We start from the raw sequence: 54020 nt of genomic DNA, 5'->3' as shown, positions 1-54020 counted from the left end.
TTCGGCGCCGGCAACAACGAGAAGGGCCAGCCGAGGTTCGGCGACACGTTCAGTTCGGAGCTGCTGTTCAACCGAGCGGACGCCATCGGTTTCCTTGGCACGGTCACTCAGAGCGAGACAGGTCATGCTCAACTCTCGGCGGCCCAGACCATCTACACCACGAGCGTCGTCGATGAAGTCGCTCCCAAGCCCGGCTCGGGGCCGGCTCGGGAGTTGGACTTCACGGACGCCAAGACCGCACTGCGCATCGGTGCCGAGACGCACTCCATTTTCGACGCTTCGCGGATGGGGCAGATCGATCAGGACTACGCCCTCGACTCCGACGAGCACAAAAAGGCCGTCGGCCGGACCACCGAGTGGGTCAAGTTCGGCGTGGGAGCGGCCGCCGCGGGCGGTGTCGTCGCGCTGACCGGCGGCGCGGGCGGTGTCCTGGTCCCCCTGGCGGCGGAGACCGTCGGCGGCGCCGTGGTGACCTTCATCGGCATGGAGGCCGACGACATCGCGGAGAAGTACGACGAGGACAAGCTCCTCAAGGAGAAGTCGGACGACCTGAAGGACGAGGCGCTGAGCACGGGGAAGGAAAACGCGCTGATGCCCGGCCAGGCATACGCCCGTACTCCGGGCTGGAGCCAAGCGGACGGCAACTACCTTGAAGAAGAGCTGACCAAGTACGTCAAGGACAGTCGCGGTCATGTCCGGGACGATTCCTTGCCCGACCCGTACGACAGCAAGAAGTCGGGGAAGGTGACATGAGAAGCGCCGGGCGAAGGCTCATGCTGCCCGCAGCGGTCGTTGTTCTCGTGGCGACGGCAGCGTGCTCCAGTGGCGGGGATGCGGACATGGGGCAGGGCGAGGCTCTGGCGGAAGTCTGCGACGGCTTCGCCAGGCAGCCCGTCGTGGCGTCGGCGTTGGAGGCGACCGCAGGAAAGGGAGTCGCGTTGTCGAGCAGCGAAGCCGAGCCTGAGAGGGTCGTCAATGACCTCAAGGCCGCCGGCCGGGCGCCTCAGTCCGGGAAGTCTCGGATGAAGGGCATCCCGTTCTGCACGCTGGAATCGGCCAAGGACGGGAAAAACGTTCTGTCCATCACCTTCCGTGAGGCGCTCGCCATTCCCAGGGGCCAGGCCAACACGGACGGGATCACCAGCTACGGCACCGGTGCGCGGGCCACGTCTTCCGACTCCTACGCCTCGATCTACTTCGCGTGCCGGATGGAGCCGCCGGCCCACGAGATCGTTGTCGCCGCCGAACTCGAGCGCGCGGACGAGAACGAGGCCGACCACGAGGGTCTCCGGGACGACCAGATGACTCTCGCCAACGCCGCCGCACGCAGAGTGGCCGATGCCCTGGGCTGCCAGGATCCCCGCCTGGCGGTGGGCGCGCCGGCGAGGGGCGGGAGTTCCTGACGGGCCACTACGGGCGGACGGCGGTGCTTACGCGTCCTCGGTCGGGCGGGAGGCGCCCGCCAGTGACACGGTGAGGATCGAGGCGCGGGTGATCAGGGCCGCCAGGAGGATCGTGCCGACGCCGGCCAGCTCCAAGGTGGCGATCTTGTCGCCCAGCCAGGACAGGAGCCACCAGATCAGGGCGTCCTGGACGAAGCCCGCCGTCGCGAAGGCCAGCAGGGGGAGCGGTGGGACCGGGGCCGAGGGGCCGATGAAGATGAGTTGGGTGAGGACGGAGATCACCACGCCCGCGATCACAATCGAGAGGATTGCGTCCGCCGTGTCCGTGCCCAGGGTGATGCCCGGGAGCAGGGTGCCGGCGAGGGCGGCCCCGATCACGGCGCCCAGGCGGCGTCTCTTGCCCGTGTCAGTCATGGTCGGACTCTGGCATACGCCCTGCGGGCTTGTGAAGATCCTATGGAGGCCGTGATCGGAATCGAACCGACGTAACTCGCTTTGCAGGCGAGCCCCTGAACCACTCGGGTACACGGCCGTGTTGGTGATGGGAACGACCGTAGGCGGGGCTCTCCACGCGACTCAAGGGATTCCGCCGCCGTGCAACACGACTGACATGGGCCGTTCATGGGCGTAGGTCCAAGGGACCAGTGCGAGGTCGACTTCGGACAGGGGTCATCCGGTCGTACGCCTCTTACTCTGGGGACATGAGCGCCCTCGAACCCCGTGACGCCGACGTCGCGCCGACCACCCCCACCGCCGCCCCCGCGGGCGGCGGGTCCGTGCTCGATCGGGAGCATCGGGCGCTCAGTGTCGGCATCGTGTCCGTCGTTCTGCTCATCGCCTTCGAGGCGACCGCCGTCGGGACCGCCATGCCCGTCGCGGCGCGTGAGCTGCACGGCATCCCGTTGTACGCCTTCGCCTTCTCCGCGTACTTCACCACCAGCCTCTTCGCCATGGTCCTGTCCGGGCAGTGGTCCGACCGCAGGGGCCCCCTCGCCCCGCTCACCGTCGGCATCAGCTCCTTCGCCGCCGGGCTGCTGCTCTCCGGGACCGCCGGCACGATGTTGCTGTTCATCCTCGGGCGGGCCGTGCAGGGGCTCGGGGGCGGGCTCGTGATCGTCGCGTTGTACGTCGTCGTCAGCCGTGCGTACGCCGAGCATCTGCGGCCCGCCATCATGGCCGCCTTCGCCGCGAGCTGGGTCGTCCCCTCCGTCGTCGGGCCGCTCGCCTCCGGGACCATCACCGAGCACCTGGGGTGGCGGTGGGTCTTCGCGGGGATCCCTGTCCTGGTTGTTCTTCCGCTTGCTCTCGCCCTGCCTGCCATACGCCGTTACGCCTCCGGACCCGCCGATCCCGCCGCGCCCCTCCCTCCCTACGACCGGCGCCGGATCCGGCTCGCCCTCGGCATCTCCGCCGGCGCCGGGCTGCTCCAGTACGCCGGGCAGGAGCTGCGCTGGCTCTCGCTGCTTCCGGCGGCGGCCGGCGCCGCGCTGCTCGTACCGGCCGCGCTGGGGCTGCTGCCGCGCGGGACCTACCGCGCGGCCCGTGGGCTGCCGTCCGTGGTGCTGCTACGGGGGATCGCGGCGGGGTCGTTCATCGCCGCCGAGTCCTTCGTACCGCTCATGCTCGTCACCCAGCGCGGGCTGAGCCCCACGCTCGCCGGCCTCTCGCTCGCCGTCGGCGGCGCGACCTGGGCGCTCGGCTCGTGGATCCAGTCCCGACCGTGGACGGAGCCGTACCGGGAGCGGTTCGTGGTGCTCGGGATGCTGCTCGTCGCTGCGGCGATCGCGACCGCGCCGACCGTGCTGGTTCCCTGGGTGCCCGCCTGGATCGTCGCCGTGGCCTGGGCGTGGGGCTGCCTGGGCATGGGCCTGGTGATCTCCTCGACGAGCGTGCTGCTGCTCAAGCTCTCGGCGCCGGAGGAGGCGGGTTCGAACTCGGCGGCGCTGCAGATTTCGGACGGCCTGTCGAACGTGCTGCTGCTGGCCGTGGGCGGCGCGGCGTTCGCGGCGCTGGGCGGGGGCGCGGTGGGCCACGGAGCGCTCGGGGACGCGAGCGCCCACCCCGCCGCCTTCGCCGCTGTCTTCCTGCCTATGGCGGGGGTGGCCTTGGTGGGGGCGTGGGTCGCTACGCGGCTGCGGAGCGCGGGGGCCCGGTAGGGCCTGGAGCCCCGGAGGGGCAGGGCCCCGTATGGGCAGGGCACGTAGGAATTGAGTCGCTTCCGACACTCGGCTCCCCCTACCGTCTCCGCCATGGCCCACCAGAACCTCCCCGTCCCCGACGACTTCGTCGACCTGGCCGACGCCCGCGGTGTCGCCGTCGAGGAGCTCGTCGGTGAGGCCCTGCGGCGTTACGTGTCCGTCGAGGCCGCTCTCGTACGGCATACCGCCCTGCGCCTGGCCCTGAGCCACGCGCCGCTGCTGCGGAGGCTCGGCGAATGAGCAGCCGCTTCCTGACCGTCGCCGAGGTGGCCGAGATCGCCCGTATCGCCTTCGGCGGAGGCGGCGTGCCCGAGCTCAGGGCGCCCGGCCTGCTGGAGTCCGCCGTGCACCGGCCCCGTGCGCGGATGTTCGGGGAGGCGGCGTACGACGACGTGCACGAGCAGGCCGCCGCGCTGCTGCACGCCATCGCCACCAACCACCCCTTCGTCGACGGAAACAAGCGGGCCGCCTGGCTCTCGGCCGCCGTCTTCCTCGGTGTCAACGGGGTCGATCTCGCGGATGTCGACCACGACGCGGCATACGACCTGGTCATCGACGTGGCGGGCGGTGCACTGGCGGACGTTCCGGGGATCGCGGGCCGCCTGCGGAGGTTGTGAGGACCGTCTCACGGCGCCCCCGCACGGCCTCGTCCCGCCCATTCCGCGTCGGCCCCACCGGTAAGGTGGCCCGGTTGTCATATCTGGACGAGCGTCGAACCGGAGACCGTGACTACCACCGCCACCTCCTCCCATCACCTCTCTCCCGCCTTCCCCGGCCGGGCCCCCTGGGGTACCGCGAACAAGCTGCGTGCCTGGCAGCAGGGCGCCATGGAGAGATACATCCAGGAGCAGCCCCGCGACTTCCTCGCGGTCGCGACGCCCGGCGCCGGAAAGACCACCTTCGCGCTGACGCTCGCGTCCTGGCTGCTGCACCACCACGTCGTGCAGCAGGTCACCGTCGTCGCGCCGACCGAGCACCTGAAGAAGCAGTGGGCCGCCGCCGCCGCGCGGATAGGCATCAAGCTCGACCCCGACTACAGCGCCGGGCCGCTCAGCAAGGAGTACCACGGCGTCGCCATCACGTACGCCGGTGTCGGCGTGCGGCCGATGCTGCACCGCAACCGCTGCGAGCAGCGCAAGACCCTCGTCATCCTCGACGAGATCCACCACGCCGGTGACTCCAAGTCCTGGGGCGAGGCCTGCCTGGAGGCCTTCGACCCGGCGACCCGCCGCCTCGCCCTGACCGGTACGCCCTTCCGGTCCGACACCAACCCCATCCCCTTCGTCACGTACGAGGAGGGGAACGACGGGATCCGGCGGTCCTCGGCGGACTATACGTACGGCTACGGCAACGCCCTCGGCGACGGCGTCGTGCGGCCCGTCATCTTCCTCTCCTACAGCGGCAACATGCGCTGGCGCACCAAGGCCGGTGACGAGATCGCCGCCCGCCTCGGCGAGCCCATGACCAAGGACGCCATCTCGCAGGCCTGGCGTACCGCCCTCGACCCGCGCGGCGACTGGATGCCGAACGTCCTGCGCGCCGCCGACCAGCGTCTTACGGAAGTCAGGAAGGGCATCCCGGACGCCGGCGGGCTCGTCATCGCCTCCGACCAGGAGTCCGCCCGCGCCTACGCCAAGCTCATCCGCGAGATCACCGGCACCAAGGCCACCATCGTCCTCTCCGACGAGGCCGCCGCGTCGAAGCGGATCGACGAGTTCAGCGAGAACAACGACCGCTGGATGGTCGCCGTCCGCATGGTGTCCGAGGGCGTCGACGTCCCCCGCCTCGCCGTCGGCGTGTACGCGACGACCATCTCGACCCCCCTCTTCTTCGCCCAGGCCGTCGGACGTTTCGTACGTTCGCGCAGGCGCGGCGAGACCGCCTCGGTGTTCCTTCCCACCATCCCCAACCTCCTCGGTTTCGCCAACGAGATGGAGGTCGAGCGCGACCACGTGCTCGACAAGCCGAAGAAGAACGGCGAGGAGGACCCGTACGCGGAGTCCGAGAAGGAGATGGCGGAGGCCGAGAGGCAGCAGGACGAGGACACCGGCGAGCAGGACCAGCTGTCCTTCGAGGCGCTGGAGTCCGACGCCGTCTTCGACCGCGTGCTCTACGACGGCGCCGAGTTCGGCATGCAGGCCCACCCGGGAAGCGAGGAGGAGCAGGACTACCTCGGCATCCCCGGGCTCCTCGAACCCGACCAGGTCCAGCTCCTCCTCCAGAAGCGGCAGTCCCGGCAGATCGCCCACAGCCGCAAGAAGCCGGACGACGAGGCCGACCTGCTGGAGCTGCCGGCCGAGCGACGGCCCGTCGTTTCCCACAAGGAGCTCCTTGAGCTGAGGAAACAGCTCAACACGATGGTCGGCGCGTACGTCCACCAGAGCGGCAAGCCGCACGGCGTCATCCACACCGAGCTGCGGAGGGTCTGCGGCGGCCCGCCGAGCGCGGAGGCGACGGCCGGGCAGATCCGCGAGCGGATCAAGAAGGTGCAGGAGTGGGCCACGCGGATGCGGTGAGGCGGGTCTTGGGCCGGTGAGGGTTCCCTGCGGGTTGTCCGTACGTACGAAGATCCACTCCCGCTGGCCTGAAACGGTCGCACGACAAAGCCGATCTTGTCCGGCGAAGTCCCCCGACCGGCCGACTTACGCCGCGAACCGGCTCTATCGGGGCGCACGCGCCCGGATTCTGGACGAGGTCTTCCGCTGAGCGGAGTGGCTCGCTAATGTCCCCGCAATGCAAACGCCCCGTGGCAGCGCCGCCGCGGAGCGCAGCCGGTGCGCATGGCCTGCCGGCGGCCTCTGACGTGCGTCGCCGCGGGACCGGTGCCGCAGCTCTCGTTTGAAGGACCGCCGTCACTCACTCCGAAGGAGGGGCGTCGTGACCGCGGAGACTTCCCAGACGCTCGACCGGGGCCTCAGGGTCCTGAAGCTGCTCGCCGACACCGACCACGGTCTGACCGTGACCGAGTTGTCCAACCGGCTCGGGGTCAACAGGACCGTCGTCTACCGTCTGCTCGCCACACTCGAACAGCACGCGCTCGTACGCCGGGACCTGGGCGGTCGCGCCCGGGTGGGCCTCGGCGTGCTGCGGCTGGGCCGCCAGGTCCATCCGCTGGTACGGGAGGCGGCGCTGCCCGCGCTGCGCTCGCTCGCCGAGGACATCGGCGCCACGGCCCATCTGACCCTCGTCGACGGGGCGGAGGCGCTGGCGGTCGCCGTCGTCGAACCGACCTGGACCGACTACCACGTGGCCTACCGCGCCGGGTTCCGCCACCCGCTGGACCGGGGCGCGGCGGGCCGCGCCATCCTCGCGGCCCGGCAGGGCAACCTCATCGAGCCCGGCTTCACGCTGACCCACGGCGAACTGGAAGCCGGCGCGAGCGGCGCGGCGGCCCCGCTGGTCGGCGTCACGGGCCTGGAGGGCAGCGTGGGCGTCGTGATGCTCGCTGACGCGGTGCCGGAGCGGGTGGGCCCGAGGGTGGTGGACGCGGCCCGGGAGGTCGCGGACGCGTTGCGCTAGGGCGCGCGGCGGGTACGGGGGTTCAGGGCGCCGCCCCCGTGGTGGGCAACTAGGCGCACGGCCCCACCAGCAGCGCCCCCAGCGCCGTCCTGCGGTGTTCCACCGCCCGTCCCGCCCGGACCGTCGTGATCAACCCCGCCCCCCGTAGCGCCGACGCGTGCGCCGAAGCCGTCGCGTTGCTGATGCCCAGCCTCCGCGCCAGGGACGTCGTCGTGTGGGTGTCGGTCAGGGCGCGGAGGAGTTCCAGGCGGGTGCGGCCCAGGACCGCCGCCAGGGACGCGTCCGTGCCGGGGGCCGCGTCCGGTGTGAGCGGCAGGCCCGGGCCCGCCGCGTACGTGACGGTCACCGGGCGGCCCGGGAGGTCATGGACCAGCGGGTGGCCCGTCCAGTGGAAGGTCGGCAGCAGGACCAGGCCGCGGCCGGCGAGGGGGATGTCCCGCTCACCGGCCCGCTCACCGGCCCCCCGGTCACCGGCCCGGTCACCGGCCCCCCGGTCACCGGCCCGCTCACCGGCCGCCCGCTCACCGGCCGCCTGCTCACCGGCCCGCTCATCGGCGACACCCGAGGCCGGCCACTCCCACACGCCGTCCCGTAGCCGCGTGCCCGGGACCAGGGCCGGCAGCGCCGCGCCGACGCCGTGTTCCGCGACCGTCAGGGCCTGCCGGGTGAACTCCGCCCGGTGCAGGTCCTGTACCAGCGGCCACACCGGCGCCACGATCGTCTCGAACGCCGCCCGCTGGGCCCGCCGCAGCACCTTCCCGGCGCCGCTCCCGCCCGCGTGGAGGTCGCGGATCCAGGGCGGGGACGGCCGCCCCGCGTACACCCGCTCCAGCTCCGACCGCACCAGTTCCGGCCGGGCCGACCCCACCAGGTCCAGGCCCTCCGTCAGCGTCTCGCCCAGTACGTCGAGGAAGCGCGGGGGATCGCCCGCCGGGACCAGGTCCGCGAGCGGTGCCGCCGCCTCCGGCAGGGAACGCAGCACCCGCCGCCGCCAGCGGCCGAAGAGCAGGTCGTCGCCGCCCCGGAACATCATCATGAACGCCGCGTTCAGCTCCTGCACCGGCGCGGGCCGGGCCGCGAACCGCACCCGGGCGAAGTCCTCCGCCGCGAAACGGATCCGGATCACCACGCAAGCCTTTCGGTCATGGCCTCAACCTTCGCCCGAGGCCCCGGTCCGGCGCCAGCCTGCTCCGTATGAACACCCTTGACCGACGGACCGTCACCAAAGCCGGGCTCCTCGCCGCCGTCTCCCTGGCCCTCACCCCGACGGCCGCCCGGGCGGCCGTCACCCCGCCCGACGCCGACCTCGTCCTCCGGCTGCCCGCGCCCACCGGCCCGTACGGGATCGGCGCCACCGTCCTCCACCTCGTCGACCCCTCCCGTAACGACCCCTGGGAGCCCGCGATCGGCGTACGGGAGGTCATGGTCACCGTCCTCCACCCCGCCCGTACCGTCCGCGGATATCCGCGCGCGCCGCAGCTGACCCCGGGCGCCGCGAAGCTCTTCACCGACCTCGCGCCCTGGACCCGCGGCCTGCCAGCCGCCGGCGTCGACTGGGCGGCCACGCTCAGTCACACCCACCCGGGCGCCCCGGTCGCGCCCGGCCCCTGGCCCGTGCTCCTCCACAGCCCCGGCGGCGGCGACGCCCGCACCATGGGCACCTCCCTCGCAGAGGAGCTCGCCAGCCACGGCTGGGTCGTCGTCACCGTCGACCACCCGGGGGACGCGAGCGAGGTGGAGTTCCCCACCGAGCGGCCGGGCCGCGACAAGGTGCGCCCCACCGTCTTCCTCCGCCCGCCCGACGCCGAGCAGTTCGGCACCATGATCGACACCCGGCTCGCGGACATCCGCTTCGTCCTCGACCGCCTCGAAGCCCTGCCGGGGCCCCTCGGCCGCGCCCTGGACCTCTCGCGGGTCGGGATCTACGGGCACTCGGCCGGCGGCACCACCGCGGCGCAGACCCTGTACGACGACCCGCGCTTCGCCGCCGCCGTGAACCTGGAGGGCTACCTGGACCGGATGGACGGCGAGCTGTTCCCGGTGGCCCGGGACGGTGTCGACCGGCCGCTCCTCCTGCTCGGCACCGACGGCTTCCGCGACGCACGGCTCGACCGCTCCTGGGGTGCGCTGCTCGCCCACCCCGGGGATCGCACCCGCCGCCGGCAGCTCGACGACGCCGATCACTGGGTCTTCACCGACTACGCGGCCCTCGTGCCGCAGCTCCACGCCGCCGGCCTGATGACCGCCGCCGACCGGATCGGCATGGTCGGCGCGATCGAACCGAAGGTGTCCGTGCGTGCGGTCCGCCACCGGCTCCGGTCGTTCTTCGGCCGCCGACTGCCGGTGGTGGCCGCCAAGTAGATTGGAGGGCGTGCTCACCAGTCTCACGCGCAACCGTGCGCTCGCGCTCTGCGCCCTGCCCGTCGCCGCGCTCTTCGCCGTCGTCGGGCTCGCGCCGCTGCCGTTCGCCATCGCCTCGCCCGGTACGACCGCCGATGTGCTCGGCGCCGTCGACGGACGCCAGGTGATCACGATCAGTGGCGCGCCCGTCGACAAGACGTCGGGCAAGCTCCTGATGACCACGATCGTGGCCACCGGGCCGAGCGTGGACAACGACTTCGGTGACATCGCCGACGCCTGGTTCCGTACCGACCAGGCCGTCCTGCCGCGCGACTCCGTCTACCCGCCGGGCAAGTCGGACGCCGAGGTGGAGAAGCACAACCTCGGTGAGATGAAGAAGTCCCAGGACGCCGCCACCCTGGCCGCCCTCGGCTATCTGAAGCTCGACCCGGACGACGTCGAGGTCACCCTCCACCTCGCCGACATCGGCGGGCCCAGCGCCGGGTTCATGTTCTCCCTCGGGATCGTCGACAAGCTCGACGGCGGCGGCGCGGCCGGGGACCTCACGGGTGGGCGGACCATCGCCGGTACCGGCACGATCAACCCGAACGGCACGGTCGGCGCCGTCGGCGGGGTCTCCCTGAAGACCCAGGCCGCCGCGCGCGACGGGGCGAGCGTCTTCCTCGTACCGAAGGCGGAGTGCTCCGACGCGCAGGCGGAGCTGCCGGAAGGGCTGCGGCTGATCCCCGTCACCAACCTCAGCGACGCGGTGTCGTCCCTCCGGGCCCTGGAGCAGGGTCAGGAAGCGAAGGTTCCGAGCTGCTGAGCCGCTCGCGATTCTGCTTCCGCTCGCCCGCGCCCTTCGCCGGTGCGGCTGATGCGGCCGGTGCCTCCATCGTGCGCCAGGAGGGGAAGACCACCGGGGCGAGCGTGGCCAGGAAGTAGACCCCGCCGAACGCGAGCAGCGCCGTCGTGAGGCCGGTGCGCTCGACCAGCTGCCCGGCGGCCAGGCCGCCCAGCGGGGTGGCCAGGAGCACCCCGGCCGTGGTCACCCCGGAGACCCGGCTGCGCAGCTCGTCCGGGACGACCTCGTACATCACCGTGGCCAGGATCGGGTTGAGCACACCCGCCCCGAACCCGCCCGCCGCCGCCGTGACGAGCAGGGGCATCGTGGTGTCGGAGAGGGCCGCCACGGCGAACGGCGGTGCGCCGCACAGCAGGAAGCCGCCGGTGAGGACCGCCCGGCGCGGGAAGCGGTGCCCGACCACCCCGTACGCCAGCGCGCCGAGCAGCGCGCAGCCGCCGAAGACGGAGACCACCAGGCCGAGGGCGGCCGGGCCGCCGAGGTTCTCCCGGGCGTGGACGGGCAGCAGGACCGAACTCCAGCCCTGGCTCAGGCCGTTGGTGACCATCACCATGAGGACGATGCCGAGTATCAGCCGGGAGCGGAGCACGAACGTATATCCCTCGCGCAGCTCGGCGCGGTAGGCGGTGAGCGAGAACGGAGGCGGGTCCGGGCGGGGCGCGGCGGCCGGGAGGCCCCGGAGGCCGACGAGGATCAGCAGGGCGGAGAGCCCGAAGGTGACGGCGTCGAGGTACAGGACGGTGTCCGCGCCGAGGAACGTGACGAGGACGCCGGCGAGGGCGGCGCCCGTCATCCTGGCCCCCCGGGACACCGCGTCGTAGAGGCTCGCGGCACGGGCGAGCGGGGTCCCGGCGTGGGCGGCGAGGTCGGGGATCAGGACGGAGCGGGCGGTCTCGCCGGGCGCGTGGAAGAGGCCGGTCACGGCCATCAGCGCGCACAGCATCCAGAATTCAAGCAGGCCGGCCCGGTGCAGGAGCGGGATCGCGGCCAGCGCGAGGGCGCAGACGAGGTCGGAGGCGACGCTGATCCGCCGGCGCCCGATCCGGTCGATGACCGGGCCGCCGACGATCGCGGAGACGACGACGGGCACGGCCGCGCAGAACGCGACCAGGCCCGCCTTGCCGGGGCTGCCCGTGGTGTCGAGCGCGAACCACGGGACGCCGATGAGAGTGAGCGAATTGCCGGTGACGGAGATGGCGTTGGCGGCCAGGACGGTGGCCAGTGGAGCACGTCCCCCCGGGGTGCTCATACGGCGAGCGTGACCGGCCGGGGGGTGGCGGGAACGGCGAGGCGGAGTCCCAACGTCACCAGGGTCCAGCCGAGTTGGGTACGTATCGGGGTGCGGGGGAGCGCTTCGGCCGCGGCTCGGTGGAGCTCGGCGGCCCGGAGGTGGTGCAGCTGAAGGTGGATATCGGCGTGCATGGCGGTATGACCCTTTCCGTCGATCCGTCGATCCGTCGATCCGTCGATCCGTCGATCCTTCGCTTCCGTCAGCTCTCGCGCTGCGGGAACGCGTGCAGGTGCATCCGTACGCGGGCGGCGCCCGGCGCGTCGGGGTCCGCGCTGTCGTGGTAGCTGTTGATCAGCTCGTGGATCTCCGCGTTGAGCTCGCGCAGCCGCTCGGGCGGGAGCGTCAGCGTGAAGTCGCTCATGTCCGTGGAGCCGGCCCAGACCTCCTCCCAGTCGTGGCGTGTGCCGATCCAGGTGTTCAGTTCCTGGGCATGGATGGTCGCGATCTCGTGCAGATAGACCTCCAACGCGCCCCGGACCTCGGGGTCCGCGTTCCGGTCGAGCGACTCGTCGACGACCGTGCCCCAGTGGGCCGCCTTCCACCAGCGCTCCCGGCCCTTGCCCTGGGTCGGGTCGTCCTCGACGAAGCCGTGCGCTGCGAGCTGGCGCAGGTGGTAGCTGGTCGCGCCGCTGGACTCGCCGAGCCGCTCGGCCAGTTGGGAGGCGGTGGCCGGTCCGTGGTGACGCAGGGCGCGCAGCAGCTGGATCCGGAGCGGGTGGGCGAGCCCGCGCAGGGAGCGCGGGTCGAGCGTGCGGCTCAGGTGCTTCTCGGGCTCGGACATGATGCAAGCCTAGAGTTGCAAAGAACTCCTTGCAAGGGTTTGTTTGCAACTACTTCTTTGCAGGAATTCCTCTGCAAGCACTCCTCTGCAAGGGTTTCTCTGCAACTCAGTCGACGTCCGTGGCCGCCTGCTCCACCAGCGGGATGATCCGCAGCGGCACCGGGTTCTCCATCACGATCGCCGTCGACGCCCGGACGATCCCCTCGAAGCCGACGACCCGGTCGATGACCCGCTGGAGGTCGGCGTTGGAGCGGGCGACAAGGCGGCAGAGCATGTCGCCGTGGCCGGTGGTCGTGTGCAGTTCGAGCACCTCGGGCACGGTCGCCAGGTGCTCCCGTACATCCGCCCCCTGCCCCTGCTTGATCTCCAGGGTCGCGAACGCCGTCACCGGATACCCCAGCGCCGCCGGGTCCACCTGCGGGCCGAAACCGCGGATCACGCCGCTCGCCTGGAGGCGGTCCAGGCGCGCCTGGACGGTGCCGCGCGCCACCCCGAGCCGGCGCGAGGCCTCCAGGACCCCGATCCGCGGCTCGCGGGCGAGGAGCACGATCAGCCGGCCGTCCAGATGATCGATCGCCATAGCCGTCTCCCCATGGTCATCCTGTACAAGTCTTCTGCTCATACTGGCCCGCCGCTGTGCAGATTGCCCAGTGGTCCGGTGAACTATTGCGCAGCTTGCCGATCGGCGGGACTCTGCCGTCATGACTGAGACCATCGATCACACCCCCTCCACCGCGCGGCAGGCCGACCCCTTCCCCGTGAAGGGAATGGACGCGGTCGTCTTCGCCGTCGGCAACGCCAAGCAGGCCGCGCACTACTACTCCACGGCCTTCGGCATGAAGCTCGTCGCCTACTCCGGACCGGAGAACGGCAGCCGCGAGACCGCGAGTTACGTCCTGACGAACGGCGCCGCCCGTTTCGTGTTCACCTCCGTCATCAAGGCCTCCACCGACTGGGGCCGCTTCCTCGCCGAGCACGTCGCCGAGCACGGCGACGGCGTCGTCGACCTGGCGATCGAGGTGCCCGACGCGCGCGCCGCGTACGCCTACGCCGTCGAGCACGGCGCCACCGGCATCACCGAGCCGCACGAGGTGAAGGACGAGAACGGCACCGTCGTCCTCGCCGCCATCGCCACGTACGGCAAGACCCGTCACACCCTGGTCGAGCGTTCCGGCTACGACGGCCCCTACCTGCCGGGCTTCGTCGCCGCCGACCCGGTCGTCGAGCCGCCGGCCAAGCGCACGTTCCAGGCCATCGACCACTGCGTCGGCAACGTCGAGCTCGGCAAGATGAACGACTGGGTCGGCTTCTACAACAAGGTCATGGGCTTCACGAACATGAAGGAGTTCGTGGGCGACGACATCGCGACCGAGTACTCGGCGCTGATGTCGAAGGTCGTCGCGGACGGCACGCTGAAGGTGAAGTTCCCGATCAACGAGCCGGCGATCGCGAAGAAGAAGTCGCAGATCGACGAGTACCTGGAGTTCTACGGCGGGGCGGGCGTCCAGCACATCGCCCTTGCCACGAACGACATCGTCGCGACCGTGCGGTCGATGCGGGCGGCGGGCGTCGCCTTCCTCGACACCCCCGACTCGTACTACGACACCCTCGGCGAGTGGGCGGGCGAGACGCGCGTGCCGGTGGAGACCCTGCGCGAGCTGAAGATCCTCGTCGACCGGGACGAGGACGGGTACCTGCTGCAGATCTTCACCAAGCCGGTGCAGGACCGGCCGACGGTCTTCTTCGAGATGATCGAGCGGCATGGGTCGATGGGCTTCGGCAAGGGCAACTTCAAGGCGCTCTTCGAAGCGATCGAGCGGGAGCAGGAGAAGCGCGGCAACCTGTAGTTTCCGCCGACGCCGCGTGCCCGGGGCGCCCGCCCCGGGCCCGGCTACCTCGGCTGTCGCGCCTCCGCCGCCGGCTTCGCCGCCCCGGGCGACTCCGACCGCACCGGCGGCTCCGACCGCACCGGCGGCTCCGACCGCACCGGCGGCCCCGACCGCACCGGGGCTGCCGGCGCTGCCGACGGCGCCGGCTCCGGCCTCAGTTCCTTCGGGAGCTCGTCCGGTGGATCGCCCAACGCGGCGACCGACTCACGCGCCTTCGGGGCCAGCAGAGGCGAGAAGGCCGGGTTGATACGGAGCGCCTCGGCCAGGTGGCGGCGGGCCGGGCCGTACGCCTGCACGGCTCGCTCGATCTCCCCCCGGTGGTACGAGAAGAGCGCGCTCCGCAGCCCCTCGTCCGTCGCCCTCTTCGCGTACTCCAGCGCCTCCTTCGGCTCCCCGGACCGGAACAGCGCCCACCCCAGCGCGTCCGCCACCTGCACCGACCGGTGTCCGCGCGCCCACTCCGCCTTCAGCCGCCGCACCGCCGCCGCCGGGTCGCCGTGGTCCGCCTCGAAGAGGCCGAGGACGACCTCCGCGCCCACCCACGGCCGCGTCCGCAGCTGCTCGTACTGGGTCCGGGCGTCCCCGTCCAGGCCCAGCGACTCGTACAGCTCGCCCGCCTCCAGGACCAGCTCCGGGCGCGGCAGCCGGGCGAGCGCCGCCCGGTAGTCGACCATCGCCGCCTCCGTACGGCCCAGCGCCGCCAGCGCCCTCGCCCGCCCGGCCAGCGACGGGCCGTGCTCCGGTACGAGACGCAGCGCCGACCTGTACTGCTCCACCGCCTCCGCCGGCTCGCCCCGCTCCCACGCCAGGTCCCCGAGCCGTGCGAAGGCCGCCGCCTTCTCCGCGCCCGTCTCGGCCTGCGCCACCGCGTCGCTCGCCGCCGCCGACGCGTCCTCGCGCCAGCCCCGGTCGCGGTACATCTGCGCCGCCCGCGCGCTCACCGCCCCGCCCGAGTGCAGCTCCTCCAGGTCCGCCAGCGCCTTCTGGGCGGCCTTGTAGTCGCCGAGCCCGTTGTACGCGTCGATCAGCGGCGGGTACGCCGACCAGCGCTTCGGTTCCTCCTTGCGGACCGCCTCGCCCCACCTCCGCGCGGTCCGCCAGTCGCCCCGCGCGTTCGCCAGGGCGGCAAGACCCAGCTGCGCGTCGAGGTTGCCGCGCGCGGCGGGCCGTACCGCCAGTGAGCGCTTCAGGGCGCGCTCGGCCCGTGGGTAGTACGTGACGTCGGCGAGCCGCGTGCCCCGCTCCACGTACGCCGTCCCCAGCACGGCCCATGACGCCTCGTCCGCCGGATGGGTCTTCAGCCACTTCTCGCGGTCGCCGATCAGCGCGGCCAGGTCCGGCAGCGAGGCCTGCGCCCCCGCGTTCGCCGCGAGCACCGCGCGGTCCGCGGGGCCGGGCGGGGGCGGCGGCCCCTGGTCGAACAGTCCGGGGGCGAAATCGGGGGCGTAGAGCAGTGCCGTCGCCGCGAGCACCGCGCCGACCCCGGCGGCCAGGACCGACCTCGACACGTTCTCCGTCTTCATGCCGCTCACTCTGCGCCCGCGCCCGCCTGTACGAAGAGCACACGAAGGGGAACGCCGGGCGGGTTCACACCGATGGCCCCGGGTGCCACGCTGGACGCATGGACGATCTTCTGACGCGGCTCCACGCGGACCTGCGCGCGGGCCTGCCCGCCGAGGCGCTGATCACCGACCCGGACGTCACCGCCTCCTACGCGAACGACATGGCGAGCTTCTGCGCGGCCGGTACCCCCGCGGCCGTCGTGCTCCCGCGCACCGTCGAACAGGTCCAGCACGTCATGCGCACCGCGACCGCGCTGCGCGTCCCGGTCGTCCCGCAGGGCGCGCGCACCGGCCTGTCCGGCGGCGCGAACGCCTCCGAGGGCTGCATCGTGCTGTCCCTGGTCAAGATGGACCGGATCCTGGAGATCAACCCGGTCGACCGGATCGCCGTGGTCGAACCGGGCGTCGTCAACGCCGTCCTGTCACGCGCCGTCGACGAACACGGCCTCTATTACCCGCCGGACCCCTCCAGCTGGGAGACGTGCACCATCGGCGGCAACATCGGCACCGCGTCCGGCGGGCTGTGCTGTGTGAAGTACGGGGTGACGGCGGAGTACGTCCTCGGCCTGGACGTGGTCCTCGCCGACGGGCGGCTGCTCACCACCGGCCGGCGCACCGCCAAGGGCGTCGCCGGATATGACCTGACCCGGCTCTTCGTCGGCTCGGAGGGCAGCCTCGGCATCATCGTCGGCGCAACCCTCGCGCTCCGTCCGCGACCGCCCCGCCAGCTCGCGCTGGCCGCCGAGTTCCCCTCTTCGGCGGCCGCCTGCGAGGCCGTCTGCGCGATCATGGAGCGCGGCCATACGCCATCGCTGCTCGAACTGATGGACGGCACCACCATCCGCGCCGTCAACAAGCTTGCGAACATGGGGTTGCCCAACACCACCGAGGCGCTGCTCCTGTGCGCCTTCGACACCCCGGACCCGGCCGCCGATCTGGCCGCCGTCGGGGAGCTGTGCGTGGCGGCCGGGGCCACCCAGGTCGTACCGGCCGAGGACACCGCCGAGTCCGAACTCCTCCTCCAGGCGCGTCGGCTGTCGCTCACCGCGCTTGAGACGATCAAGTCCGCGACGATGATCGACGACGTCTGCGTACCCCGCACGAAGCTGGCCGCGATGCTCGACGGCACGGCGGCCATCGCCGAGAAGTACGGCCTGACCATCGGCGTCTGCGCGCACGCGGGCGACGGCAACACCCATCCCGTCGTCTGCTTCGACCAGGCGGACGAGGACGAGTCGCGGCGGGCGCGGGAGTCCTTCGACGAGATCATGGCGCTCGGCCTGGAGCTGGGCGGCACGATCACCGGCGAGCACGGGGTGGGCGTGTTGAAGAAGGACTGGCTGGCGCGGGAGTTGGGGCCGGTGGGGGTGGAGTTGCAGCGGGGCATCAAGCGGACGTTCGACCCGATGGGGATCCTGAATCCCGGAAAGCTCTTCTGAGAGTTCTTCCGAGAGCTCTTCCAACGTTCTTCCGAACCGCCCGTCACAGCTCCCCCTCCTGCGACTCGTCCGACGGCCACGGGTCGCGCAGCCACAGCTCGTCGGCGACGGAGGTGGTGGCGAGCAGCTCGGCGAGCCCGTCGTCGATGCCGAGCTGCTCGGACTCGGTGCCCGGCGGGACCGCGCGCAGGGTCCGCTCCAGCCAGGCGGACACCTGAGCGGAGGGCGCCTCCAGGAGCGCGTCGCCGTCGGGGGAGGAGAGCGCCATCAGGACGACGTTGCGGCCGTCGACCTTCGTGGGCCAGATGCGGACATCGCCGTGGCCGCAGGGCCTGAAGATGCCCTCGACGAGCAGTTCGCGGGCGAACGTCCAGTTGACCGGGTACTCCGAACCGATGTGGAACGTGATGTGGACGGCGTACGGGTCGGTGGTGCGGTAGGCGAGGCGGGCCGGGACGGGGATGGAGCGCTCGGGGGACAGCACCAGCTTCAGCTCCAGCTCGCGCTCGACCACGGTGTTCTCGGTGTTCTGCATGGCGGTACGTCCTTTCGGGTGTGGGGCCCCGGCTGGGCCCGCACAGGGAGAGAGCGCGGTGGTCGCCGGTCATTACGCGACTTCGGAGAAGTTTTTCGGGAGATTTTTTCGGGGTGATCCGGAGGGGGACATCGGGAGGAACTCCGGCCTGAGCGTGACGGTGGGTTGCGGGTTCTGTAGGTATGTCGCTCGAAGGCGGGTTTCTCTCGGCCTCTTTCTTCTTGTGGCGGCGTTCTTCGTTACTGTCCTCCTTGGGCCCGCGGGCCCTCTGTCGTTGAAACGTCGTCACGGAACGGAGTCGGGGCAGTGGCTACTCCTCCTGGAGCCGGCGGGGAGGTACCGCAGGCCGGGTACTACCCGGACCCCTCCATTCCCGGATACATCCGGTACTGGAACGGGGGCGCCTGGGTACCCGGAACGAGCCGGCCCGTTCCCAAGGACGGCGAGCTTCCGCCGGCCGCGCCGGCCGGCGCGATGCCCGCGGGACCGGCGCCGGCGCCGAACCCCTCGCCCGCGCCCGTGGTCCCCGCGGTGGAGGAGACCGGCCCGGTCTTCTTCGACGAGGAGCCGTCCGAGCCCGAGCCGTCCTCGGCGTGGCAGGCGGACGTCTCCCGCCAGACCGGCTTCGGCGGCGACCGTGACCAGAAGGTCTCCTGGGGCGGCGCGCCCGAGCCGGCCGCGGGCCCGGTTCCCGGAGCGCGCGACCCCCGAGTCTCCGCCGACCCCGGCCCGCAGGCCCGCCTGGGCGGCCTCCCGGTGACCCCCGCCGATCCGACGGGCGGAGCCCTCCCCGGCGTACGCCGCCCGCAGCCCCCGGCCGCCGAGGGCACGATGACCATCCGCGCGCAGGGCACCGGGAGCGCGGAGCCCTCGGTCGCGCCGGCCCAGGGCCCGCAGGGCGCGGCAGGCGCGCAGGGCGTTTCGGCCGCGCATGGCCCGCAGGCGCTCACCGCCCCGCACGGCGGCCAGGGCACGCCCGGCTCGCAGGCCGCGCCGGCGGCGCAGGGCCCGCAGGCCCTGCCAGCGCCGCACGGCGCTCAGGCTGCCCAGGGTCCGCAGGCCCTCGCCGCCGCGCCCGGTGCGCAGAGCGCACCTGGATCCCACGGCGCACAGGCGCCGGTCGCCCCGCAGGCAGCCGGTCTGCCGCTCTCGCACGTGCCCGGGCAGACACCCGCCCCGACCCCGGTCGCCCCGACCCCCGTCGCCCCCACCCCGGTCGCGCCCACCCCCCTCACCGCCGGCCCCGGTGGCGGTGCCGCGTCGTGGCCGCAGCAGGTGCAGCAGCTGGCGCAGTCCTCGGCCGGAGTCGGCGCTGCCGGCGACGGTGAGCAGCCGGTCGTGCCGTGGAAGCCGCCCGTCGAGGACGTGTTCCTGCAGGCCGCCCGGGCGCAGGCCGCCGCGCGGCCCGCCGGGCTCGGGAAGCGGCTGGTCGCCCGGCTCGTCGACACCTTCGTGCTCGGCGCGCTCGTCGGAGGGGCGGCGTTCCCCTTCGTCACCGCCGCGCTCGACCACATCGATGCCAAGATCACGGCGGCCAAGCAGTCCGGTGTCACCGTCCAGGTCTGGCTCCTGGACGGCACCACCTCCCTCAACTTCGGGATCGCCCTCGCCGCCTTCCTCGTCCTCGGTGTGCTGTACGAGGCGGTGCCCACCGCCAAGTGGGGCCGTACGCTCGGCAAGAAGCTCTGCGGTCTCCAGGTGCGGGACATCGAGGCGCACGAGCCGCCGACCTTCCGCGCGGCCCTGCGCCGCTGGCTCGTCTACAGCGTCCTCGGGCTCCTGGTCCTCGGCGTCCTCAACGTCCTGTGGTGTCTCTTCGACCGGCCCTGGCGGCAGTGCTGGCACGACAAGGCGGCGCACACCTTCGTGGCGGGCTGAGCCGACCGGCGGGGATCCCCGCCGACCGGCGACGGTCCCGTACGGGTTCCGTACGACGTCCCCTACGAGATCCCGTACGCGGTCCCGTACGACGTCCCGTACGGCGGTCGCTCGAACGGGCGGCGATTGATTGCGGGCGCCCTCCGCCCGGGATGCACTGCCCCCATGAGCAACGACCAGCCGACGCCCGGCCAGCCGCCCGAGGACGATCCGTTCCTCAAGAAGCCGCAGGAGCCCACGCCGCCGTCGGCGGGCTCTCCGTACGGGAGCGAGCCGCCTCCCCCCGAAGGGCCGCCACCGGGCGGCCCGCCCCCCGGTGGACCTCCGCCTGGTGGACCTCCGCCTGGTGGACCTCCGCCTGGTGGACCCCCGCCTGGTGGACCCCCGCCGGGCGGCACGCCTCCGCCGCCGCCCCCGCCGCCCGGATCGCCGTACGACAACGTCCCGCCGCCCCCTCCGCCGTACGGCTCCCAGCCCTACGGCGGCGGAGGCGGCTACGGCGGGGCGGACCCGCTCGCCGGGATGCCCCCGCTCGCCGACACCGGGAAGCGCATCCTCGCCAGGATCATCGACTGGCTGCTCATCGCCATCCCGCTCGCCGTCATCGGCATCCCGTTCGACGTCTACGACCGGGCGACCGACGGCGACGACTTCGGCGACACGATCAGCGCGACCAGCACCGGCAGCGGTCTGGTCTTCCAGCTCATCACCATCGTCGCGTACGTCGCCTACGACACGGTGATGGTGGCGAAGAACGGCCAGACGCTCGGTAAGAAGTGGCTGAAGCTGCGGGTCGGGATGCTCAACGACGGCTCCACGCCGCCGATGAACGCCGCACTGATCCGCGCCGTCGTGCTCTGGCTGCCCGCGCTGATCTGCTGCGCCTGCCTGTGGCCACTGCTCCTGCTCATCCTGATCCTGGTCGACAAGCCCTACAAGCAGGGCCTGCACGACAAGGCGGCCAAGACGGTGGTGGTGTCCGTGCCGCCGACCCGGTAGGGCAGGCGCGGCAGGCGCTACGAGTTCGAACCGATCCGGGTCTCGGCCCCCGCACCCACGCGGACGGCCGGTACCCGGATCTCGTCCGTCCGGGGGGCCTCCTGCGGCACCGGTGGCACCGGCGTCACGGGGTCGGGCGTCGTGCGGCGGGTGGCCGGCATGGTCGTCGTGACGAGTACGCCGAGCAGCAGCCCGGCGGCGCTGATCACGACGACGCCCAGCGCGTTCGTCGTACGGGACAGCAGCAGCAGGGCGACGGTCGAGAAGACGACGGTGGCCGAACCATAGGCGAGTTGTGCGGCGTTCGGACGCGGCATGACGGGTACCGTCCCTCGATGCATCGGCTGGTCGCACTCGCGAGCGACTCTACGACGGTGGATGCCCGAGCGAAACGGGTAGTAAGCGTGACCTAACCCACGGTGCGGATGCACGGGGGGCGCATGGAGTCACCATTTCCCTCAACGACCCCCGCTGGTGCGCCTGGTAACCGTCCGGATAACGGAAACCGACTTCTGCATAGTGCAGTTGGTCCGCTCAAGTCAAGGACTGTCTTTTCTTGCGTAACTCCGGTCGAATGTCGTCACTTGTGACGCGCGAACCCGCCTGCGGACACCACCCCACCCTCGGTCCGCGGTCGCGGGCGCCGGGGAGGACAACATCAAGTGACCAGCAGACGACGGGCGATCAGAACGTCCGCAGTCGTCGTGGCTTTCGTGGCCGCCGCCGCGACCGCTTCGACCTTCGCCACCGCTTCGGCCGAGGACAAGAGCCCGGGCGCACCGGCCGGCATCGAGCGCCAGGACCCGGCTCCGGGCGCGGGTGTCGACAAGACCGCGGTGGACCACGACCTCGAAGGTCCGTACAGCAAGCAGCAGGAGCAGCAGCGCAAGGCCGCCCTTGAGCAGGTGCTCAGCGGCGAGACCAAGGTCGAGCGCCGCGGGGGCTCCCAGGTCGTCAAGCTCGACAGCAAGAAGTACGTCGAGCTGGGCCGCGAGAAGACCGACAAGATTTTCACGATCCTGGTCGAGTTCGGCGACAAGGTCGACAGCACGACCCTGGTCGACCGCGCCGACGACGACACCACCGAGCCCAAGCCGAAGTTCGGCGGCACGCCCGGCCCGCTGCGCAACCGGATAGCCGAGCCGGACCGTGCGAAGGACAACTCCACGGCCTGGCAGAAGGACTACGACCAGCAGCACTTCCAGGACCTGTACTTCGGCACCGGCAAGGACGCCAAGGGCCAGCCGAAGCAGTCCCTGAAGACGTACATGGAGAAGACCTCCTCGGGCCGCTACTCGGTCGAGGGCGGCGTCTCCGACTGGGTCAAGGTCGAGTACAACGAGGCCCGTTACGGCTCGAACTACTGCGGCAACAGCAACTGCGCCAACGTCTGGGACGCCGTCCGCGACGGTGTCACGGCGTGGGTCGCCGACCAGAAGGCCAAGGGCCGCACCGACGCCCAGATCAAGGCCGACATGGCCGAGTACGACAAGTGGGACCGCTACGACTTCGACGCCGACGGCAACTTCAACGAGCCCGACGGCTACATCGACCACTTCCAGATCGTCCACGCCGGCGAGGACGAGTCGGCGGGCGGCGGCGCCCAGGCCAGTGACGCCCTGTGGGCCCACCGCTGGTACGCGTACGGCACGGACGCGGGCAAGACCGGCCCGGCGAGCAACAAGTCCGGCGGCACGCAGATCGGTGACACCGGCATCTGGGTCGGCGACTACACGATGCAGCCCGAGAACGGCGGCCTCGGTGTCTTCGCCCACGAGTACGGTCACGACCTCGGTCTGCCGGACCTGTACGACACCTCCGGCAAGGCCGGCGCCGAGAACTCCACCGGCTTCTGGTCCCTGATGTCCTCCGGTTCCTGGCTCGGCCGGGGCAAGGAGTCCATCGGCGACCTGCCCGGCGACATGAACTCCTGGGACAAGCTGCAGCTCGGCTGGCTCAACTACACCAAGGTGAGCGACGAGCAGCGCGGTACGAAGTCCACCCACAAGCTGGGCGTGGCCGAGTACAACACCGAGAACCCGCAGGCGCTCGTCGTCGAGCTGCCGAAGAAGAAGGTCACCACCGAGGTCGTCGCGCCCGCCGAGGGCGCCACGCAGTGGTGGAGCGACATGGGTGACGACCTCAAGAACACCCTGACCCGCTCCGTCGACCTGACCGGCAAGTCGAAGGCCGCCCTTGAGCTCAAGGGCTGGTACGACATCGAGCTGGACTACGACTACCTCTACACCGAGGTGTCCACGGACGGCGGCGCCAACTGGACCGCCCTGGACGGCACGGCGGACGGCAAGGCGCTGCCCCGCGACGCGAGCGGCGCCCCGGCGCTGACCGACGTCTCGGGCGCGTACAAGAGCCTGGTCTACGGTCTCGACGCGTACGCGGGCAAGAAGTTCGACCTCCGCTTCCGCTACCAGACGGACGGCGGCGCGGGCGGCAAGGGCTTCGCGGCCGACGCCATCTCGATCACCGCCGACGGCGCGTCCGTCTTCTCGGACAACGTCGAGGGCGGCTACAACGGCTGGACCGCGAAGGGCTTCTCGCAGATCGGCAAGGGCTTCACGAAGGAGTACGAGCAGTACTACCTCGCGGAGAACCGCCAGTACGTGTCGTACGACGCGACCCTCAAGGTCGGCCCGTACAACTTCGGCTTCGCCGGTGAGAAGGCCAGCTGGGTCGAGCACTACCCGTACCAGAACGGTCTGCTCGTCTGGCTGTGGGACACCTCGCAGAAGGACAACAACACGGCCGTCCACCCGGGCCAGGGCCTCGTCCTCCCGGTCGACGCGCACCCGACGCCGCTGAAGTGGTCGAACGGCACCCTGATGCGCAACCGCGTCCAGTCGTACGACGCGCCCTTCGGTACCTACCGCACGGACGGCTTCACGCTGCACAACGCGGACGTCCCGACGCGGATCAAGCCGCTGGCGGGCAACCCGGTCTTCGACGACCGGAAGGGTACGTACTGGTACCCGGAGACCGAGCGGGCCGGTGTCAAGGTAACTGACACCAACACCAAGATCGCGGTCGTCAAGGAGCCGTCGAACGGCCGGACGATCACCGTGCAGGTGGGTCCGTCCACGAAGTAGTCGGTAAAACAGCAGGTCAAAGCATGATCGGCCGTCGCCCTCTAGCGGGCGACGGCCGATCGTGTTTAGGTGCGTCTGACCGAACTCTTATTGACAGCGAACGCACAGGGGGAGTGGTTTCGGCATGCCCGGTGGAGGTTTCTGCAAGTTGCCAGGCGGCAGTGTCGTCGTCGCGATAGGGCTGCCGAGCCCGGCCGGCGACGGGGTCACGGTCCGCTTCCTGGTCCACGCGGCGAACCGCGCCCGCGCCCTGACCCGGCTGCGGAACCTGGGGCTGCGGGCGGTCTACCTCCGGGGCAACGCGGAACCTCCGACACCCGACGAGATCACCGCCGTCCTGCACCACCCGGACGGTCTCCTGTGGCGCTCCGCGCCCGGCGCGGCCCAGGAGCTGTGGCACTCGATACGGACCCTGCCGACGGCCTCGTAGCGCGACCGAATGGTGCGCCGGGGTCAGACCACGGGCTTGCCCGTGAGCTCCACCCCGGCGCCCCGCAGCTCCTCGAGCGCCCGCTCGGTCGTCTCCTTCGCCACGCCCGCCGTGAGGTCGAGCAGGACCTGCGTACGGAAGCCCTCCCGGGCCGCGTCGAGCGCCGTCGCCCGTACGCAGTGGTCCGTCGCGATCCCCACCACGTCGACCTCGGCCACGTCGTGCGCCCGGAGCCACTCGGCGAGCGTCACCCCGTTCTCGTCGCGCCCCTCGAAGCCGCTGTACGCCGCCTCGTACGCCCCCTTGTCGAAGACCGCGTCGATCGCGCCGGAGGCGACCGCCGGGGCGAAGTTCGGGTGGAAGCCGACGCCTTCGGTGCCGGCGACGCAGTGCACCGGCCAGGAGGTCACGTAGTCGGGGTCGGCGGAGAAGTGGTCGCCCGGGGCGACATGGTGGTCCCGGGTGGCCACGACGTGCCGGTACGCCGCGCCCGCCGCCTCCCCGACCAGGTCGGTGATGGCGGCGGCGACATCCGCTCCCCCCGCCACCGCGAGGCTGCCGCCCTCGCAGAAGTCGTTCTGAACGTCCACGACGATCAATGCGCGGTGCATGGCGGGTGTCCTTCGATGGGCGGGGCGGGGGGAATGGAAGGTGGCCGGCGGCGGGAACGGAGGGTTTCGTACGGGGGAATGGCTTCGAGCCTAGAGACTTCCCCCGCCCTTCGGGAGGGGGCCTCGCAGGGTGTTACAAGTCAGCCCCTATACGTACTCCGTCGGCAGCACCGGCTCGCCCCGCGACAGCTGGATCGCCGACATCGGCAGCCCCGCCCGCGCCGCGATGTGCCGCGCCCGGGCCGCTTCCAGCGGCTCGCGGGCCACCACGTCGCCGCCCTTCACCAGCTCCACGAGCAGCTGCCGGTCCGCCAGCTCGGCCGGGACCTGGCCCGTACCGACGACCTCGGCCTCCGCGACGCCGTCCGCGTCCGTCCGGCGCGCCGCCCACTTGCGGCCGCCGATCGAGGTCTTGCCGCCGAGCGACTTCTTGGCCACCGCCGTCAGCGGCGCCTTGGGGTCGGCCGACGTGGCCCGGGCGACCAGCTTGTAGACCATCGAGCAGGTCGGGTGCCCGCTGCCGGTGACCAGCTGCGTACCCACCCCGTACGCGTCGACCGGAGCCGCCGCGAGCGAGGCGATGGCGTACTCGTCCAGGTCCGAGGTGCACACGATCTTGGTGTCCTTCGCGCCCAGCTCGTCCAGCTGCGCCCGCACCCGGTGCGCCACCAGCAGCAGGTCCCCGGAGTCGATCCGTACGGCCCCGAGCTCCGTGCCCGCCACCTCGACGGCGGTACGGACGGCCTCGGCGATGTCGTAGGTGTCGACGAGCAGGGTCGTACCGCGGCCGAGGGTTTCCACCTGGGCCTGGAAGGCGTCCCGCTCGCTGTCGTGCAGCAGGGTGAAGGCGTGCGCGGAGGTCCCGACGGTCGGGATGCCGTACCGGAAGCCGGCCGCGAGGTCCGAGGTGGCCTCGAAGCCGCCGACGTACGCGGCGCGCGCGGAGGCGACGGCGGCCAGCTCGTGGGTGCGCCGGGCGCCCATCTCGATGAGCCGCCGCCCGCCGGCCGCGGCCGACATCCGGGAGGCGGCCGCCGCGATGGCCGAGTCGTGGTTGAGGATCGAAAGGATCACGGTCTCCAGGAGCACGCACTCCGCGAAGGAGCCCTCGACCCGCAGGATGGGGGAGCCGGGGAAGTACACCTCGCCCTCGGGGTAGCCCCAGATGTCACCCGAGAAGCGGTAGGAGGCCAGCCACTCCAGCGTCGGCTCGTCCACGATGTCCTGCTCGCGCAGGAAGCCGAGGACGCCCGCGTCGAAGCGGAAGTTCTCGACGGCGTCGAGGACCCGTCCGATGCCCGCCACCACGCCGTAGCGCCGGCCCTCGGGCAGACGACGGGTGAAGACCTCGAAGACGGAGCGCCGTTCGGCGGTGCCGCCCCGGAGGGCCGCCTGAAGCATGGTCAGCTCGTACTGGTCGGTGAAGAGCGCGGTCGACGGCACGTCCACCGGGAGCCCAAGGTCCGCAGCGTTCATGTCAGCGATGCTAGCAAAGAAATCGTCAGAGTGACGATTTCTAGCTCCGTTCGAGCGGCGCACGGGCCGACCCGGCTCTGCGACGACCTTCCCGAGGTGGCAGCATGGGTTCAGTGAGCGTCGCGCCAATTGAGATTGAACGTACGGAATCGGCCGAGGAGACCTTCGCCGTCGTCGAACCGGATGTGCCGTGGGTGACCCTCGTGCACAACGATCCGGTCAACCTGATGAGCTATGTGACCTACGTCTTCCAGGCGTACTTCGGTTACTCCAAGGACAAGGCGCACAAGCTGATGCTCGACGTGCACAACAAGGGCCGCGCGGTCGTCTCCAGCGGTACGCGCGAGGAGATGGAGCGGGACGTGCAGGCGATGCACGGCTACGGACTGTGGGCGACCCTCACCCAGGACCGCGGCTGATGGCCGGACACTTCGAGGCCCTGCCCGGCGGTGGCGCCGCCGTCGCGCTCGACGAGGTCGAGGTCTCCATCCTGCGCTCCCTCGCCGTCCAGCTCATGGAGCTGATCGGCCCCGGCGACGAGCCGGTGGAGGGCGAGGACCCGCTGGCCGCGCTCTTCGCCGAGGGCCCGAGCGAGGCCCCGAGCGACCCCGCGCTCAAGCGGCTCTTCCCCGACGCGTACGCGGACGAGAGCGACGAGCTGCGGTCGGCGTCGGCCGACTTCCGCCGCTACACCGAGAACGACCTGCGGACCGGCAAGAGGGAGCACGTCCTCGCCGTGATCCGCAGCCTCGACGCGCTCACCCCGGAGGGCGAGGGCGACGAGGTGGTCCTCAAGCTCACCGCCGACGAGTCCCGGGCCTGGCTCGGCGCGCTCAACGATCTGCGGCTGACGATCGGGACCCGGCTCGAAGTGACCGACGAGGACGAGGGCGGGGAGCTGTACCGGCTGCCCGACTCCGACCCCCGTAAGCCGATGGTGCTCGCGTACCTCTGGCTGGGCGCGCTCCAGGAGTCGCTCGTCGAGACGTTGCTGTCCGGCGCCTGATACCCGGCTGTCGACCGCCGCTCGCGTGCCGTTCGCTCAGCGGACACTCAAATCCGGATAACGAATACGTCACCAAAGTGTTCTTACTGGTCCTCTTGAGTGGCTTTTGTCTGCCTTTGGATGTGGCGTGCGTCACATTCGCGCTCCATGATCACTGTTTCCCCCGTGATAAATGTTCACGACCGCCGGGGACGCCACCCATGTTCCCGGGGGCGCTTTGACCGGCTGACCGCCGGTGGCACTCCATCCACATCCGGGGGGATCAGCATGGAGAAAGGCGCATCACCATGACCTCAGTGCAGGTCGACAAGCAGTACGACGGCAATGAGGCCGCGGACTCCGCCGACGGCGAGGGTTACCACCGGGCACTCGGCGCCCGCCAGATCCAGATGATCGCGATCGGCGGCGCCATCGGCACCGGACTCTTCCTCGGCGCGGGCAAGGGCATCTCCAAGGCGGGACCGAGTCTGATCCTCGCGTACGCCATCGCGGGCCTCGTCATCTTCTTCATCATGCGGGCGCTCGGCGAGCTCCTCATGTACCGGCCCGTGTCCGGCTCCTTCTCGGAGTACGCGCGGGAGTTCATCGGCCCGTTCTGGGGCTTCGTGACCGGCTGGACGTACTGGCTCTTCTGGGTCGTCACCGGCATCACCGAAGTCACCGCGGCCTCCGCGTACATGCAGTACTGGACCAAGGACGCGAACGGCTGGATCGATCAGCCGCAGTGGGTCTTCGCCCTGATCTTCACGGTCGTCCTGTTCCTCGCGAACCTGATCTCCGTCAAGCTCTTCGGCGAGCTCGAGTTCTGGTTCTCGATGGTCAAGGTCACCGCGATCGTCGGCATGATCCTGATCTGTGCCGGCGTCCTCACCATCGGCTTCTCCGACGCCGGTGACACCGCGTCGGTCAGCCTGCTCTGGTCCGAGGGCGGCTTCTTCCCCAAGGGCATCGGGTCCACCCTGATGACCCTGCAGATGGTGATGTTCGCCTTCCTCGCCGTCGAGCTGGTCGGTGTGACCGCGGGCGAGTCCAAGGACCCGAAGACCGTCCTGCCCAAGGCCATCAACACCGTGCCGTGGCGCATCGCCGTCTTCTACGTCGGCGCGCTGATCATGATCCTGTCGGTCGTCCCGTGGACCCACTTCCAGCCCGGCATCTCCCCGTTCGTCGCGGCCTTCGAGAAGATGGGCCTCGGCATCGGCGCCGCGATCGTGAACTTCGTCGTCCTGACCGCCGCGCTCTCCTCCTGCAACTCGGGCATGTACTCCACCGGCCGCATGCTGCGCGACCTCGCACTCAACGGCCAGGGCCCGAAGTTCTTCACCAAGCTCACCAAGAACGGCCTGCCGCTGGTCGGCACCTCGTTCTCGGCCGGGCTGATGCTGGTCGGCGTCTGGATCAACTACCAGTGGCCCGGCGACGCGTTCAACTACGTCGTCTCCTTCGCGACCATCTCCGGCATGTGGGCCTGGATCATGATCCTGGTCTGCCAGGTCCGCTTCCGCCTCAAGGCCGACCGCGGCGAGCTGCCCCAGTCGTCCTTCAAGGCGCCCGGCGGCATCTGGCTCAGCGTGTTCTCGCTCGCCTTCATCGGCATGGTCATCGTGATGATGGGCATCGACAAGGACGCGCGGATCTCGTTGTACTGCGCCCCGCTGTGGGGCCTGATCCTCGGTGTCTCGTACCTGATCCTCAAGGCGCGGAACCCGCAGGGCGCGGCTTTCGTCAAGCGCTCCTGACCTGCTCCGTCTCGGCATTCGGGCCGTTCCGTACCACTCCTCGGTACGGGACGGCCCGTCTGCTTATCCTGTCGCCATGCTGACCATCACCCGGGCCCTGTACGACCAGATCGTGGAGCACTCCCGCGCGGACCACCCCGACGAGGCCTGCGGCGTGGTCGCGGGTCCCGTCGGCAGCGGCCGCCCCGAGCGGTTCATCCCGATGCTGAACGCGGCGCGCTCGCCCACGTTCTACGAGTTCGACTCGGCCGACCTGCTGAAGCTCTACCGCGAACTGGACGACCGGGACGAGGAGCCCGTGATCATCTACCACTCGCACACCGCCACCGAGGCCTACCCGTCCCGCACCGACATCACGTACGCGAACGAGCCCGGCGCCCACTACGTCCTGGTCTCCACCGCCGACACCGACGGCGCGGGCCCCTTCCAGTTCCGCTCGTACACGATCGTCGAGGGCGTGGTGGCGGAGGAGGACGTGAAGGTCGTCGAGGAGTACGACGTCTGAGACACTGACGCGACCAACAGGGCGGCAGGACCCAGGAAGCCGGTGCGTAATCCGGCGCGGTCCCGCCACTGTGACCGGCCCCTTTCGCGAGGGGCCGGGAGCCAGGAACTGACCTGCCGCCTCTCACCACCGACTGGGGACGTGGAAATCCCCGGAGGAGGCTCGTCGTGCTGACCTGGCACCGCCGTATCCTGCTGCCCGCCGTCGCGCTCGTACCGCTGCTCGCCGCCTGCGCGGCACCCGCGGACCAGGCCGCCGCCCCTTCCGGCAAGGCCGCGCCGGGATTCCCGTACACCGTCGCCAACTGCGGTGTGAAGACGACCTATCAGGCGCCCCCGAAGCGGGCCGTGACGATGAACCAGCACGTCACCGAGGTGATGCTCGCCCTCGGTCTGGAGAAGTCCCTCGTCGGCACCGCCTATCTGGACGACCGGATCCTGCCCGCGTACAAGAAGGCGTACGACGCGGTGCCGGTGCTCGCGAAGGAGTACCCCTCCAAGGAGGCCCTGCTCGCCGCCAACCCCGACTTCGTGTACGGCGGTTACGCCAGCGCCTTCGACGCCAAGGCCGGGCGCGGCCGGGACGACCTGAAGGCGACGGGCATCGACAGCCGCCTGAACATGGAGTACTGCCCCTCCGGCGCCTCTTCCCTGGCCGACCTCTACCGGGAGGTCGACGAGGTCGCCAGGACCGGCGTCCCCGAGCGCGTGGCGTAATCGCGTGGTCGCGAGGCGTCACGGTGCGGTGCTAGACTTCGAAGGTCCGCTGGCAACAACCAAGTTGGCGGCACTGGCGGGTCGCTGACCTGCCCGGCGGTCGGGAGGATCGTCGCACCGGACGGACGTAAGCGCCGTCAAACCCTTCGGAGTGATCCAGAGGGGAGTCTCCGGCCCCGGGTGGGAGAGAGCTCCAAGACTACGGCTCCACGACGACCGTAGGCATGAGGAACCGCGAAGCGGCGGTTCTTGACGACCGGGCCCTCTATGGCGCTCCCGACCGTCAAGAACCGCCGCTTCGCCGTCATGCCCCTCTCCGACGCGGTCCTCGGCGTCCGCGTCCCGGCCGCCGCCGACAAGCTCGCCCCCCAGCTCCACCCGGCCCGATGACGGCCGCGATCCCGCCTGCGGCGGGCAAGGCGGGGCCGGGGACGGGGCCGGGGACGGCGCCGCGCCCGGGCGCGGGCGGCGCCCGGCCCGCCGCGCCGGCGGGCGGGGCGGATCCTGCGGATCCGGCGCCGGGCGGCACACCGTTCGCCCGGGTGGCCGGGCTCTGCGGCTCGGCGCCGGACGACCCCGCCCGCCGGCGCCCGCCCCCCTACGGGCTCGTCGTCGCGGGGCTTGTCGTCGCCCTCGCGGGGGCCGTCGTCGCGGGCGTCGCGCTCGGCTCCGTGCGGATACCGGTGGGCCAGGTCGTCGAGACCCTCACCGGCCGCGCCGCCCCCTCCCCGTACCGCACGATCGTGCTCGACGTCCGGCTGCCGCGCGTGCTGCTCGGCGCGGTCGTCGGCGCCGGGCTCGCCGTCGTCGGCGCCGTCCTGCAGGCCCTGGTCCGCAACCGGCTCGCCGACCCCTTCCTCCTCGGGATCTCCTCAGGGGCGTCCGCCGGGGCCGTTCTCGTCCTGGTCCTCGGCGTCGGCGGCGGGGTCACCACCACCGTCGCCATGCCCGCCGGGGCCTTCGCGGGCGCGCTGTTCGCCCTCTTCCTCGTCTACGCCCTGGCCCGGCGCGGCTCCACCATGACCGGCGCCCGGCTGGTCCTCGCGGGCGTCGCCGTCTCGTACGTCCTGTCCGCGCTGAGCACGCTGCTCCTCGTCCTCTCCGCCCGCCCCGAGCACTTCCAGGAGGCGATGTTCTGGTCCCTCGGCGGCCTGGGCAGCGCCCGCTGGGGCTCCCTCGCCCTGCCCGCCGTCGTCGTCGCGCTCGGCACCGCGGTCCTGGTCGCCCTCGCCCGCCCGCTCGACCTGCTCCTCGTCGGCGAGGAGGGCGCGACCGTCCTCGGCCTGGACACCGCCCGCTTCCGCGCGGCCGTCTTCGTCCTGGCCTCGCTCCTCACCGCCGTGATGGTCTCGGTCAGCGGCGCCGTCGGCTTCGTCGGCCTGATGGTCCCGCACGCCGCCCGGATGGCCGTCGGCGCCCCGCACCGCCGCCTCCTGCCGGTCGCCGCGCTCGGCGGCGCGGTCGCCCTGATCCTGGCCGACCTCGCGGCCCGTACCGTCGCCGCGCCCCAGGACATCCCCGTCGGCGTCCTCACCGCCCTCATCGGCGGCCCGTTCTTCCTCTGGCTCATGCGCCGCCGCCCGGAAGGGAGCCCGGTATGACCGAGCTACGCACGCGGGATCTCTCGTACGGGACACGCCTGCACGGCGTCGACCTCACCGCCCGCCCCGGCGAGACCGTCGGACTCGTCGGCCCCAACGGCAGCGGCAAGACCACCCTCCTGCGCTGCGTCTACGGCACCCTCGCCCCCACCGCCGGCCGGATCCTCCTCGACGGCGACGACCTGGCCGCTCTCGGCCCCAAGGCGCGCGCCCGCCGGATCGCGACCGTCCCGCAGGACGGCTCCACCGAGTTCGAGCTGACCGTCCACGAACTGGTCGCCCTCGGCCGCTCCCCGCACAAGCGCTTCTGGGAGGGCGACACGGCCGCCGACCGGACCCGCGCCGAGGCCGCTCTCGCCCGGGTCGGCATCGCCGAGCTCGCCGACCGGCCGTACCCCACCCTCAGCGGCGGCGAACGCCAGCGCGCCCTGGTCGCCCGGGCCCTCGTCCAGGACCCGGCGCTGCTCGTCCTGGACGAGCCCACCAACCACCTCGACATCCGCTATCAGCTCGAAGTCCTCAGCCTCGTACGCCACTTGGGCACCACCAACCTCCTCGCCCTGCACGACCTCAACCTCGCCGCCGCCTACTGCGACCGCCTCTACGTCCTGGAGCGCGGCCGGGTGATCGCCGAAGGAGCACCCGCCGAGGTCCTCACGCCGGCTCTCCTCAGGGCGGTGTACGGGGTGGAAGCCGAGGTCATCCCGCATCCGAGGACCGGCACGCCGACCGTCTTCTACCTGCCCGGTCCGCCAGTCGAGCACGAACCGTCCGTCATGTGAGATCACATTCCGAAACCCGGACCGGGAATCGATACGATGACCGCATGGTTCCCCACGACGTGAGCGAAGTGACGACGTCGGGCAGCGTGCTGCTCGTGGCGCGGCTGCACGTCGACCTGTGCCGACTCGCCAGCGCGATGTGAGCGGGTGCGCCCCCGAGCGCACCGAGGAGCACCACCCCGCGCGGGGGCGAACAGCCGCGCGCCTTTCACGCCACTCCCGACTCCCGAAAACAGGAGCCCACGCCATGGCCATCGAGGTCCGCATCCCGACCATCCTCCGCACCTACACCGACGGCGAGAAGGCCGTCGCGGGCAGCGGTGCGACGCTCGCCGAGCTCTTCGCCGACCTGGAGACGCGCCACGCCGGGATCGAGGCCCGCATCGTGGACAACGGCCAGCTGCGCCGCTTCGTCAACGTCTACCTCAACGACGAGGACGTCCGCTTCCTCGACGGCATCGACACCAAGCTGACCGACGGCGACAACGTCACGATCCTGCCGGCCGTGGCCGGCGGCATGGTCTGATCCACATGCGTTACGACTCCCCGCTCGCGGCGGTCGGCAACACGCCCCTGGTCCGCCTGCCCCGGCTCTCCCCGTCGGACGACGTCCGCATCTGGGCCAAGCTGGAGGACCGCAACCCGACCGGCTCGGTCAAGGACCGCCCCGCGCTCCACATGGTCGAGCAGGCGGAGAAGGACGGCCGGCTCACCCCCGGGTGCACCATCCTGGAGCCGACCAGCGGCAACACCGGGATCTCGCTGGCGATGGCGGCGAAGCTCAAGGGCTACCGCATCGTCTGCGTCATGCCGGAGAACACCAGCGAGGAGCGGCGCCAGCTGCTCGCCATGTGGGGCGCCGAGATCATCTCGTCCCCGGCGGCCGGCGGGTCGAACACGGCGGTACGGGTCGCCAAGGAGCTGGCGGCGGAGAACCCCTCGTGGGTGATGCTCTACCAGTACGGCAACCCGGACAACGCGGGCGCCCACTACGCCACCACGGGCCCGGAGATCCTGGCGGACCTCCCCTCCATCACCCACTTCGTGGCGGGCCTGGGCACCACCGGCACCCTGATGGGCGTCGGCCGCTACCTGCGCGAGCACAAGCCGGACGTCAAGATCGTCGCCGCCGAACCCCGGTACGACGACCTGGTGTACGGGCTGCGGAACCTGGACGAGGGCTTCGTCCCCGAGCTGTACGACGCCTCCGTCCTCACCTCCCGCTTCTCGGTCGGCTCGGCCGACGCGGTCACCCGCACCCGGGACCTCCTCCAGCAGGAGGGCATCTTCGCCGGCGTCTCCACGGGCGCGGCCCTCCACGCGGCGATCGGCGTCGGCCAGAAGGCCCTGAAGGCGGGCGAGACCGCGGACATCGCCTTCGTGGTCGCGGACGGCGGCTGGAAGTACCTGTCGACGGGCCTGTACACGGCAAAGACGACGGAAGAGGCAATCGAAACGGTCCAGGGCCAGCTCTGGGCGTAGGGCACAACGGACGGCGCCCTAGCGGGCGCCTCCGCCCGGACGGCCCCGCGGCCCGGGTGCGGCGCCCTTTCAAGGCCCCGCATCCCGGTTCCCGTAACGCACCCGCTCAAGCCAAATGGCGGACCTGGTCCCAAACGACCGGGTCCGCCGTCCCCACCCTCCGCCGGAACTCCCACACCGGGACCTCCCGCAACTCATCGGTCTCCAGAAAACTGGGCCGCCCGTGCGCGTCCCCCACGGACCCCGGCGGCAGCGCGATGACCCCCGGCCGCTCGTCGTGGTACTTGCTGGTGATCTTGGCGACCAGCGCGGAGTCCCCGCGCAGCGCGAGCACCAGGCAGGGCCGGTCCTTGGACCCGGGCCCGTCCTCGTAGGGCACGTCGGCCCACCAGATCTCGCCCGCAAGGGGGAGCCGCGCGGGCGCCTTCCCCGGCGGCCGTGTCCGGACGGGGGGCCGCGCGGGCGGGCGCGTCCGCCCCCCAGGCCGCTGCCCCGGCCGACCCCCAGGCCGCCGGCCCGACCGCTTCAAGCCGTCCGCCAGCGCCACCACCAGCGCGATCACCACGACCGCGACGAGCGCCGGCCACCAGGACGTGTCCATACCCCAAGACGTTACCGGCCGCCCGGACCCCGCGCCCTCCCGCCCCAGGTCCATCCGAACCGGTGACAGAGCCCGTGAGTTCGCCCACAACGAGCCGCCGCGGAGGAGCGACGGACGGGGTCGCGCCTTACGCTCGACGCATCGCAAGACCTCCCCCGCCGCTCTCCGCCCTCGGAGGTTCACGCTTCATGAAGCTCACCGTCGTCGGCTGCTCCGGGTCGTTCCCGTCCGCGGACTCGGCCTGTTCGAGCTACCTCGTAGAGGCCGACGGCTTCCGGCTGCTCCTCGACATGGGCAACGGCGCCCTCGGCGAGCTGCAGCGCCACATCGGTCTGTACGACCTCGACGCCATCTTCCTCAGCCACCTCCACGCCGACCACTGCATCGACATGTGCGGCTACTTCGTCGCGCGCTACTACCGCCACGAGGGCGGCCGCTGCGCCCAGATCCCGGTCTTCGCCCCGGAGGGCGCCGAGCAGCGCCTGACCACGGCGTACGCGGACACCCCCTCGGACAAGTCGATGAGCGAGGTCTTCGACTTCCGGACGCTGAAGTCGGGCTCCTTCGAGATCGGCCCGTTCTCGGTCCGTACGGAGAAGGTGTGCCACCCGGTGGAGGCGTACGGCATCAGGATCGAGCACGGCGGCCGTTCGCTGACGTACTCCGGTGACACGGGAGCCTGCGAGTCCCTGCACGAACTCGCGGAGGGTGCGGACCTGTTCCTGTGCGAGGCGTCGTTCACGCACGGCAAGGAGGACGTCCCGGACCTCCACCTCAACGGCCGCGAGGCGGGCGCGGAGGCGGCCCGCTCCTCGGTGGGCCGGCTGGTCCTGACCCACATCCCGCCGTGGACGGACGGCCGGCAGAACCTGACGGACGCCCGCGCGCTGTACGACGGCCCGTCGGAGCTGGCGTACACCGGCGCGGTGTACGAGGTCTGAGACGTAGGACCACGGCGAAGGCCCCCGGAACCTGGACGGTTCCGGGGGCCTTCGTACGTCACGAGATACGAGATACGAGCTAGGAGGTCACGTCAGGCTCACGCCTTGGTGAGGTCCTCGAGCTCCTCGTCGGACTCGCGGCCCGGGGTGGGGAGGTTGAACTTGGTGATCGCGAAGCGGAAGACCACGTAGTAGATCGCGGCGAAGACCAGACCGATCGGGATGATCAGCCAGGGCTTCGTGGCCAGGTTCCAGTTCAGCAGGTAGTCGATCCCGCCTGCCGAGAAGGTGAAGCCGGCGTGCACACCGAGCGCCCAGGTCACGGCCATCGAGATGGCGGTGAGGACCGCGTGGATCACGTACAGCACCGGAGCGATGAACATGAAGGTGAACTCGATCGGCTCCGTGATGCCGGTGACGAACGAGGTCAGCGCGAGCGAGACCATCATGCCCATGACTGCCTTGCGGCGCTCCGGGCGAGCGGCGTGGGCGATGGCGATCGCGGCGGCCGGGAGGCCGAACATCATGATCGGGAAGAAGCCGGACATGAAGATTCCGGCGCTCGGGTCACCGGCGAAGAAGCGGTTCAGGTCGCCGTGGACGACCTCGCCGGCCGCGTTGGTGAAGTCGCCGATCTGGAACCAGGAGACGGTGTTCACGAACTGGTGCATGCCGACCGGGATCAGCGCGCGGTTGATCAGGCCGAAGAGGCCGGCACCGCCGGCGCCGAGGCCGGTCATCCACTCGCCGAAGCTGGAGATGCCGTTGCCGATGGGCTCCCAGACCAGGCCGAAGACGACACCGACGAGGGTGCCGACGAAGGCCATGATGATCGGGACGAGGCGGCGGCCGTTGAAGAAGCCGAGCCAGTCGACCAGCTTGGTGCGGTGGAACTTCTGCCACAGGACGGCGGAGATCAGACCCATCAGGATGCCGCCGAGGACGCCCGGGTTGTTGTACGTCGCGGCGACGTCGACACCCTTGTTGGCGGTGGTGTTGACGACGGCCTCGGTGACCGGGAAGGCCTTGAGGACGTTGTTGTAGACCAGGAAGCCGACGAGGGCGGCCAGGGCGGTGGAGCCGTCGGCCTTCTTGGCGAAGCCGATGGCCACGCCTATGCAGAACAGCAGGGGCAGGTTGGCGAAGACTGCGTCACCGGCCGTGGCGAACACGGAGGCGACCTTGTCCCACCCGAGACCGTCCTTGCCGAAGACATCAGGCTGGCCGAGACGGAGCAAGATACCCGCGGCCGGCAGAACGGCGATCGGCAGCTGCAGGCTGCGACCGACCTTCTGCAGGCCCTGGAACAGGCCGGATCCGCGCTTCTTCGCGGGAGCGGCGGCCTGGGCGGTGGCCGTACTCATCAACTTCCTCCAGTAAGGCAAGGCGCCGCCAGAGGTCAGTGAAAAGGGGGTGACGGCGGCGTCTCGTGGAACGCGGTGGACTGGACCGCGTGGTCTACACCAATGAGTGGTGTAGACCAGTTTTAGCACGTGACACTTAGATAAGGAACCTGCGAATTCTGTGTGGTTGGGCCGTCGCGCGGCGTGAACGACGAAAGGCCCCCGGACCATCAGGTCCGAGGGCCTTGCGCGTCGTCAGGACTCGGGGCGAAAGCCCTGAAGCTGCTGCTGGAGCGGCTACGCCTTGGTCACGTCCTGCTCCATCTGCTCCGCCACTTCCTCCGGCTCGCGGCCCGGTGTCGGGAGGTTGAACTTGATGATCGCGAACCGGAAGATCACGTAGTACACGACCGCGAAGCCGAGCCCGATCGGAATGATCAGCCAGGGTTTCGTCGCCAGGTTCCAGTTGATCACGTAGTCGATCAGGCCGGCCGAGAAGCTGAAGCCGTCCTTCACGCCCAGCGCCCACGTCACGGCCATCGAGACACCCGTCAGGACGGCGTGGATCGCGTACAGGACCGGGGCGATGAAGAGGAACGAGTACTCGATCGGCTCGGTGATGCCGGTGACGAACGAGGTCAGGGCGACCGACAGCATCAGGCCGCCGACCTCCTTGCGGCGGCTCGCCCGCGCGCAGTGGGTGATCGCCAGGGCCGCCGCCGGGAGGGCGAACATCATGATCGGGAAGAAGCCGGTCAGGAACTGGCCGGCCTCCGGATCGCCCCCGAGGAACATCGGGATGTCGCCGTGGACCACCTGGCCGTCCGGCCGCTCGTAGGTGCCGAACTGGAACCAGATCGGCACGTTCAGGAACTGGTGCAGGCCGATCACCAGCAGCGCACGGTTGGCGACACCGAAGATGCCCGAACCCCAGGCGCCCAGCCCCACCAGCCAGTCGCTGAAGTTCTCGAGGCCGTCGCCGATCGGCGGCCAGACCCACAGGCACAGGGACGCGAAGGCGATCGAGACGAAGGTCATGATGATCGGCACGAGCCGGCGGCCGTTGAAGAAGCCCAGCCAGTCCACCAGCCTCACCCGGTGGTAGCGCTGCCAGAACCAGGCCGCGAGCAGACCGATGATGATGCCGCCGAAGACGCCCGGGTTCTGGTACGTGTAATCGCTGAAGGCCTGCTCGGGCGCCAGACAGCCGCCGTTGATGTCCGCCGTGCCCGGCGGGCAGTCCTCGGGGAACTGGCGCAGCACGTTGTAGTAGACGAGGAAGCCGACGACCGCCGCGAGCGCCGTCGACCCGTCCGCCTTCTTGGCGAGGCCGATCGCCACACCGACGCAGAACAGCAGGGGCAGCCCCAGATTGCCGTCGAGCAGCGCACCACCGGCGCCCGCCATCACCTTGGCGACGTTGTCCCAGCCCAGACCGTCGGCGCCGAAGACGTCCGGCTGCCCGAGCCGGTTGAGGATGCCGGCCGCCGGCAGTACGGCGATGGGGAGCTGGAGGCTGCGCCCCATCTTCTGCAGCCCTTGGAAGAGGCCGCCCCAGATCGATTTCTTCGGCGCGGCGGCCGGGCTGTCCGTACTCATCGGCGTCCTCCCATACCCGGAACGGACCGGGCCCGAATCGCGTTGCAGACTGGTGTAGACCAGTTGCGATAGGCTCCCGGAGCCCGCCGAGGGCAGGCCGCCGGTGATCGTCATCATTCGGCAGAACGAGGGCATTCGCTCGCGAAGTTGGGCCAACCGTGGGTTACCGTGACAACGCGGACCGTCGGTGCGCCGAGACTCACGTTCTTGGAACAGGAACGGACAGGGAGAAAGACATGGCCAGCAAGGCTGAGAAGATCGTCGCCGGGCTCGGCGGCATCGACAACATCGAAGAGGTCGAGGGCTGCATCACCCGCCTCCGCACCGAGGTCATCGACCCGAGCCTCGTCGACGACGCCGCGCTCAAGGCCGCCGGCGCGCACGGCGTCGTGAAGATGGGCACCGCGATCCAGGTCGTCATCGGCACCGACGCCGACCCGATCGCCGCCGACATCGAAGACATGATGTGAGCAGCTGACTCCCTCCGACGGGGGCCCGGTCCGACAGGGGACCGGGCCCTCGTCGTATGCGGCCCTTCCGCGACGCCGGGCCCCGGTCCCGGGCGGCGCGGGGCCCGGTCCCCGGCCCGTCTCGTACGGCTCCGGGCCCCCTCCCCGTACGGCCCCGGGCCCCTCCCAGTGCGGGCCCCGCCTCCCTCCCCGTACGGCTCCGGGCCCCCTCCCCGTACGGCTACGCTCGTGACATGTCTCGTATCGACGGCCGTACCCCCGAACAGCTCCGCCCCGTCACCATCGAACGCGGATGGAGCAAGCACGCAGAGGGCTCCGTCCTCATCTCCTTCGGCGACACCAAGGTCTTCTGCACCGCCTCCGTCACCGAAGGCGTCCCGCGCTGGCGCAAGGGCAGCGGCGAGGGCTGGGTCACCGGCGAGTACTCGATGCTCCCGCGCGCCACCAACACCCGCGGCGACCGCGAGTCCGTCCGCGGCAAGATCGGCGGCCGCACGCACGAGATCTCCCGCCTCATCGGGCGCTCGCTCCGCGCCGTCATCGACTACAAGGCCCTCGGCGAGAACACCATCGTCCTCGACTGCGACGTCCTCCAGGCCGACGGCGGCACCCGCACCGCCGCCATCACCGGCGCGTACGTCGCCCTCGCCGACGCCGTCGCCTGGGGTCAGAAGAAGAAGCTGATCAAGGCCGGCCGCAAGCCGCTCACCGGCACCGTCGCCGCCGTCAGCGTCGGCATCGTCGACGGAGAGCCGCTCCTCGACCTCTGTTACGAGGAGGACGTCCGCGCCGAGACCGACATGAACGTCGTCTGCACCGGCGACGGCCGCTTCGTCGAGGTCCAGGGCACCGCCGAGGCCGAGCCCTTCGACCGCAAGGAGCTCAACGCCCTCCTCGACCTCGCGTCCGGCGGCTGCGCCGAACTCGCCGAGATCCAGCGCAAGGCCCTCGAAGGAACTCTCTAGGGAAGCCCAGTAGGGACCCGGTCGGGACCCGGCAGGGAACCCGATACGGAACTCTCCAGGCCGCCACGGCGTCATCATGGGCACGGGCGTACGGCATTCCATCCGTACGCCCGTCATCCATATCCCCAGGGGAGGACTCGTCTTGAAGCGCCGTCTCGCACTCGCCATGGCCTCGGCAGCCGTACTCACCACCACCCTCGTCGGCTGCGGAGCACTCGACAAGGCACTGGACTGTGTCGCGACCGCCGACGCGATAGCCACCAGCGTCGACAAGCTCTCGCAGGCCGCCTCCAACGCCTCGAACGACCCGACGCAGCTCAACGAGGCCCTGGACGACATCTCCACGGAGCTGGGCAACCTCAAGGACACGACGGACAACGCCGACCTGTCCAAGGCGGTGGACGACCTCACGAAGGGCGTCGAAACCGTCCGTACGGCCGTCAAGGAGGGCGACGCGACGCCGGACATCACGCCGATCACGGACGCGGCCACCGAGATCGGCAAGGTCTGCACCCCGGGATAATCGGGAGCATGACCCGTCTGATCCTCGCCACCCGCAACGCTGGAAAGATCACCGAACTCCACGCGATCCTCGCCGACGCAGGTCTCACCCACGACCTCGTCGGCGCGGACGCGTACCCGGAGATCCCCGACGTGAAGGAGACCGGCGTCACCTTCGCCGAGAACGCCCTCCTCAAGGCCCACGCCCTCGCCCAGGCGACCGGCCTGCCGGCCGTCGCCGACGACTCCGGCCTCTGCGTCGACGTCCTGAACGGCGCCCCCGGCATCTTCTCGGCCCGCTGGTCCGGCACCCACGGCGACGACCGCGCCAACCTGAACCTGCTCCTGGCCCAGCTCGCCGACATCGACGACACGCACAGGGCCGCCCACTTCGCCTGCGCGGCGGCCCTGGCCCTCCCGGACGGCACGGAACGCGTGGTCGAGGGCCGCATGCGGGGCGTGTTGCGCCACGCCCCCGTCGGCACGAACGGCTTCGGCTACGACCCGATCCTCCAGCCGGACGGCTACGAGGTGACGTGCGCGCAGCTGTCCCCGGAGGAGAAGAACGCGATCAGCCATAGGGGGAAGGCGTTCAGGGCGCTGGTACCGGTGGTGCGGGAGCTGTTGGGCTGACACGAGAGGGGCCGCCCAATGTCGGGCGGCCCCTCTGCACGTGTGCGGCCGGTGGGATTCGAACCCACACGGGATTTCTCCCACGGCGATCTAAACGCCGCTTGGCTGCCAGTTACAACACGGCCGCGTGCACGGCCATGGTAGCGGTCACCCCGCGTTCGCTTGAGGGGTACGTCGGCGTCCGCCTCGGCACCAGGTATCGGTGACTGCGTGACAGTTGGGGCACAGCAGCCGCAGGTTCTCGGCGCGGTCGTCGCTCCAGTCGCCGTCGATGTGATCGACCTCCAGCGTCATGGGCTTGCCCAGCCATGCGGGTTCGGTGCCGCACATCGTGCACCGCTCCGGAACACCGATCTCGGAGAGGGCGCGACGCAGGTGGGCGGACTTGGTTCGGTACTTGCCGTCGTGCTTCACCAGTAGATCCACGGCCTTGCGCGGTGGATTCGTTCCGGGCTTGGCGGCCTGATGAGCTTGCCCCAGGAAGTGTGCCGTCGAGAGGCGATCCTCGGCGATCCACTGCTTCAGGGACTCCTTCTGGCTTGAGCTCTCCGGTCTGCCCAGGCGGCGCAGGGTCTCCGCGAGGGAAATTGAACCAGCCACGGCACGGGCGAGTTCGGCAGCCGTCGGACGGGGGCCGCTCCTGCGGTAGCCACGTCGATGGAGATGCGAGACATCGATTCCGTAGTGCGCGAATCGGCGCCACAGATATTGGCGCAAGCGCCCGTACGGTCGCGTGCCGAAGAAGGCGATGACCTCCTCGATGTCACTGCATTTAGCGGCGGCCTCGATCAGCCGCTCCCGTGTGTAGCGGACTCCCTCGCTCATGCGCGGCGCCCCTTCGCTCGTCCCCGGTACGTGTCTGTCGTCGAGTGGCAGTTAGGGCAGAGGAGCCGTAGGTTCTCGATGCGGTTGTTGCGCCAGTTTCCGTCGATGTGATCGACCTCAAGCGGGAGCGGGTATCCGAGCCACGTCGGTTCGATCCCGCAGAGGGCGCAGTGCTCGGTGACACCCGTCGACCTGAGTGCGGCCTTCAGACGACTGCCCGGGACCCGTCGAGCTTGGCTCGGAACCTGTTCGATGAGCAGGGCCTCGGGAGTGGCCTTTCGGACGCTCCTGCCCGCCTTGGGCGGAGGCCGAAAGTGCGAGGTGTCGATGCCGTAGGCCTTGATGCGGCGGCTGATGTTCGTGTGATGGCCGCCGACGAGGTCGAGGCCCAGCCGCCGCAGAACCTCGTTCACGCTCGTCGACACCGCAACCACCGGCTCAAGGACCTCCCGCGTCCACTTCGCCCCCTCCCGCTCGAAGTGCGACGTGTCCACCCCCAGCCTCCGCATCCGGTCCCTCACATACCGCCGCGACCCACCCTTCGGATCCACCCCCAGCTTCCCCAGCGCCTCCGACAGCGTGCGTGACGTGCTCGCCGCTGCCGCGAGCCGTTCCCGCGTGTACGGACTTTCCGGCATCCCCATGACCCCTCCGCCCCGGCCACCTGTTCGTGGTCTCGTACGGAGTAACGAGCCGAATATCGGACGGTCACGTCATAGCGCGTTCGAAATGCGGAACGGCCCGCGCCGCTTCCGAAGAGCGGTGCGGGCCGTTCCGGCGCGGGATCGTCAGATGCCCAGGTCCTTGATGATCTTGGCGACGTGGCCCGTCGCCTTCACGTTGTACAGCGCGCGTTCGACCTTGCCGTCCTCGTCCACCACGATCGTCGAGCGGATCACGCCCGTCACCACCTTGCCGTACAGCTTCTTCTCGCCGAACGCGCCGTACGCCTCCAGCGTCTCCTTCGACGGGTCGCCGACCAGCGTGACCTTCAGGTGCTCCTGCTCGCGGAACTTCGCCAGCTTCTCCGGCTTGTCCGGCGACACGCCGATGACGTCGTAGCCGGCGCCCGCCAGCAGGTCCAGGTTGTCCGTGAAGTCGCAGGCCTGCTTGGTGCAGCCCGGGGTGAGCGCCGCCGGGTAGAAGTAGACGATGACCTTGCGGCCCTTGTGGTCCGCGAGCGATATCTCGTTGCCGTCCGCGTCGGGCAGGGTGAAGGCGGGGGCGGTGTCGCCGGGCTGAAGTCGCTCGCTCATGGCTCTCCTCGGGTGTCTGGGCGTACACACCCGAGCCTAATGGGGGCCTGAGACAGACCGCGGACCCAGAAACTGAGAGACTGTCCGTCAAGGACCGATTACGACTACGGAGGCAGCGCGGTGTCGGACGCCAGGACCCCTGCGCAGATCGAGGCGGACATCGTCCGCCGGCGCGACCAGCTCGCCGCAACTCTCGACGAGATCGGCATTCGGGTGCACCCGAAGACCATCGTCGGCGACGCGAAGGCGAGGGTCGCCTCCACGGTCGACCAGACCGCCGGCCGCGCGTTCGCCGCCGTCAACCGGACCGTCTCGGATGTGAAGGCCCGCTTCACGCACGAGGACGGCGCGCCGCGGCTGGAGCGGGTGGTTCCGGTGGCGCTCGTCGCCGTGGCCCTCGTCGGGCTGCTCGCCGTTTCCGCGCGCAAGCGCGGGGGATGACGCCGGGGATGACGCGGGGGATGAGCCGGGGACGCCCCGGGTTGTCCCCTCCCGAGTACGGCCTACGGCCCCGGGCAGGTAGGTTCGGACCGTGAGCGACAACACCCACGACAAGCTGCCCATCCGGATGCTGCACGACCGCGTCCTGGTCCGGACCGACTCCCCCGAGGGGGAGCGGCGCTCCGGCGGCGGCATCCTGATCCCGGCGACCGCCGCCGTCGGCCGTCGGCTGGCCTGGGCCGAGGTCGTCGCGGTCGGCCAGAACGTCCGTACGGTCGAGACCGGTGACCGGGTCCTGTACGACCCCGAGGACCGCGCCGAGGTGGAGGTGCGGGGCGTCGCGTACGTACTGATGCGGGAGCGCGACCTGCACGCGGTCGCCGCGGACCGGTTCGAGGGGTCCAAGGACACCACCGGGCTGTACCTGTAGCAAGTTCGTCCTTGAGGCCTGGTGACCGGTGTCACCAGGCCTTTTGTCTGTTCTTTGCTACTGTGGAGACACCCGACGAGACGCGCCGTACCGGGCCCCACGCACCACAGGCAAAGACGACGCACCCCTGTTGTTCTGTCTCGCGGAGGTGTTCGTCGTCATGGCCTGGGTCCTTCTCATCGTTGCCGGTCTGCTCGAGGTCGGCTGGTCGATCGGCATGAAGTACACGGACGGGTTCACCCGTCTCTGGCCGAGCGTCTTCACGGGCCTCGGGATCGTCGCCTCCATGATGCTGTTGTCGCACGCCGCCAAGACGCTGCCGATCGGTACCGCGTACGGCGTCTGGGTCGGTATCGGCGCGGCCGGTGCGGCGGTGCTCGGCATGGTGGTGCTCGGTGAGCCGGCGACCGCCGCCCGGATCTTCTTCGTCTGTCTGCTGCTGGTGGCCGTGGTCGGCCTGAAGGCGACCTCGGGTCACTGACCCGGCAGCGGAAGCGGTAGGGGCAGCGGCGACGGCGGGGGCAGTGGCTGGCCGGGGCCGGGGCCGGTCTCAGGGCCGATGTCGGGGCCGATGTCGGGGACCGGGGCGAAGCCCGTGTCGGGGCCGGGGCCCGGCCTCGGATCAGCGCCAGGAGCCTGCTCCTGTCCCGGACCCCGTCCCTGCCCCGGTCCCTGCCCCGGCCCCTCTCCCTGTCCCGGGCGTCGCGGGCGTTCCGGGCCCGCCTGTGCCGTCTCCTCCTCCGGTCCCCGCTCGTGGGCCTGGCCCTCGTCCCCCTCGGCCGGCATGCCCGGCTGTGCGGGATCGAGCGGTGCCAGCCACTCCTCCGCGCCTTCGCCCAGCTGGAGTTCGAACTCCCGCGGCTCCGTTCCCGCCAGCGCCTCCCGGGTGAACTGGGCCCAGACCTCCGCGGGCGCCCCGCCCCCGTTGATCCGGGGCAGCCCCAGCGCCCCGTAGAGCGGTTTCTGCTCGCCCGACTCCGGGTCCTGGCCCATCATCGTGACCACCGTCGCGAGGTCCGGGGTGTAGCCCGCGAACCAGGCGGCCTTGTCGTCCTCGGCCGTGCCCGTCTTGCCCGCCGCGGGTCGCCCGGCCGCCAGCGCCGCCGTTCCCGTACCGCTCTCCACGACGCTCCGCAGGACCGCCGTCGTCGTGTCGGCGGCCTCCCTGCTCACCGCCTGCCGGCCGCCGGCATCCGGCAGGTTGAGGGCCTCGCCGTCCTTGGTGACCTCCTCGACGAGGGTGTACGTGCCGTGGCGGCCGTGGTTGGCGAGGGTGGCGTACGCCTCGGCCAGGTCGAGGGCGCTCGCGGTGGCCGGGCCGAGCGCGATGGAGGGGGAGGGCTTCAGGTCGGGGGTGCGGGCGGGCAGGCCGAGGGCGACGGCGGTCTCCTTGACCTTCGCGGGCCCGACGTCCACGGCCATCTGCGCGTACACGGCGTTGACCGAGCTGTCGGTGGCGGTCCGGACGGTGATGTCGCCGTACGAGGCGTCGTCCTCGTTGGCGGGGGCGTAGAGCGCTCCGGTCCAGCCCTGCACGGGGCGCTTGTCGGTGCCGTCGTAGTACGTGTTCGGGGTGATCGGCTCGCCGTACTGGGTGAGCGAGGCGTTCTGGAGGGCGGCGGCGAGGACGAAGGGCTTGAAGGTGGAGCCGACCTGGTAGTCGCGGCGGGTGGCGTTGTTGACGTACTGCTTGGTGTAGTCGATGCCGCCGTACAGGGCGACGACGCGGCTGCTCGCCGGGTCGATGGCCGCGCCGCCGACCCGTACGAACCGGTCGACGGGGTTCTGCGCCGGGTCGAGCCGGGACATGACCTGCTCGTCGACGGCGGTGACGAAGGCGTCCTGCTTCTCCTTCTCCAGGGTGGTGGTGATGCGGTAGCCGCCGGCGGCGAGGGTCTTCTCGTCGAGGACGCCGTTGGTGGTGAGGTACTCCTCGACGGCCTGGACGAGGTAGCCGCGCTGTCCGGCGAGCCCGGTGGCGGGGCGGGCGGTCTGCGGGGTCGGGAAGGCGGCGGCGGCCCGTTCGGCGCGGGAGAGCCACCTCTCCTTGACCATGCCGTCCAGGACGTAGTGCCAGCGGGCGAGCGCCTTGGCCCGGTTCTCTGGGTAGGTGGCGACGTCGTAGGCGCTGGGGGCCTTGAGGAGCGAGGCGAGGTACGCGCCTTCGGCGGTGTCGAGGTCGGCGGCGTCCTTGCCGTAGTAGGCACGGGCGGCGGCCTGGATGCCGTAGGCGTTGCGGCCGAAGTAACTGGTGTTCAGGTACCCCTCGAAAATCTGGTCCTTGCTCTTCTCGCGGTTGAGTTTGATCGCGATGAAGAACTCCTTCACCTTGCGGGTGACGGTCTGTTCCTGGCCCAGGTAGTAGTTCTTGACGTACTGCTGGGTGATGGTGGAGCCGGACTGGCGGCCCTTGCCGGTGAGGGTGTTCCAGGCGGCGCGGACCATGGCCCGGGGGTCGACGGCGGGCGCCGTGGAGAAGTCGCGGTCCTCGGCCGCGAGTACGGCGTGCCGGACGGCGAGCGGGACCCGGGCGAGGCGGATGTTCTCGCGGTTGACCTCGCCGTCGCGGGCGATGGGGGTGCCGTCCCGGTAGAGATAGGCATTGGACTGGGCGGTCGCGGCGGCGTTGGCGGGCGGGATGTCGACGAGCAGGTAGCCGGCGAGGAAGCCGCCGGCGAGCGTCAGGGCGGCGAGCAGGAGCGTGCCGAAGAGCGCGCGCAGGATGCGCCGGGGGCGGGAGCGGCGCCGACGGCGGGGTGGCGGGGGGACGGTGGGGTCCCTGGGCGCCCAGCCGGGCCGGTGGGGACGATCTGGCTGGGCATCGCTCATGTCTGGGGCTCCCGTACCGGATGAAGGAGGCATGGCCTCCCCATAGTGCACGTAACAGGACAAAAGCTATGTAATGCGACTCGAAAAGCACTCGCGGTGGCGGAGTGCGGGCCGCTAGGGTCGTGCGCTTTGGTGCCAACGGGGCATCAGGTCGTGGAGGAAGGGACCTGGGATGCTGCGGCTGTACGGGACGGTGGCCGCGGGTGGGTTCCGGCGCCATGCCACGTACCGGATGGCGACGGCGGCGGGGGTGTTCACCAACACCGTCTTCGGCTTCATCCTGTCGTACACCTATATCGCCCTGTGGGACGAACGGCCCCAGCTGGGTGGCTACGACATGGCGGACGCGCTCGCCTATGTGTGGATCGGCCAGGGGCTGCTCACGGTGTGCGGGCTGATGGGCGGCGGGTTCGAGGACGAGCTGATCGAGCGGATCCGTACGGGTGACATCGCGGTGGACCTGTACCGCCCCGCGGACCTCCAGGGCTGGTGGTTCTCGGCCAACGCGGGCCGGTCGGCGTACCAGTTGCTCGCGCGCGGGGTGGTGCCGATGGCGGTCGGGTCGGTCGTCTTCGACTTCCGGCTGCCGGAGCGGCCGGCGACCTGGCTCGCGTTCGTGTTGGCGATCGCGCTCGGCTCGACGGTCAGTTTCGCGGTCTGGTACCTGGTCGCGATGTCCGCGTTCTGGCTGATGGACGGTCAGGGGGTGGTGCAGGTGGCGTGGCTGGGCGGACTGTTCTTCTCGGGGATGCTGCTGCCGCTGAACGTCTTCCCGGGCGTGCTGGGGGAGGTGGCGCGGGTGCTGCCGTGGGCGTCGATGCTGCAGATCCCGGCGGATGTGTACCTGGAGAAGTACGAGGGGTGGGGGCTGGCCGGGGCGTACGCCTTCCAGCTGGCCTGGGCGGCGGTGCTGCTGGCGGCGGGGCGGCTGGCGCAGGCGCTGGCGACGCGGAAGGTGGTGGTGCAGGGTGGCTGACGGTGACTCCGACTCGACTGTGCCGGTCGAGTCGTGGCGTACGGACGGGAGGCCGAGCGATGCCTGGCGTCCGGACGGGAGGCCGAGCGATGCCTGGCGTACGGACGGGAGGCCGAGCGATGCCTGGCGTACGGACGGGAGGCTCGGGGATGCCTGGCGTACGTACCGGATGGTGGCGGGGATGTGGATCCGCTCGACGATGACGTACCGCACGTCCTTCGCGCTGACCCTCTTCTCCTCCTTCACGGTCACGCTCTTCGACTTCGTCGTGATCCTGCTGATGTTCGGTCAGGTGGAGGGACTCGGCGGCTTCTCCTTCGCGGAGGTCGCCTTCCTGTACGGGACGACCAGCACGTCCTTCGGTATCGCGGACCTGACGATGGGATCGGTGCAGCGGATGGGGCGGAGGGTGCGGGACGGCTCACTGGACGTGTTCCTGATGCGCCCGGCGCCGGTGCTCGCGCAGGTGGCGGCGGACAAGTTCGCGCTGCGACGGCTGGGGCGGGTGATGCAGGGCGGGTTCGTCCTGGTCTGGGCGCTGCTGATCGTGGACGTGGAGTGGACGGCGGCGAAGGTGGTTCTGCTGCCGGTGATGCTGGTCAGCGGCGCGGTGATCTTCGCGGCGGTGATGGTGGTGGGGGCGTCGGCGCTGTTCTGGGCGCAGGACGCGGCGGAGGTGACGAACTCGTTCACGTACGGCGGGAACACGCTGCTCCAGTACCCGCCGACGATCTTCGCGCAGGACCTGGTGCGGGGTGTCGTGTACGTCGTACCGCTGGCGTTCGTGAACTGGCTGCCTGCGCTGTACGTCCTGGGCCGGGAGGCGCCGGCGGGGGTGCCGGGGTGGACGGCGTTCGGGTCGCCGCTGGTGGCGGTGGTGTGTTGCGGGCTTGCGGGGCTGGCGTGGCGGGCGGGACTGCGGGCGTACCGAAGTACGGGAAGTTGAGGCGGCTGAATGAGGTTCATCGAGCTGGACGGGGTGGAGAAGGTCTTCGCGGTGCGCCGGAAGACGGGACTGCTGCGCCGGGAGAGGCGGGAGGTGCGGGCGGTCGACGGGATCAGCTTCGGGGTGGAGCGGGGCGAGATGGTCGGCTACATCGGCCCGAACGGCGCGGGGAAGTCGACCACGATCAAGATGCTGACGGGCATCCTGACGCCGAGCGGGGGCCGGCTGCGGGTCGCGGGGATCGATCCGGCGCGGGAGCGGAGGCGGCTCGCGCAGCGGATCGGGGTGGTGTTCGGGCAGCGGACGACGCTCTGGTGGGACCTGCCGCTGAAGGACTCGTACCGCTTGATGCACCGGATGTACCGGATCCCGGATGACAGGTACGCGGAGAACCTGGCGCGCTGCGTGGAACTGCTTGAACTGGGCGAACTCCTGGACGTACCGGTGCGGCAGCTGTCGCTGGGCCAGCGGATGCGCGGCGACATCGCGGCGGCGCTGCTGCACGATCCGGACGTGCTGTACCTGGACGAGCCGACGATCGGCCTCGACGTGGTGTCGAAGGCGCGGGTACGGGAGTTCCTGCGCGAGCTGAACGCGGACCGGGGCACGACGGTGCTGCTGACGACCCACGACCTGACGGACATCGAGCAGCTGTGCAGCCGGGTGATGGTGATCGACCACGGCAGGCTGATGTACGACGGGGAGCTGGCGGGCCTGCACGAGGCGGGCTCTGACGGGGGGAGCGAGCGGACGCTGATGGTGGACCTGGAACGGGCGCTTCCGCCGATCGACCTGCCAGGGGCACGTTTTATCCGGTCGGAGGGCCCGAGGCAGTGGCTGGCGTTCCCGTCCTCCGCGTCGGCGGCGCCGTTGGTGGCGGCGGTGGCGGAGCGGTATCCGCTGGTGGATCTGTCGGTGCGGGAGCCGGACATCGAGGCGGTGATCGCGAAGATGTACGGGGAGAGGGTCGGAGAAAGGGGCGGAGAAAGGGGCGGGCGTCGGGAACTTGAGGTGCGTCCGGAAAGTCAGTGATGTAGGGAGGTGGGGTGATGAGCGAGACGAAGAGCGAGTCGCGGCGGCCGCCGCTGGTGGCGTTCTCGTACACGGCGGCGGACGCGGAGCGTCACCGCGGGGTGCGCAGGATGAAGACGCTGGCCACGGGCTTGCTGGTCGTCGTCGCTGTGATCTACGCGCTGGCGACCTGGGCGGAGACCGCGGGCTGGGGTGCGTGGACGGGCTATGTGGCGGCCGCGGCGGAGGCCGGGATGGTGGGCGCGCTGGCGGACTGGTTCGCGGTGACGGCGCTGTTCCGGCGCCCGCTGGGCCTGCCGATCCCGCACACGGCGATCATCCCGACGAAGAAGGACCAGCTGGGGGCGACGCTGGGCTCGTTCGTGGGCGAGAACTTCCTGTCGGCTGATGTCGTACGGGGAAGGCTGCACGCGCTGGGCATCGCGGGCCGGCTGGGGGCGTGGCTGGCGGACCCGGACCACGCGGACAGAGTGACGCGCGAGCTGTCGACGGCTCTCCGGGGCGCCCTGACGGTCCTGAGGGACTCGGACGTGCAGGCGGTGGTGGGCGAGGCGATCACGCGGCGGGCCGAGGCGGCGGAGGTCGCGCCGGGCATCGGCAAGACGCTGGAGAAGATCGTCACGGACGGGGCGCACCACAGGGCGGTGGACCTGGTGTGCGCGCGGGCGCACGACTGGCTGGTCTTCCACGGGGAATCGGTGATGGACGCGGTCCAGGGCGGGGCGCCGGGCTGGACGCCGCGTTTCGTGGACCGGAGGGTGGGCGAGCGGGTCTACAAGGAGCTGCTGCGCTTCGTGACGGAGATGCGGGACATGCCCGCGCACCCGGCGCGGGGCGCGATCGACCGCTTCCTGACGGACTTCGCGGCGGACCTCCAGGGGGACACGGAGACCCGGGCCAAGGTGGAGCGCCTGAAGGCGGACCTGCTGGCGCGCCCGGAGGTCCAGGACATCATCGCGTCGGCGTGGTCGTCGGTGCGCGGCATGATCATCGCGGCGGCGGAGGACGACCGCAGCCAGCTCCGCCTGCGCGCGAGGGCGTCTCTGATCTCGCTCGGCGGCCGCCTGGTGACGGACGCCCGCCTGCAGACGAAGGTCGAGGGCTGGGCGGAGGACGCGGCGGCGTACGTGGTGACGACGTACCGGGACGAGATCACGTCCCTGATCAGCGACACGGTGGCGGGCTGGGACGCGGACCAGACGTCGAAGAAGATCGAGGCGAACATCGGCCGCGACCTCCAGTTCATCCGCATCAACGGCACGGTGGTGGGCGCGTTGGCGGGCTTGCTGATTTATGTGGTGAGCCACGGCTTGGGCGCCTGAGGCGGGGATGGGGTGTGCCCGGGCGCTGAGGCGGGAGGGGACGCGCTCGGGCGCTGAGGCCGGGAGGGGGCGCGCTGGGCGGGTAGGGGTAGGGGCCTCGCCCGCCCAGCGCTCATGGGGAGGGCAACGAGTAATACGGAGCGGAGGGCGGGGGCGTTCAGCCCTTGTTCCGGGTGACGGCCCAGGAGGCCCCGGCCATGGCCCCGGCCACGGAGAACACAGCCGGCCAGGACCCGACCTTCTTGGCGAGCGGATGCGATCCGGCGAACGCGGCGACGTACGCAGCACCGAGCCCGGCGGCAGCCTTGCCACCCGCCACCTGCTGCCACTCCCGCACGGCGAGCCCACCGGCAGCAGCCAGGACGACCCCACCGAGGGGCCGCTTCTTGGTCCACCGAGCAACGGCGTAACCACCGACGAGCCCGGCAGCGGCTATGGCGGGGGAGGGGATGCGGGGCATGGGGGCGCCTTTCCGAAGTACGGGTCTTGAGCCGAGCGTAACGCGGGCACTCGGGCCGCCCGTCCCTCGCGGGCTCTGGTGCGGCCACACTCGGAGAAGGGCGGCCACCACCAGAAGCACACGCCTCCGGCTCGCCCCAGGCTCCGCTCCTCACGCAGGGGCCACCTGATGCTCCGCGTCGGTGAAGAGGAGGGTGGGCTCGGCCAGGATGTCGCGCCCGGCTTCGCTCTTGTAGATCTCGTCGACGCTGCCGAACCGGGCTTCGGAGTAATCGAGTCCAAGCGAGGCGGCGGCCTTGCGGACCGATGCCTCATCGGGACCTTCGATCTCCAGGAACGTAGGGAGGTCGGGCCAGGTGTCGAAGTCGAAGGCGACCTCGTCCAGGCGCCACTCTTCGCGGTAGTTCTCCTGGTAGCGGACCTCGGTGAGGCCGAGGCGGCGGAGGATGTCGGCCATCGCGTGCAGGTCGGTGACCTCGGTCTCGATCTCGGTGGTGCCGTCGATCGTCGTGGCGTCGGTGACCTGCTTCAGCGTGAGAGTCGAGCGGGTGCCCTCGTCACGCAGTCGGAGCCACGCGCCACCGTCGAGGGCGTCGTTCTCGAAAATCTTGCGGGTGAGAAGGGTGCGCGGGAACGCCTGGACGGCGCCGAGGGTGGTGAGCTTCGCCTGAAGGCCGGCGACGTCGACGGCCAGGAACTTCGCCTCGTACTCGTGCTTCATGAGTCCTTCTTCCGTATCAGTGGGGGAGGGTGGGCGTTCGGGCCGCGAGGAGCAGGCCCATGCGGTGGGTGTGGTCCTGGGGCCGGCCGATGTGCGCCCGCTCGGTGAACTCGTTCGTGCGCAGCGTGAGCAGCACGTCCCAGTCGCCGATGAAGTGCTGCCGCAAGCGTTCGGGGGAGGTGTAGTGCTCGACCAGGTGGTGGCGCTTCTCGACGGGCATCATGAACTCCGCGCCGAACAGCCCGCCCGGACAGACCAGACGCTGCATGCGATCGACGAACTCGGCGAGCGGGCGATGGTGGTTGGCACTGTAGTGCCACGAGCAGCTGGTCCAGATCGCGTCGCACGGGATGCTCAGGGGCTCGCCCTGAAGGAAGTCCTCTTCTACGACCCGCACTTGGCCGTAGAACTCTTCGAGCTTGAGTCGGTCGATCAGGCCCATCGCGTGGGCGCGATTGTCACCCGGGAGGTGGACCTGGCCACCGTGCAGGGCGAGTGCGTCGCGTTCGATGGCGATGACGCGGTATCCGGCGGCGGCGAGCGGCAGGACGAACTTGCCGTCGCTCGCTCCGACGACCGCGACAGTGGCGTCAGGTGCAACCCGCTCCCTCAGCGTGGCGAGGAACTGGGGGAAGAAGGTGAGGGTGTGCTCCCACAGGCTCTGTGTCTGCACGGGAGTGTGCTCCTTGCGTGTCGGTGGCGATGATCGCCTGGAGGACCTCGTCGGGGCTGAGGTCCGTGGTGTCCACGCGGTGCATCGGGAACGTGGCGTAGGCGTCGATCACCCGGTCCGTGACGGTCTCGACGAGGACGTCCCAGTGGGAGACCGACTTGTCCCTTGCGGAGAGGCGGCGCTGGCGCTCGTCCTCGGCGCAGACGAGGTGGTAGGTGACGGGCCGGGGCAGGGTGGGCGGCAGCGTGATGCCGAGGCCGGCCCCGAGGGCGCGGTGGTTGGCCAGGCAGCGGGCGAAATAGCTCTCCACGACGACGGGGACGCCGGCCGTAAGGTGGCGCCGTATCTCGTCGGCCGCAGTGAACAGCGCGGAGAGGTAGAGGCACATCCGCGCCTCGACGTTCCTCCGCCTGTCCACCTCATGTCTCAGGGGCTGGAAGACGGGTGGCACGGTGGGGACGAGGACGGCCTGACGGGCCTCGGCCAGCCTCGGCGCGATGGTCGACTTGCCGGTTCCCCGTAAGCCTTCGAGGCTCTCGAACAGCGGATGGTCAGGCACGGACGTACACCACGTCCGGCACCGCGAGCGTGAGCTCGTCCGTGGCGGAAGGCCGGTGGACGATGTGGTTGGCGGACTTCTCGTACCAGAACGCGTGCGAGTCCTTGCCGACTGCCTTGCAGGACATGGTGAGCGCGCCGCGCGGGTCGGCCTCGATCCGTTCGATCTCACCCGGGCTGTCGGCCGGAGCGCAGATATCCGGGGCGCCGTGCTCGGACAGGTCCTCGTCGACGATCACTTCGATGGACAGTTCGGCCGTCTGGAGTTCCTCGCGGAGCCTGCCGTAGGCGGTCGGGTTGGTGACCAGCAGCTCGGGGTGGTCTGCGGCGTTGCCGACCGCCCGCAGG

General features: G+C 70.7%; 61 protein-coding genes, 2 tRNA genes and 2 riboswitches (2 of these 65 cut by a window edge). Of the genes, 38 read left to right on the top strand and 25 right to left on the bottom strand.

Annotation, left to right across the window (positions count from 1 at the left end; translation table 11 throughout):
* Both Q5762_RS13390 and Q5762_RS13385 read left to right on the top strand, forming a co-directional pair.
* On the top strand, positions 1–753 hold the 3' end of the coding sequence (locus Q5762_RS13390) for a DUF6571 family protein (RefSeq protein WP_315892264.1). The gene continues 1590 nt to the left of window position 1, outside the view; only the last 753 of its 2343 coding nucleotides appear in the window; its start codon lies beyond the left edge, outside the window; the stop codon is at positions 751–753.
* Between the two features lie 86 nt (positions 754–839).
* Positions 840–1403, top strand: a complete 564-nt coding sequence (locus Q5762_RS13385; RefSeq protein ID WP_315892263.1) for a hypothetical protein — start codon at positions 840–842, stop codon at positions 1401–1403.
* A 27-nt stretch (positions 1404–1430) separates the two neighbouring features.
* Here the strand turns inward: Q5762_RS13385 and Q5762_RS13380 are convergent, their stop codons facing one another.
* The gene (locus Q5762_RS13380) at positions 1431–1817 is read right to left on the bottom strand and encodes a hypothetical protein (RefSeq protein WP_315892262.1); all 387 of its coding nucleotides are present in this window, start codon (positions 1815–1817) and stop codon (positions 1431–1433) included.
* A 43-nt stretch (positions 1818–1860) separates the two neighbouring features.
* A tRNA-Cys gene (locus Q5762_RS13375) sits at positions 1861–1935 on the bottom strand.
* A 169-nt stretch (positions 1936–2104) separates the two neighbouring features.
* Between Q5762_RS13375 and Q5762_RS13370 the strand changes: the two genes are divergently transcribed.
* The 5 genes from Q5762_RS13370 to Q5762_RS13350 all read left to right on the top strand — a co-directional run bounded on the left by Q5762_RS13370 (position 2105) and on the right by Q5762_RS13350 (position 7120).
* Positions 2105–3559 (top strand): MFS transporter, encoded by a 1455-nt coding sequence (locus Q5762_RS13370; protein WP_315892261.1) that lies wholly within the window; start codon positions 2105–2107, stop codon positions 3557–3559.
* 93 nt (positions 3560–3652) lie between these two features.
* Positions 3653–3841: a hypothetical protein gene (locus Q5762_RS13365; RefSeq protein WP_315892260.1), complete on the top strand. Its 189-nt coding sequence runs from the start codon at positions 3653–3655 to the stop codon at positions 3839–3841.
* Positions 3838–4218: a type II toxin-antitoxin system death-on-curing family toxin gene (locus Q5762_RS13360; protein WP_315892259.1), complete on the top strand. Its 381-nt coding sequence runs from the start codon at positions 3838–3840 to the stop codon at positions 4216–4218. Before Q5762_RS13365 ends, Q5762_RS13360 begins: the two co-directional genes overlap by 4 nt.
* A gap of 108 nt (positions 4219–4326) precedes the next feature.
* Complete coding sequence (locus Q5762_RS13355) at positions 4327–6117, top strand: DEAD/DEAH box helicase (RefSeq protein WP_315892258.1); 1791 nt, start codon at positions 4327–4329, stop codon at positions 6115–6117.
* A gap of 361 nt (positions 6118–6478) precedes the next feature.
* The gene (locus Q5762_RS13350; protein WP_315892257.1) at positions 6479–7120 is read left to right on the top strand and encodes a helix-turn-helix domain-containing protein; all 642 of its coding nucleotides are present in this window, start codon (positions 6479–6481) and stop codon (positions 7118–7120) included.
* A gap of 49 nt (positions 7121–7169) precedes the next feature.
* On the opposite strand, the gene Q5762_RS13345 is transcribed toward Q5762_RS13350, so the two are convergent.
* Entirely contained in the window at positions 7170–8246 is a 1077-nt protein-coding gene (locus Q5762_RS13345; protein WP_315892256.1) for a winged helix-turn-helix domain-containing protein, read from the bottom strand.
* Between the two features lie 68 nt (positions 8247–8314).
* On the opposite strand from Q5762_RS13345, the gene Q5762_RS13340 reads away from it, so the two are divergent.
* Both Q5762_RS13340 and Q5762_RS13335 read left to right on the top strand, forming a co-directional pair.
* The gene (locus tag Q5762_RS13340) at positions 8315–9481 is read left to right on the top strand and encodes an alpha/beta hydrolase (RefSeq protein WP_315892255.1); all 1167 of its coding nucleotides are present in this window, start codon (positions 8315–8317) and stop codon (positions 9479–9481) included.
* A gap of 10 nt (positions 9482–9491) precedes the next feature.
* Positions 9492–10286, top strand: coding sequence for a S16 family serine protease (locus Q5762_RS13335; protein ID WP_315892254.1), 795 nt, complete (start codon positions 9492–9494; stop codon positions 10284–10286).
* Here the strand turns inward: Q5762_RS13335 and Q5762_RS13330 are convergent.
* From Q5762_RS13330 to Q5762_RS13315, 4 genes are all read right to left on the bottom strand, one after another.
* Positions 10219–11574 (bottom strand): MFS transporter, encoded by a 1356-nt coding sequence (locus Q5762_RS13330; protein ID WP_315892253.1) that lies wholly within the window; start codon positions 11572–11574, stop codon positions 10219–10221. The two genes, Q5762_RS13335 and Q5762_RS13330, sit on opposite strands and share 68 nt — an antisense overlap.
* Positions 11571–11747 (bottom strand): hypothetical protein, encoded by a 177-nt coding sequence (locus tag Q5762_RS13325; protein WP_315892252.1) that lies wholly within the window; start codon positions 11745–11747, stop codon positions 11571–11573. The genes Q5762_RS13330 and Q5762_RS13325 overlap by 4 nt, the downstream gene beginning before the upstream one ends.
* A 68-nt stretch (positions 11748–11815) precedes the next feature.
* Positions 11816–12397, bottom strand: coding sequence for a winged helix-turn-helix domain-containing protein (locus Q5762_RS13320; protein WP_315892251.1), 582 nt, complete (start codon positions 12395–12397; stop codon positions 11816–11818).
* A gap of 106 nt (positions 12398–12503) precedes the next feature.
* Complete coding sequence (locus Q5762_RS13315) at positions 12504–12977, bottom strand: Lrp/AsnC family transcriptional regulator (RefSeq protein ID WP_315892250.1); 474 nt, start codon at positions 12975–12977, stop codon at positions 12504–12506.
* Between the two features lie 121 nt (positions 12978–13098).
* On the opposite strand from Q5762_RS13315, the gene hppD reads away from it, so the two are divergent.
* Positions 13099–14244, top strand: coding sequence for a 4-hydroxyphenylpyruvate dioxygenase (gene hppD / locus Q5762_RS13310; protein WP_315892249.1), 1146 nt, complete (start codon positions 13099–13101; stop codon positions 14242–14244).
* 44 nt (positions 14245–14288) lie between these two features.
* On the opposite strand, the gene Q5762_RS13305 is transcribed toward hppD, so the two are convergent.
* Positions 14289–15809 carry a BTAD domain-containing putative transcriptional regulator gene (locus tag Q5762_RS13305; RefSeq protein ID WP_315892248.1) on the bottom strand — a complete coding sequence of 507 codons (1521 nt, stop codon included), beginning with the start codon at positions 15807–15809 and terminating at the stop codon, positions 14289–14291.
* A 98-nt stretch (positions 15810–15907) separates the two neighbouring features.
* On the opposite strand from Q5762_RS13305, the gene Q5762_RS13300 reads away from it, so the two are divergent.
* The gene (locus Q5762_RS13300; RefSeq protein WP_315892247.1) at positions 15908–17287 is read left to right on the top strand and encodes an FAD-linked oxidase C-terminal domain-containing protein; all 1380 of its coding nucleotides are present in this window, start codon (positions 15908–15910) and stop codon (positions 17285–17287) included.
* Between the two features lie 43 nt (positions 17288–17330).
* Here the strand turns inward: Q5762_RS13300 and Q5762_RS13295 are convergent, their stop codons facing one another.
* Positions 17331–17822, bottom strand: a complete 492-nt coding sequence (locus Q5762_RS13295) for an SsgA family sporulation/cell division regulator (protein WP_315892246.1) — start codon at positions 17820–17822, stop codon at positions 17331–17333.
* 306 nt (positions 17823–18128) lie between these two features.
* On the opposite strand from Q5762_RS13295, the gene Q5762_RS13290 reads away from it, so the two are divergent.
* On the top strand, positions 18129–19700 hold the full coding sequence (locus Q5762_RS13290) for an RDD family protein (RefSeq protein ID WP_315892245.1): 1572 nt from the start codon (positions 18129–18131) through the stop codon (positions 19698–19700).
* Between the two features lie 165 nt (positions 19701–19865).
* The gene (locus Q5762_RS13285) at positions 19866–20699 is read left to right on the top strand and encodes an RDD family protein (RefSeq protein WP_315892244.1); all 834 of its coding nucleotides are present in this window, start codon (positions 19866–19868) and stop codon (positions 20697–20699) included.
* Positions 20700–20716: 17 nt separating this feature from the next.
* On the opposite strand, the gene Q5762_RS13280 is transcribed toward Q5762_RS13285, so the two are convergent.
* Positions 20717–21016 carry a hypothetical protein gene (locus Q5762_RS13280; RefSeq protein WP_315892243.1) on the bottom strand — a complete coding sequence of 100 codons (300 nt, stop codon included), beginning with the start codon at positions 21014–21016 and terminating at the stop codon, positions 20717–20719.
* Between the two features lie 345 nt (positions 21017–21361).
* Between Q5762_RS13280 and Q5762_RS13275 the strand changes: the two genes are divergently transcribed.
* Both Q5762_RS13275 and Q5762_RS13270 read left to right on the top strand, forming a co-directional pair.
* Positions 21362–23803 carry an immune inhibitor A domain-containing protein gene (locus Q5762_RS13275; RefSeq protein ID WP_315892242.1) on the top strand — a complete coding sequence of 814 codons (2442 nt, stop codon included), beginning with the start codon at positions 21362–21364 and terminating at the stop codon, positions 23801–23803.
* A gap of 124 nt (positions 23804–23927) precedes the next feature.
* Entirely contained in the window at positions 23928–24233 is a 306-nt protein-coding gene (locus tag Q5762_RS13270) for a hypothetical protein (RefSeq protein ID WP_315892241.1), read from the top strand.
* A gap of 23 nt (positions 24234–24256) precedes the next feature.
* On the opposite strand, the gene Q5762_RS13265 is transcribed toward Q5762_RS13270, so the two are convergent.
* A complete protein-coding gene (locus Q5762_RS13265; RefSeq protein WP_315892240.1) occupies positions 24257–24844 on the bottom strand; it encodes an isochorismatase family protein in 588 nt (195 codons plus the stop codon).
* Positions 24845–24991: 147 nt separating this feature from the next.
* Positions 24992–26320, bottom strand: a complete 1329-nt coding sequence (locus tag Q5762_RS13260) for a nicotinate phosphoribosyltransferase (protein ID WP_315892239.1) — start codon at positions 26318–26320, stop codon at positions 24992–24994.
* A gap of 104 nt (positions 26321–26424) precedes the next feature.
* Here Q5762_RS13260 and clpS point away from each other — a divergent pair, with 104 nt between their 5' ends.
* The 11 genes from clpS to Q5762_RS13210 all read left to right on the top strand — a co-directional run bounded on the left by clpS (position 26425) and on the right by Q5762_RS13210 (position 34151).
* Complete coding sequence (gene clpS, locus Q5762_RS13255; protein WP_315892238.1) at positions 26425–26739, top strand: ATP-dependent Clp protease adapter ClpS; 315 nt, start codon at positions 26425–26427, stop codon at positions 26737–26739.
* A complete protein-coding gene (locus tag Q5762_RS13250) occupies positions 26739–27326 on the top strand; it encodes a DUF2017 domain-containing protein (protein ID WP_315892237.1) in 588 nt (195 codons plus the stop codon). The genes clpS and Q5762_RS13250 overlap by 1 nt, the downstream gene beginning before the upstream one ends.
* A 287-nt stretch (positions 27327–27613) precedes the next feature.
* On the top strand, positions 27614–29065 hold the full coding sequence (locus tag Q5762_RS13245) for an amino acid permease (protein WP_315892236.1): 1452 nt from the start codon (positions 27614–27616) through the stop codon (positions 29063–29065).
* A gap of 76 nt (positions 29066–29141) precedes the next feature.
* The gene (locus Q5762_RS13240) at positions 29142–29570 is read left to right on the top strand and encodes a M67 family metallopeptidase (protein WP_315892235.1); all 429 of its coding nucleotides are present in this window, start codon (positions 29142–29144) and stop codon (positions 29568–29570) included.
* 32 nt (positions 29571–29602) lie between these two features.
* Positions 29603–29681: riboswitch (cobalamin riboswitch) on the top strand.
* A gap of 56 nt (positions 29682–29737) precedes the next feature.
* A complete protein-coding gene (locus Q5762_RS39970) occupies positions 29738–30286 on the top strand; it encodes a hypothetical protein (protein ID WP_399495056.1) in 549 nt (182 codons plus the stop codon).
* Positions 30287–30553: 267 nt separating this feature from the next.
* Entirely contained in the window at positions 30554–30676 is a 123-nt protein-coding gene (locus Q5762_RS39965) for a hypothetical protein (RefSeq protein WP_399495054.1), read from the top strand.
* Positions 30673–31887, top strand: a complete 1215-nt coding sequence (locus tag Q5762_RS13230) for an iron ABC transporter permease (protein WP_315892234.1) — start codon at positions 30673–30675, stop codon at positions 31885–31887. Before Q5762_RS39965 ends, Q5762_RS13230 begins: the two co-directional genes overlap by 4 nt.
* Positions 31884–32669, top strand: coding sequence for an ABC transporter ATP-binding protein (locus Q5762_RS13225; RefSeq protein ID WP_315892233.1), 786 nt, complete (start codon positions 31884–31886; stop codon positions 32667–32669). Before Q5762_RS13230 ends, Q5762_RS13225 begins: the two co-directional genes overlap by 4 nt.
* A 44-nt stretch (positions 32670–32713) precedes the next feature.
* Positions 32714–32812, top strand: a complete 99-nt coding sequence (locus tag Q5762_RS13220; RefSeq protein WP_315892232.1) for a putative leader peptide — start codon at positions 32714–32716, stop codon at positions 32810–32812.
* A gap of 104 nt (positions 32813–32916) precedes the next feature.
* Entirely contained in the window at positions 32917–33195 is a 279-nt protein-coding gene (locus Q5762_RS13215; RefSeq protein WP_315892231.1) for a MoaD/ThiS family protein, read from the top strand.
* A gap of 5 nt (positions 33196–33200) precedes the next feature.
* Positions 33201–34151, top strand: a complete 951-nt coding sequence (locus Q5762_RS13210) for a cysteine synthase (RefSeq protein WP_315892230.1) — start codon at positions 33201–33203, stop codon at positions 34149–34151.
* 106 nt (positions 34152–34257) lie between these two features.
* Here the strand turns inward: Q5762_RS13210 and Q5762_RS13205 are convergent, their stop codons facing one another.
* On the bottom strand, positions 34258–34752 hold the full coding sequence (locus Q5762_RS13205; protein WP_315892229.1) for a type II toxin-antitoxin system PemK/MazF family toxin: 495 nt from the start codon (positions 34750–34752) through the stop codon (positions 34258–34260).
* Positions 34753–34940: 188 nt separating this feature from the next.
* On the opposite strand from Q5762_RS13205, the gene Q5762_RS13200 reads away from it, so the two are divergent.
* Positions 34941–35693 (top strand): MBL fold metallo-hydrolase, encoded by a 753-nt coding sequence (locus tag Q5762_RS13200; RefSeq protein WP_315892228.1) that lies wholly within the window; start codon positions 34941–34943, stop codon positions 35691–35693.
* Positions 35694–35791: 98 nt separating this feature from the next.
* Here Q5762_RS13200 and Q5762_RS13195 read toward each other — a convergent pair whose 3' ends face one another.
* Together Q5762_RS13195 and Q5762_RS13190 are read right to left on the bottom strand one after the other, a co-directional pair.
* The gene (locus Q5762_RS13195) at positions 35792–37057 is read right to left on the bottom strand and encodes a PTS transporter subunit EIIC (protein WP_315892227.1); all 1266 of its coding nucleotides are present in this window, start codon (positions 37055–37057) and stop codon (positions 35792–35794) included.
* 276 nt (positions 37058–37333) lie between these two features.
* Positions 37334–38635 (bottom strand): PTS transporter subunit EIIC, encoded by a 1302-nt coding sequence (locus Q5762_RS13190; RefSeq protein ID WP_315892226.1) that lies wholly within the window; start codon positions 38633–38635, stop codon positions 37334–37336.
* Between the two features lie 236 nt (positions 38636–38871).
* Between Q5762_RS13190 and Q5762_RS13185 the strand changes: the two genes are divergently transcribed.
* The 4 genes from Q5762_RS13185 to rdgB all read left to right on the top strand — a co-directional run bounded on the left by Q5762_RS13185 (position 38872) and on the right by rdgB (position 41204).
* Positions 38872–39105 carry a PTS glucose/sucrose transporter subunit IIB gene (locus tag Q5762_RS13185; protein ID WP_315892225.1) on the top strand — a complete coding sequence of 78 codons (234 nt, stop codon included), beginning with the start codon at positions 38872–38874 and terminating at the stop codon, positions 39103–39105.
* Between the two features lie 233 nt (positions 39106–39338).
* Positions 39339–40070 carry a ribonuclease PH gene (gene rph, locus Q5762_RS13180; protein WP_315892224.1) on the top strand — a complete coding sequence of 244 codons (732 nt, stop codon included), beginning with the start codon at positions 39339–39341 and terminating at the stop codon, positions 40068–40070.
* Between the two features lie 166 nt (positions 40071–40236).
* Complete coding sequence (locus Q5762_RS13175) at positions 40237–40593, top strand: hypothetical protein (RefSeq protein WP_315892331.1); 357 nt, start codon at positions 40237–40239, stop codon at positions 40591–40593.
* Positions 40594–40601: 8 nt separating this feature from the next.
* Positions 40602–41204 carry an RdgB/HAM1 family non-canonical purine NTP pyrophosphatase gene (rdgB, locus tag Q5762_RS13170; protein WP_315892223.1) on the top strand — a complete coding sequence of 201 codons (603 nt, stop codon included), beginning with the start codon at positions 40602–40604 and terminating at the stop codon, positions 41202–41204.
* A 43-nt stretch (positions 41205–41247) separates the two neighbouring features.
* Here the strand turns inward: rdgB and Q5762_RS13165 are convergent.
* From Q5762_RS13165 to bcp, 4 genes are all read right to left on the bottom strand, one after another.
* Positions 41248–41331, bottom strand: a tRNA-Leu gene (locus Q5762_RS13165).
* Between the two features lie 20 nt (positions 41332–41351).
* On the bottom strand, positions 41352–42029 hold the full coding sequence (locus Q5762_RS13160; protein ID WP_315892222.1) for an HNH endonuclease signature motif containing protein: 678 nt from the start codon (positions 42027–42029) through the stop codon (positions 41352–41354).
* Positions 42026–42667 carry an HNH endonuclease signature motif containing protein gene (locus tag Q5762_RS13155; RefSeq protein WP_315892330.1) on the bottom strand — a complete coding sequence of 214 codons (642 nt, stop codon included), beginning with the start codon at positions 42665–42667 and terminating at the stop codon, positions 42026–42028. The genes Q5762_RS13160 and Q5762_RS13155 overlap by 4 nt, the downstream gene beginning before the upstream one ends.
* A 150-nt stretch (positions 42668–42817) precedes the next feature.
* A complete protein-coding gene (gene bcp / locus Q5762_RS13150) occupies positions 42818–43285 on the bottom strand; it encodes a thioredoxin-dependent thiol peroxidase (protein ID WP_315892221.1) in 468 nt (155 codons plus the stop codon).
* A 120-nt stretch (positions 43286–43405) separates the two neighbouring features.
* On the opposite strand from bcp, the gene Q5762_RS13145 reads away from it, so the two are divergent.
* The 3 genes from Q5762_RS13145 (at position 43406) to Q5762_RS13135 (ending at position 44637) form a co-directional block, all read left to right on the top strand.
* A complete protein-coding gene (locus tag Q5762_RS13145; protein ID WP_315892220.1) occupies positions 43406–43726 on the top strand; it encodes a DUF3618 domain-containing protein in 321 nt (106 codons plus the stop codon).
* A 91-nt stretch (positions 43727–43817) separates the two neighbouring features.
* Entirely contained in the window at positions 43818–44156 is a 339-nt protein-coding gene (locus tag Q5762_RS13140) for a co-chaperone GroES (RefSeq protein WP_260229654.1), read from the top strand.
* Positions 44157–44202: 46 nt separating this feature from the next.
* Positions 44203–44282, top strand: a riboswitch (guanidine-III (ykkC-III) riboswitch).
* A 34-nt stretch (positions 44283–44316) separates the two neighbouring features.
* Positions 44317–44637 (top strand): multidrug efflux SMR transporter, encoded by a 321-nt coding sequence (locus tag Q5762_RS13135; RefSeq protein WP_315892219.1) that lies wholly within the window; start codon positions 44317–44319, stop codon positions 44635–44637.
* Here Q5762_RS13135 and Q5762_RS13130 read toward each other — a convergent pair.
* Entirely contained in the window at positions 44631–46985 is a 2355-nt protein-coding gene (locus Q5762_RS13130) for a transglycosylase domain-containing protein (RefSeq protein WP_315892218.1), read from the bottom strand. The genes Q5762_RS13135 and Q5762_RS13130 overlap by 7 nt on opposite strands.
* A 175-nt stretch (positions 46986–47160) precedes the next feature.
* On the opposite strand from Q5762_RS13130, the gene Q5762_RS13125 reads away from it, so the two are divergent.
* The 4 genes from Q5762_RS13125 (at position 47161) to Q5762_RS13110 (ending at position 51261) form a co-directional block, all read left to right on the top strand.
* Positions 47161–47961, top strand: a complete 801-nt coding sequence (locus tag Q5762_RS13125; protein WP_315892329.1) for an ABC-2 family transporter protein — start codon at positions 47161–47163, stop codon at positions 47959–47961.
* Between the two features lie 169 nt (positions 47962–48130).
* Positions 48131–48907, top strand: a complete 777-nt coding sequence (locus Q5762_RS13120) for an ABC transporter permease (RefSeq protein WP_315892328.1) — start codon at positions 48131–48133, stop codon at positions 48905–48907.
* Between the two features lie 9 nt (positions 48908–48916).
* Positions 48917–49939, top strand: coding sequence for an ATP-binding cassette domain-containing protein (locus tag Q5762_RS13115; RefSeq protein WP_315892217.1), 1023 nt, complete (start codon positions 48917–48919; stop codon positions 49937–49939).
* Positions 49940–49956: 17 nt separating this feature from the next.
* Positions 49957–51261, top strand: coding sequence for a DUF445 domain-containing protein (locus Q5762_RS13110; protein WP_315892216.1), 1305 nt, complete (start codon positions 49957–49959; stop codon positions 51259–51261).
* Between the two features lie 157 nt (positions 51262–51418).
* On the opposite strand, the gene Q5762_RS13105 is transcribed toward Q5762_RS13110, so the two are convergent.
* From Q5762_RS13105 to Q5762_RS13085, 5 genes are all read right to left on the bottom strand, one after another.
* Complete coding sequence (locus Q5762_RS13105) at positions 51419–51721, bottom strand: hypothetical protein (RefSeq protein WP_315892215.1); 303 nt, start codon at positions 51719–51721, stop codon at positions 51419–51421.
* A gap of 150 nt (positions 51722–51871) precedes the next feature.
* Positions 51872–52441 carry a class IV adenylate cyclase gene (locus Q5762_RS13100; protein ID WP_315892214.1) on the bottom strand — a complete coding sequence of 190 codons (570 nt, stop codon included), beginning with the start codon at positions 52439–52441 and terminating at the stop codon, positions 51872–51874.
* 16 nt (positions 52442–52457) lie between these two features.
* The gene (locus Q5762_RS13095; RefSeq protein WP_315892213.1) at positions 52458–53114 is read right to left on the bottom strand and encodes an SAM-dependent methyltransferase; all 657 of its coding nucleotides are present in this window, start codon (positions 53112–53114) and stop codon (positions 52458–52460) included.
* Complete coding sequence (locus Q5762_RS13090; RefSeq protein ID WP_315892212.1) at positions 53032–53673, bottom strand: hypothetical protein; 642 nt, start codon at positions 53671–53673, stop codon at positions 53032–53034. Before Q5762_RS13090 ends, Q5762_RS13095 begins: the two co-directional genes overlap by 83 nt.
* Positions 53666–54020, bottom strand: partial view of a radical SAM protein gene (locus Q5762_RS13085; protein ID WP_315892211.1) — the final stretch only. It continues 548 nt past the right edge of the window; 355 of the gene's 903 nt are visible here — the last part of the coding sequence; the start codon falls outside the window, past its right edge; its stop codon occupies positions 53666–53668. The genes Q5762_RS13090 and Q5762_RS13085 overlap by 8 nt, the downstream gene beginning before the upstream one ends.

Origin of the sequence: Streptomyces sp. P9(2023) (genome assembly GCF_032436795.1) — a bacterium.
Taxonomy (GTDB): Bacteria; Actinomycetota; Actinomycetes; order Streptomycetales; family Streptomycetaceae; genus Streptomyces.
This window is presented reverse-complemented; position numbering and strand designations above follow the sequence as displayed.

Coding starts and splice junctions, on each gene's coding strand:
- rph (WP_315892224.1), top strand. CDS start 39,339: ATGTCTCGTATCGACGGCCGTACCCCCGAACAGCTCCGCCCCGTCACC.
- Q5762_RS13370 (WP_315892261.1), top strand. CDS start 2,105: ATGAGCGCCCTCGAACCCCGTGACGCCGACGTCGCGCCGACCACCCCC.
- Q5762_RS13315 (WP_315892250.1), bottom strand. CDS start 12,977: ATGGCGATCGATCATCTGGACGGCCGGCTGATCGTGCTCCTCGCCCGC.
- Q5762_RS13110 (WP_315892216.1), top strand. CDS start 49,957: ATGAGCGAGACGAAGAGCGAGTCGCGGCGGCCGCCGCTGGTGGCGTTC.
- Q5762_RS13365 (WP_315892260.1), top strand. CDS start 3,653: ATGGCCCACCAGAACCTCCCCGTCCCCGACGACTTCGTCGACCTGGCC.
- Q5762_RS13190 (WP_315892226.1), bottom strand. CDS start 38,635: ATGAGTACGGACAGCCCGGCCGCCGCGCCGAAGAAATCGATCTGGGGC.
- Q5762_RS13300 (WP_315892247.1), top strand. CDS start 15,908: ATGGACGATCTTCTGACGCGGCTCCACGCGGACCTGCGCGCGGGCCTG.
- Q5762_RS13385 (WP_315892263.1), top strand. CDS start 840: ATGGGGCAGGGCGAGGCTCTGGCGGAAGTCTGCGACGGCTTCGCCAGG.
- Q5762_RS13160 (WP_315892222.1), bottom strand. CDS start 42,029: ATGAGCGAGGGAGTCCGCTACACACGGGAGCGGCTGATCGAGGCCGCC.
- Q5762_RS13265 (WP_315892240.1), bottom strand. CDS start 24,844: ATGCACCGCGCATTGATCGTCGTGGACGTTCAGAACGACTTCTGCGAG.
- Q5762_RS13330 (WP_315892253.1), bottom strand. CDS start 11,574: ATGAGCACCCCGGGGGGACGTGCTCCACTGGCCACCGTCCTGGCCGCC.
- Q5762_RS13225 (WP_315892233.1), top strand. CDS start 31,884: ATGACCGAGCTACGCACGCGGGATCTCTCGTACGGGACACGCCTGCAC.
- Q5762_RS13100 (WP_315892214.1), bottom strand. CDS start 52,441: ATGAAGCACGAGTACGAGGCGAAGTTCCTGGCCGTCGACGTCGCCGGC.
- Q5762_RS13155 (WP_315892330.1), bottom strand. CDS start 42,667: ATGCCGGAAAGTCCGTACACGCGGGAACGGCTCGCGGCAGCGGCGAGC.
- Q5762_RS39965 (WP_399495054.1), top strand. CDS start 30,554: ATGGCGCTCCCGACCGTCAAGAACCGCCGCTTCGCCGTCATGCCCCTC.
- Q5762_RS13250 (WP_315892237.1), top strand. CDS start 26,739: ATGGCCGGACACTTCGAGGCCCTGCCCGGCGGTGGCGCCGCCGTCGCG.
- Q5762_RS13260 (WP_315892239.1), bottom strand. CDS start 26,320: ATGAACGCTGCGGACCTTGGGCTCCCGGTGGACGTGCCGTCGACCGCG.
- Q5762_RS13175 (WP_315892331.1), top strand. CDS start 40,237: ATGGCCTCGGCAGCCGTACTCACCACCACCCTCGTCGGCTGCGGAGCA.
- Q5762_RS13325 (WP_315892252.1), bottom strand. CDS start 11,747: ATGCACGCCGATATCCACCTTCAGCTGCACCACCTCCGGGCCGCCGAG.
- Q5762_RS13280 (WP_315892243.1), bottom strand. CDS start 21,016: ATGCCGCGTCCGAACGCCGCACAACTCGCCTATGGTTCGGCCACCGTC.
- Q5762_RS13240 (WP_315892235.1), top strand. CDS start 29,142: ATGCTGACCATCACCCGGGCCCTGTACGACCAGATCGTGGAGCACTCC.
- Q5762_RS13130 (WP_315892218.1), bottom strand. CDS start 46,985: ATGAGCGATGCCCAGCCAGATCGTCCCCACCGGCCCGGCTGGGCGCCC.
- Q5762_RS13205 (WP_315892229.1), bottom strand. CDS start 34,752: ATGGACACGTCCTGGTGGCCGGCGCTCGTCGCGGTCGTGGTGATCGCG.
- Q5762_RS13220 (WP_315892232.1), top strand. CDS start 32,714: ATGGTTCCCCACGACGTGAGCGAAGTGACGACGTCGGGCAGCGTGCTG.
- Q5762_RS13195 (WP_315892227.1), bottom strand. CDS start 37,057: ATGAGTACGGCCACCGCCCAGGCCGCCGCTCCCGCGAAGAAGCGCGGA.
- clpS (WP_315892238.1), top strand. CDS start 26,425: ATGGGTTCAGTGAGCGTCGCGCCAATTGAGATTGAACGTACGGAATCG.
- Q5762_RS13120 (WP_315892328.1), top strand. CDS start 48,131: ATGGTGGCGGGGATGTGGATCCGCTCGACGATGACGTACCGCACGTCC.
- Q5762_RS13135 (WP_315892219.1), top strand. CDS start 44,317: ATGGCCTGGGTCCTTCTCATCGTTGCCGGTCTGCTCGAGGTCGGCTGG.
- Q5762_RS13380 (WP_315892262.1), bottom strand. CDS start 1,817: ATGACTGACACGGGCAAGAGACGCCGCCTGGGCGCCGTGATCGGGGCC.
- Q5762_RS13285 (WP_315892244.1), top strand. CDS start 19,866: ATGAGCAACGACCAGCCGACGCCCGGCCAGCCGCCCGAGGACGATCCG.
- Q5762_RS13305 (WP_315892248.1), bottom strand. CDS start 15,809: ATGAAGACGGAGAACGTGTCGAGGTCGGTCCTGGCCGCCGGGGTCGGC.
- rdgB (WP_315892223.1), top strand. CDS start 40,602: ATGACCCGTCTGATCCTCGCCACCCGCAACGCTGGAAAGATCACCGAA.
- Q5762_RS13295 (WP_315892246.1), bottom strand. CDS start 17,822: ATGCAGAACACCGAGAACACCGTGGTCGAGCGCGAGCTGGAGCTGAAG.
- Q5762_RS13185 (WP_315892225.1), top strand. CDS start 38,872: ATGGCCAGCAAGGCTGAGAAGATCGTCGCCGGGCTCGGCGGCATCGAC.
- Q5762_RS13210 (WP_315892230.1), top strand. CDS start 33,201: ATGCGTTACGACTCCCCGCTCGCGGCGGTCGGCAACACGCCCCTGGTC.
- hppD (WP_315892249.1), top strand. CDS start 13,099: ATGACTGAGACCATCGATCACACCCCCTCCACCGCGCGGCAGGCCGAC.
- Q5762_RS13245 (WP_315892236.1), top strand. CDS start 27,614: ATGACCTCAGTGCAGGTCGACAAGCAGTACGACGGCAATGAGGCCGCG.
- Q5762_RS13200 (WP_315892228.1), top strand. CDS start 34,941: ATGAAGCTCACCGTCGTCGGCTGCTCCGGGTCGTTCCCGTCCGCGGAC.
- Q5762_RS13360 (WP_315892259.1), top strand. CDS start 3,838: ATGAGCAGCCGCTTCCTGACCGTCGCCGAGGTGGCCGAGATCGCCCGT.
- Q5762_RS13230 (WP_315892234.1), top strand. CDS start 30,673: ATGACGGCCGCGATCCCGCCTGCGGCGGGCAAGGCGGGGCCGGGGACG.
- bcp (WP_315892221.1), bottom strand. CDS start 43,285: ATGAGCGAGCGACTTCAGCCCGGCGACACCGCCCCCGCCTTCACCCTG.
- Q5762_RS13105 (WP_315892215.1), bottom strand. CDS start 51,721: ATGCCCCGCATCCCCTCCCCCGCCATAGCCGCTGCCGGGCTCGTCGGT.
- Q5762_RS13320 (WP_315892251.1), bottom strand. CDS start 12,397: ATGTCCGAGCCCGAGAAGCACCTGAGCCGCACGCTCGACCCGCGCTCC.
- Q5762_RS13340 (WP_315892255.1), top strand. CDS start 8,315: ATGAACACCCTTGACCGACGGACCGTCACCAAAGCCGGGCTCCTCGCC.
- Q5762_RS13215 (WP_315892231.1), top strand. CDS start 32,917: ATGGCCATCGAGGTCCGCATCCCGACCATCCTCCGCACCTACACCGAC.
- Q5762_RS13115 (WP_315892217.1), top strand. CDS start 48,917: ATGAGGTTCATCGAGCTGGACGGGGTGGAGAAGGTCTTCGCGGTGCGC.
- Q5762_RS13270 (WP_315892241.1), top strand. CDS start 23,928: ATGCCCGGTGGAGGTTTCTGCAAGTTGCCAGGCGGCAGTGTCGTCGTC.